Origin of the sequence: Arcicella aquatica, from assembly GCF_034928825.1 — a bacterium.
Taxonomy (GTDB): Bacteria; Bacteroidota; Bacteroidia; order Cytophagales; family Spirosomataceae; genus Arcicella; species Arcicella aquatica.
The window spans coordinates 57,672-112,150 of the sequence record NZ_JAYFUL010000019.1; the positions used below are offsets into that span (position 1 = coordinate 57,672).

The 54,479-nt window shown below is 35.2% G+C and carries 39 protein-coding genes and 2 pseudogenes (1 of these 41 only partly in view); 22 read left to right on the plus strand and 19 right to left on the minus strand.

Annotated elements, in window-relative coordinates; translation table 11 throughout:
• Positions 1-471, plus strand: the end of a protein-coding gene (gene lepB / locus VB264_RS12850; RefSeq protein WP_323249948.1) for a signal peptidase I. 729 nt of this gene lie to the left of the window's left edge; 471 of the gene's 1,200 nt are visible here — the last part of the coding sequence; the start codon falls outside the window, past its left edge; the stop codon is at positions 469-471.
• A 62-nt stretch (positions 472-533) separates the two neighbouring features.
• Here lepB and VB264_RS12855 read toward each other — a convergent pair whose 3' ends face one another.
• The gene (locus tag VB264_RS12855) at positions 534-1,400 is read right to left on the minus strand and encodes a hypothetical protein (protein ID WP_323249950.1); all 867 of its coding nucleotides are present in this window, start codon (positions 1,398-1,400) and stop codon (positions 534-536) included.
• A gap of 208 nt (positions 1,401-1,608) precedes the next feature.
• On the opposite strand from VB264_RS12855, the gene VB264_RS12860 reads away from it, so the two are divergent.
• From VB264_RS12860 to VB264_RS12870, 3 genes and pseudogenes are all read left to right on the plus strand, one after another.
• Positions 1,609-2,949: a TonB-dependent receptor gene (locus VB264_RS12860; protein ID WP_323249952.1), complete on the plus strand. Its 1,341-nt coding sequence runs from the start codon at positions 1,609-1,611 to the stop codon at positions 2,947-2,949.
• 42 nt (positions 2,950-2,991) lie between these two features.
• A pseudogene (locus tag VB264_RS12865) lies at positions 2,992-4,284 on the plus strand (outer membrane beta-barrel protein); the annotation flags it as partial.
• A gap of 161 nt (positions 4,285-4,445) precedes the next feature.
• A complete protein-coding gene (locus tag VB264_RS12870; RefSeq protein ID WP_323249954.1) occupies positions 4,446-5,735 on the plus strand; it encodes a M28 family metallopeptidase in 1,290 nt (429 codons plus the stop codon).
• Between the two features lie 57 nt (positions 5,736-5,792).
• Here the strand turns inward: VB264_RS12870 and VB264_RS12875 are convergent, their stop codons facing one another.
• The 14 genes from VB264_RS12875 to VB264_RS12940 all read right to left on the minus strand — a co-directional run bounded on the left by VB264_RS12875 (position 5,793) and on the right by VB264_RS12940 (position 25,519).
• A complete protein-coding gene (locus VB264_RS12875) occupies positions 5,793-7,265 on the minus strand; it encodes a Gfo/Idh/MocA family protein (RefSeq protein ID WP_323249956.1) in 1,473 nt (490 codons plus the stop codon).
• A 98-nt stretch (positions 7,266-7,363) separates the two neighbouring features.
• The gene (locus VB264_RS12880) at positions 7,364-8,239 is read right to left on the minus strand and encodes a hypothetical protein (protein ID WP_323249957.1); all 876 of its coding nucleotides are present in this window, start codon (positions 8,237-8,239) and stop codon (positions 7,364-7,366) included.
• A gap of 87 nt (positions 8,240-8,326) precedes the next feature.
• Positions 8,327-8,629, minus strand: a complete 303-nt coding sequence (locus VB264_RS12885) for a DUF4286 family protein (protein ID WP_309920008.1) — start codon at positions 8,627-8,629, stop codon at positions 8,327-8,329.
• Between the two features lie 303 nt (positions 8,630-8,932).
• Positions 8,933-9,655: a gliding motility-associated ABC transporter permease subunit GldF gene (gene gldF, locus VB264_RS12890; protein WP_309920007.1), complete on the minus strand. Its 723-nt coding sequence runs from the start codon at positions 9,653-9,655 to the stop codon at positions 8,933-8,935.
• A 148-nt stretch (positions 9,656-9,803) separates the two neighbouring features.
• A complete protein-coding gene (locus tag VB264_RS12895; protein ID WP_309920005.1) occupies positions 9,804-10,337 on the minus strand; it encodes a DUF4199 domain-containing protein in 534 nt (177 codons plus the stop codon).
• Between the two features lie 3 nt (positions 10,338-10,340).
• Positions 10,341-10,892 (minus strand): DUF4199 domain-containing protein, encoded by a 552-nt coding sequence (locus VB264_RS12900; RefSeq protein WP_323249960.1) that lies wholly within the window; start codon positions 10,890-10,892, stop codon positions 10,341-10,343.
• Between the two features lie 147 nt (positions 10,893-11,039).
• Positions 11,040-12,308: a dihydroorotase gene (locus tag VB264_RS12905; RefSeq protein WP_323249961.1), complete on the minus strand. Its 1,269-nt coding sequence runs from the start codon at positions 12,306-12,308 to the stop codon at positions 11,040-11,042.
• Positions 12,309-12,422: 114 nt separating this feature from the next.
• Complete coding sequence (gene gcvH / locus VB264_RS12910; RefSeq protein ID WP_323249962.1) at positions 12,423-12,803, minus strand: glycine cleavage system protein GcvH; 381 nt, start codon at positions 12,801-12,803, stop codon at positions 12,423-12,425.
• Between the two features lie 92 nt (positions 12,804-12,895).
• Positions 12,896-20,158 carry a T9SS outer membrane translocon Sov/SprA gene (gene sov, locus VB264_RS12915; RefSeq protein ID WP_323249963.1) on the minus strand — a complete coding sequence of 2,421 codons (7,263 nt, stop codon included), beginning with the start codon at positions 20,156-20,158 and terminating at the stop codon, positions 12,896-12,898.
• A 431-nt stretch (positions 20,159-20,589) separates the two neighbouring features.
• Complete coding sequence (gene ruvA, locus VB264_RS12920) at positions 20,590-21,183, minus strand: Holliday junction branch migration protein RuvA (RefSeq protein ID WP_323249965.1); 594 nt, start codon at positions 21,181-21,183, stop codon at positions 20,590-20,592.
• Positions 21,184-21,340: 157 nt separating this feature from the next.
• The gene (locus tag VB264_RS12925; RefSeq protein ID WP_323249967.1) at positions 21,341-22,888 is read right to left on the minus strand and encodes a lytic transglycosylase domain-containing protein; all 1,548 of its coding nucleotides are present in this window, start codon (positions 22,886-22,888) and stop codon (positions 21,341-21,343) included.
• 286 nt (positions 22,889-23,174) lie between these two features.
• Positions 23,175-24,593: an Asp-tRNA(Asn)/Glu-tRNA(Gln) amidotransferase subunit GatA gene (gene gatA / locus VB264_RS12930; protein ID WP_323249969.1), complete on the minus strand. Its 1,419-nt coding sequence runs from the start codon at positions 24,591-24,593 to the stop codon at positions 23,175-23,177.
• 169 nt (positions 24,594-24,762) lie between these two features.
• Positions 24,763-24,975 carry a Sec-independent protein translocase subunit TatA/TatB gene (locus VB264_RS12935; protein ID WP_323249971.1) on the minus strand — a complete coding sequence of 71 codons (213 nt, stop codon included), beginning with the start codon at positions 24,973-24,975 and terminating at the stop codon, positions 24,763-24,765.
• A gap of 106 nt (positions 24,976-25,081) precedes the next feature.
• Positions 25,082-25,519, minus strand: coding sequence for a YkvA family protein (locus VB264_RS12940; RefSeq protein ID WP_323249972.1), 438 nt, complete (start codon positions 25,517-25,519; stop codon positions 25,082-25,084).
• A gap of 190 nt (positions 25,520-25,709) precedes the next feature.
• Between VB264_RS12940 and mdh the strand changes: the two genes are divergently transcribed.
• Complete coding sequence (gene mdh / locus VB264_RS12945; protein ID WP_323249973.1) at positions 25,710-26,648, plus strand: malate dehydrogenase; 939 nt, start codon at positions 25,710-25,712, stop codon at positions 26,646-26,648.
• A gap of 40 nt (positions 26,649-26,688) precedes the next feature.
• Here mdh and VB264_RS12950 read toward each other — a convergent pair whose 3' ends face one another.
• Positions 26,689-27,114, minus strand: coding sequence for a hypothetical protein (locus VB264_RS12950; protein WP_309919979.1), 426 nt, complete (start codon positions 27,112-27,114; stop codon positions 26,689-26,691).
• Between the two features lie 83 nt (positions 27,115-27,197).
• Positions 27,198-28,439 (minus strand): ABC transporter permease, encoded by a 1,242-nt coding sequence (locus VB264_RS12955; protein ID WP_323249975.1) that lies wholly within the window; start codon positions 28,437-28,439, stop codon positions 27,198-27,200.
• Between the two features lie 189 nt (positions 28,440-28,628).
• Here VB264_RS12955 and VB264_RS12960 point away from each other — a divergent pair, with 189 nt between their 5' ends.
• Entirely contained in the window at positions 28,629-31,583 is a 2,955-nt protein-coding gene (locus VB264_RS12960) for an FAD-binding and (Fe-S)-binding domain-containing protein (protein WP_323249976.1), read from the plus strand.
• Between the two features lie 46 nt (positions 31,584-31,629).
• Here the strand turns inward: VB264_RS12960 and VB264_RS12965 are convergent, their stop codons facing one another.
• Together VB264_RS12965 and VB264_RS12970 are read right to left on the minus strand one after the other, a co-directional pair.
• Entirely contained in the window at positions 31,630-36,003 is a 4,374-nt protein-coding gene (locus tag VB264_RS12965; RefSeq protein WP_323249979.1) for a T9SS type A sorting domain-containing protein, read from the minus strand.
• 233 nt (positions 36,004-36,236) lie between these two features.
• Complete coding sequence (locus tag VB264_RS12970) at positions 36,237-37,601, minus strand: DUF1593 domain-containing protein (RefSeq protein WP_323249980.1); 1,365 nt, start codon at positions 37,599-37,601, stop codon at positions 36,237-36,239.
• Between the two features lie 160 nt (positions 37,602-37,761).
• On the opposite strand from VB264_RS12970, the gene VB264_RS12975 reads away from it, so the two are divergent.
• The 16 genes and pseudogenes from VB264_RS12975 to VB264_RS13045 all read left to right on the plus strand — a co-directional run bounded on the left by VB264_RS12975 (position 37,762) and on the right by VB264_RS13045 (position 54,359).
• Positions 37,762-38,529, plus strand: a complete 768-nt coding sequence (locus VB264_RS12975; protein ID WP_309919969.1) for a DeoR/GlpR family DNA-binding transcription regulator — start codon at positions 37,762-37,764, stop codon at positions 38,527-38,529.
• A gap of 98 nt (positions 38,530-38,627) precedes the next feature.
• Complete coding sequence (locus tag VB264_RS12980; protein ID WP_323249982.1) at positions 38,628-40,037, plus strand: L-fucose/L-arabinose isomerase family protein; 1,410 nt, start codon at positions 38,628-38,630, stop codon at positions 40,035-40,037.
• A 101-nt stretch (positions 40,038-40,138) separates the two neighbouring features.
• Positions 40,139-40,975: a transketolase gene (locus VB264_RS12985; protein WP_323249984.1), complete on the plus strand. Its 837-nt coding sequence runs from the start codon at positions 40,139-40,141 to the stop codon at positions 40,973-40,975.
• A 21-nt stretch (positions 40,976-40,996) separates the two neighbouring features.
• Positions 40,997-41,962: a transketolase family protein gene (locus tag VB264_RS12990; RefSeq protein ID WP_323249986.1), complete on the plus strand. Its 966-nt coding sequence runs from the start codon at positions 40,997-40,999 to the stop codon at positions 41,960-41,962.
• Between the two features lie 28 nt (positions 41,963-41,990).
• Positions 41,991-43,616 carry a DUF5060 domain-containing protein gene (locus VB264_RS12995; RefSeq protein ID WP_323249988.1) on the plus strand — a complete coding sequence of 542 codons (1,626 nt, stop codon included), beginning with the start codon at positions 41,991-41,993 and terminating at the stop codon, positions 43,614-43,616.
• Positions 43,613-44,542: a D-ribose ABC transporter substrate-binding protein gene (locus tag VB264_RS13000; RefSeq protein WP_323249990.1), complete on the plus strand. Its 930-nt coding sequence runs from the start codon at positions 43,613-43,615 to the stop codon at positions 44,540-44,542. Before VB264_RS12995 ends, VB264_RS13000 begins: the two co-directional genes overlap by 4 nt.
• A gap of 65 nt (positions 44,543-44,607) precedes the next feature.
• Positions 44,608-45,231, plus strand: coding sequence for a DUF2291 domain-containing protein (locus VB264_RS13005; protein WP_323249992.1), 624 nt, complete (start codon positions 44,608-44,610; stop codon positions 45,229-45,231).
• A gap of 6 nt (positions 45,232-45,237) precedes the next feature.
• Positions 45,238-46,737, plus strand: a complete 1,500-nt coding sequence (locus tag VB264_RS13010) for a sugar ABC transporter ATP-binding protein (protein ID WP_323249994.1) — start codon at positions 45,238-45,240, stop codon at positions 46,735-46,737.
• A gap of 107 nt (positions 46,738-46,844) precedes the next feature.
• Positions 46,845-47,819: an ABC transporter permease gene (locus VB264_RS13015; protein WP_323249996.1), complete on the plus strand. Its 975-nt coding sequence runs from the start codon at positions 46,845-46,847 to the stop codon at positions 47,817-47,819.
• A 5-nt stretch (positions 47,820-47,824) separates the two neighbouring features.
• Positions 47,825-49,303, plus strand: a complete 1,479-nt coding sequence (locus VB264_RS13020; protein ID WP_323249997.1) for an FGGY family carbohydrate kinase — start codon at positions 47,825-47,827, stop codon at positions 49,301-49,303.
• Positions 49,304-49,501: 198 nt separating this feature from the next.
• A pseudogene (locus VB264_RS25120) lies at positions 49,502-49,660 on the plus strand (DUF4986 domain-containing protein); the annotation flags it as partial.
• A 295-nt stretch (positions 49,661-49,955) separates the two neighbouring features.
• Positions 49,956-50,186, plus strand: coding sequence for a hypothetical protein (locus tag VB264_RS13025; RefSeq protein ID WP_323249999.1), 231 nt, complete (start codon positions 49,956-49,958; stop codon positions 50,184-50,186).
• 27 nt (positions 50,187-50,213) lie between these two features.
• Positions 50,214-50,423 (plus strand): hypothetical protein, encoded by a 210-nt coding sequence (locus VB264_RS13030; RefSeq protein WP_323250001.1) that lies wholly within the window; start codon positions 50,214-50,216, stop codon positions 50,421-50,423.
• An 87-nt stretch (positions 50,424-50,510) separates the two neighbouring features.
• Entirely contained in the window at positions 50,511-51,038 is a 528-nt protein-coding gene (locus tag VB264_RS13035; RefSeq protein ID WP_323250003.1) for a ferritin-like domain-containing protein, read from the plus strand.
• 133 nt (positions 51,039-51,171) lie between these two features.
• A complete protein-coding gene (locus tag VB264_RS13040) occupies positions 51,172-51,858 on the plus strand; it encodes an OmpA family protein (protein ID WP_323250005.1) in 687 nt (228 codons plus the stop codon).
• A gap of 533 nt (positions 51,859-52,391) precedes the next feature.
• Positions 52,392-54,359 carry a tetratricopeptide repeat-containing sensor histidine kinase gene (locus tag VB264_RS13045; protein ID WP_323250007.1) on the plus strand — a complete coding sequence of 656 codons (1,968 nt, stop codon included), beginning with the start codon at positions 52,392-52,394 and terminating at the stop codon, positions 54,357-54,359.
• Positions 54,360-54,479 lie beyond the last annotated feature (120 nt).

The window sequence follows — 54,479 nt, forward strand, 5'->3', positions numbered from 1 at the left end:
TGGGTACAAGACATAAAAAAAGTGATTATGCCAAAAGGGATGGCTGATTCACAAGATAGTAGAACAAATGATGATGGAGCAACAGCCATGTTTGGTAGTTCTTATGTGTGGAACAGAGATAATTTCGGACCATTGTTGATTCCTAAAGAAGGTTTAACTATTCCTTTAAATGCTGTTAATGTTGATAAATATAAATACGTCATTAAATATTATGAGGGGAATAAAAATGTGGTGATAGACGGACATAAAATCACGATTGATAGCAAGGCAATTACTTCTTATACCTTTAAACAAGATTATTATTTTATGATGGGCGATAACCGTCATCATTCAGCCGATTCACGTTATTGGGGCTTTGTACCTGCTGACCATATTGTTGGGAAAGCTGTATTCACTTGGATGTCTTTAGACCCTAATAAGAGTTTCTTTAGCAAAATTCGTTGGAATAGGGTATTTAGATTGGTGGATTAATAGATATTCAATACCATGGGCTAAGTAAGCATTTTTTACTTAGCCCATGGTAGTAAAGTGCATTATTTGGCATTATCTTTAATTTGATTCTTTATAGAGATTTTACTACTTTTTTCGGATTGCAGGTGCATCTCCATTGTATTGCTTGTTTGTTGGGTTGTATGGGTCAGGTTTATTGTCGAAATTAATTTAGTATTTTTATCTACCAACAATTCCCCTTCATAATAGTTCGAGCTAATACCGCTGGTAATAGCTATATTACTTATTTTTCTAGATTGATATGTACTATTGGAAATAACCTGACTTTTAAGGGTAATTAGAGCTTGATTATTATTAAATTTGAGGCATTGATATGTGTTAATAAAGGTAGCTTTTTTTGTTTTTATAGTATCTGTCCAGATTTCATTTAATGAAAATGTAGGCTTATTAAGAAGAAGATAGTCCCATTCGTCAACTGGATGTAATCTTATAGATTCTTGCCAAACGCTCTGAAACATTTCGTTACGGTAGGTACTTTCAAATGTATTTGTTTTGACATTGAAAATAGACTCTTCGGGGTTATTTATATAGCTATCATATCTTTTTCCTAAAGATTCAGTGGTAAAATCTCGGTCAAAAGTGTTTTCAGAATCGTAAATTTTTTCTTCTGTTTTAATTCTTATCTTAACTTTTATTCGCTTGATAACGCGACTGATTTGTAATAAATCATTTGATTTTAGTTTAATTTTCGTTTCTCTAAGGTAAGTTTTTTCTTGAGTACCAATATTTTGTACAAATGTGACGCCATTTTTGGATGTTGAGTTAGTGGTAGGATCAGATTGTGGAATTATTTCAATTTGGGTAGAGATTGTCTTATTTGCTAATTCACCTTGCGAGAACATCGATGTAGGCAAACTGAAGATGACTAAAATTGTTAAGATGTATTTCATTAAGTATAAATTTAAATGAGTGTTGGTTGCAAAATAATTGATTTAAATTTACTTTTACAAGAGTTATATGTTCAGTATTGTAATATACTATTATATAAAAAATTAAGAAGTTCTATTTCATAATAATCTATTCTTATTGATGTCTAATGCCGTGGGGTTAATTAGCCTATTTAGAAATTATCTTATAAATCTACATGTTTAAAACTTCATGATAAAAGCTAAAACCATTTTAAGTTTATTCCTATTTATAACTTTACATCAACTTGAGGCTCAAAACTTTTCTGTTTGTTTACATTTTTCTCCAAAGCCAACTAGTGCTATTTGTTCCATTTCGCTAAATACTAAAGTTTCTAAGACCTTTCAAGCGAAAGATACCTGTATTAACCTGAATATATCAGGTAGAAGTCAACACTCTCTAGAAGTAAGCGCACTTGGCTATAAAACTGAATCAATAACTTTTAATTTAGATACGCTACGTAAGCCACTTGTTATTACGCTACAAGAGAAAAATATCCTTCTACAAGAAGTAGAGGTAAAGGCTTCTCCTTTAATAACCATGAAAGGAGATACACTTGTAATTAATGCTAAAAATATTTTTACCAAGCCTCAAAGTGATGCTACAGAATTAATCAATAATCTCCCAGGAGGAATGATAACTCCTAATGGGCAAATTTATTTGTTTGGAAAACCAATTAGCAATATTACAATAGAGGGTATGAGCATATTTGGTGGAAACCCTAAAACTATTTTGATGCTTTTAAAAGCAGATATGGTTGCTTCTTTAGAAATTCTACCTAATGGTGATAACCAAAGAAATGAAGTAAATATCAGATTAAAAGAAGGTAGAAAAAAAGGTATTTATGGTGAAGTAGAAGCGCTAGCAGGTTCATTTGATAGAGAAAGCGAAGGAATAAAGATTAATAGAATTTCCCCTAATAAATTTTTAAGTTTTTTTAGTACAGCCAACAATCTAAATCAAAAAAATGCAACGATAGGGAATTCCATTAGTTTAGCCAATAGTTTTTTTAAGAGAATAGACGGAGCATATTCTTTAACGGAGTTTATAGATGGTTATACTACCGAGGCTAGTAAATTCAAATATTTACCTACCTCTATTAATGATGATGGTATTAATACAAATAAGACAACTGGTATAAATTATAGTTTTAAGGTTAAGAACCAAGATTGGATTGCTTTTTCAGTGTTGGATGCAAGTAAAAGGAGCTATCAAGAGTTAAATACAAAGTCACTTTATTTTTCAGATAAGGAATTATTTAAGAATATTTCAGATAATAGAAATTACAAAACTTATGAATGGCTTAATACAGTAGGGTTAAACTGGAAAGTTGATGCTAAGAATACGTTAAAGTGGCTACAAAGTTATCGTTGGACTAATGCTACAATAGATAGTAAATACAATAGCACATCTTCTATAGCATCAATAGATGTAAACGACCTTAATATTTTTGATAATCAATCTTATCGGACTCAACATAATTTTATTGCCAATCAACAATTACAATTGATTCATCGTCATCAGAAGCCCTGAAGAGTATCATCTTTATATTTAGCTGGATATTGGGAGCAAAAGAAAGATGATTTTCAATATGCTAATACCCTCAAACAATCATCATCATTATTAGATTCAAACAATCAGCTTCGTAATCAGCCCTTTAATAATCTCTTTATAGATTTTCAGTTTCAACACAGTTTACCTTTATCAAGAACATGGCTATTAGATACAAAAATATTTAATAAAATTGATCAGAAGTTTTATAAACAATCAGTATATAATTGGAATAGCATTAACAATACCTATGACGATTTTCTTGGTTTTTCAAGTATTCCGACATTTGAAGTGCTCAGTTCAGAATTAGGTGTTCAAGCTGTATTACTTTATAAGAAAAGGCACTGGCAGTTAGCTTCTGGCTTAGGGTTAACATATTTAAGGTTTTCAAAGAAATTTCCAGAAAGTATAATTGAAGATAACCGCATGGTTTTTATTCCTAAAATTTATGCTGAGCATAATTTTTTGCCAAAAGGGAAAGTGTCAGTTTTATATCAAAAAAAATATCAATATCCTGATGCTCAACAATTATTTCCAATACCAGATAGTTCAAATATTACATCCATTCAGTTAGGGAATCCATCTTTATCAATCATGGAAAAACATAGCTTTAAGCTAAATGTAAACTTTCCATCTGCTTCAGGAAAATTATTATCTTTAAACTTGAATTATGAGTTTACTCCAAACAATATTATTGGTGGACAGGCTCTTACAGGTGTAACAACTAACAATTATTATCTCCAGAAGAATTTAGCTTCATCATATTGGCAAGTTATGGCTTCGTATAGTTTGTTTAACCAACGTAATTGGAGTTTATATACTATCAATTCTCTGGCAAATATTAATAACTATACCGTCCTAGATAATAATACCCTCCCCATCAGAATGTACTATTATTATACTAATTTTTCGCTAAAATGGAATCCAATTAGAACTACTTCATTCAAGCTTGATTGGAAGGGTAACCTCTTTGGTAATGATTTAGATAATAAAACGAGATGGAACTTTAGAAATGAATTAGCTATTAGAGCTGAGTCTCAGCTTACTGAAAAACTATTTGTCAATAGTAACTTAATGGTCTTTCAAAACTTTTTTCAACAGAATTCCAGAACTATTCCTGTCTTAGATTTAACAGTCTCGGGCTATTTATGGCATAATAAAGTAAAGTTAAATGGAAGTTTAATGAATGTTTTCAATCAAAACCCTACCTACAGTTATTCTGCTAATGGTAATGAAACTACTGAACAATCTAAAAACTATCTACAAAGATATTTTTCTTTAGGGGCAACATTGTATTTGAGCAAATGGGGAAAATAAATAGTAATGAGTTTAGATATTTTATGGATGATAATAATCTTATTTTCTTATAGCCATTCATTCTTTTATAAAGTCCATTCATCAAAATTACAGGAAATACTAGGTCAATAAATTTATTTAATGGTATAGTAGACTATTTTTGTAATAAAAAATAAGAAAATATGAGAAAAATATTCACAGTAATCTTTACATCATTTATTACTTTTCATGGTTTTTCACAAGCGGGAATAAAAGAGAATGAAGTAGCAAGAATCATCAAAACCCTTAGTGCCGATGATATGATGGGTAGAAGAACTTTTACGCCTGGTATCGAAAAGGCTTCGCTATTCCTACAAAATGAATTTAAGAGAATTGGATTAAAACCTTTGACTGGGCTTACTTCATTTGAGCAGAAGTTCAATATGTATTCACTGAAGCCACAACAAGCTGCTGTTTCTTTGAATAATACAACCATTGAAAATGACAAATACTTTTTTGTGACAGCTAAAGAATCTTTGTCATGGACAGACCCTTCTAAAGTATCCGTTTTCTATGTTAACGAAAATGATAATTTAAGAAAAGCTTATGGCGAAATCAAAAAGAAAAACCTAGATGCTATCGTACTGGTTAATCCTAAACATCAAAAGATGTTTGCTAACTATAAGCGATATTTGGGAAGTGGCTCAATGAGCGAAAGCGTAGGTAAAGGAGAATCACAACTATTCGTTTTAGCAGATTCTAGCCAATTGAGTTCAATAAAAGTAGCATTAAAAAATAGCGTAGAAACACTTCCTCTTGCGAATGTGGCAGGAATGATTCCAGGAAAAAGAACAAATGAGTATTTGGTTTTCTCAGGTCATTACGACCACCTTGGTTATCAAAAAGCTGTTGAAGGAGATTCTATTGCTAACGGAGCAGATGATGATGCCTCTGGTACTACTGCCGTTGTTACTTTGGCTGATTATTATAAAAAACTAGGAAAACCTGAACGTACTCTGATTTTTGTATGCTTCACCGCAGAAGAAATTGGTGGATATGGCTCACAATATTTTTCAAAGCAATTAAATCCTGATGAAATTGTAGCAATGTTTAATATTGAGATGATTGGTAAACCGTCAAAATTTGGCGCTAATTCAGCTTTTATTACTGGATTTGAACGTTCTGACTTTGGAACATTTCTACAAGAGGCTGTAAAAGGTACAAACTACAGTTTTCATCCCGACCCATATACTGAGCAAAACTTATTTTATCGTTCAGATAACGCGACTTTAGCAAGATTGGGTGTACCTGCTCATTCTATTTCATCAGACCAAATTGATATTGATAAATTATATCACTCTGTTAATGATGAGTTTGAAAGTTTAGATATGCCTCATATGACTAATATGATTAAAGCCATCGCAGTAGGTTCTAAGCCAATGGTTGATGGAAAGGTTACTCCAAAAAGAGTCAATAAAGCAGAGGTTGATTAATTTTTGTTAATAAACACGAAAGACAATCTAATCAGATTGTCTTTCGTGTTTTGAATACTATACATCTGCAATTTTCCAGCCTTCACGATACTCGCGACCAACAAATTGGTTGGCATCATCAAAGTTAGTGATTTTCATATCGCCACCATTCCATATCAATTTGTTTCTTCCGTAGAAATCAAAGTTCCCTTTTTCATTTTTCTTACGAAGCATATAACTACGAATAGCTAAATTACCCATTAATACCGTTTCAGTAAGTGGACCAGAATAATCAAATGATGATGTCAAAGCTTTATGTGCCTTACTATCATAGCCTGCTTTACAAGCTTCTGTCCAACTAACCTGATGGCCATATTCAGGTAAAGGTTTTACGTCAGTCGGAGTTACTTTAGGGGCTTCAATTTTCTCTCCTGAATTTAGGTAAATTTTAGGGTCATTTCCATACATACCTATGGTCATTATACCTTTTGTACCCGTTAGAATAATACCATTTGCTCCACCGTCGTTACTAATGGCTTCGTTGGCAGGAATTAAATCTGGGTGCATCGGTCTAATACCACCATCCATCCAAATCATTTTCATTGCTGATTTGTTCTTCTTTGTTGCAGGGAATTTAATTTCAACGTGTGATGAAGGCGGACAACCCTCAGGAATATATTCAGGAGTCCAATCTTTGATAAATACAGCCCCTACGCTACATTCAACCTCAGTTGGGTATCCTAAGCCTAAAATTCTAAAAGCAGAGTCAATCGTATGGCAACCAATATCACCCAATGCCCCTGTACCAAAATTCCACCAACCACGCCATTTGAAAGGATGATAAAGCGGATGGTAGTCTACCCACTGTGCTGGCCCAACCCAAGTATCCCAATCTTTTGGTGACATCGATTCAATCAATGGTGGCTTATCTGTGGGAACAGGAATTCCTTGTGGCCAAACTGGACGGTTTGTCCAAATATTTACCGTATGAACAGCTCCAATTTTACCTTCGTCAAACCATTTAATCGCTGTATTCTGAGCAGGGTTAGACGAACCCTGATTGCCCATTTGGGTTACTACTTTATATTTTCTTGCAGCCTTAGTCAGCATTCTAGCCTCTGCAATATTGTGTGTCAATGGTTTTTGTACATATACGTGTTTTCCCATCTGCATACATTGCATTGCTGCATAAGCATGGAAATGGTCGGGAGTAGAAATAGTTACCGCATCAATGTCTTTAGACATTTCTTGTAGCATCACCCTAAAATCACGGTATTTTTTTGCATTAGGAAATTTCTCAAAGGTTCCTTTGGTTCTGCCCCAATCTACATCACATAATGCTACTATATTTGAAGCCCCATTATTATAAGCATTAATAATATCGGACTGCCCCTTGCCACCTGCACCAATGGCTGCAATATTGAGTTTGTCGCTAGGAGCAATATAGCCTTTGCCTAATACATGACGGGGTACAATGAAAAAACTACCCAACGCCAAAGAACTCGTTTTAAGAAAATCTCTTCTGGAGTTTTGTTGTTTAGAATCTGACATAGTTAAATTGGAATTTGTTTTAGAATAATGCCACAAATTAGGTTTATTATCCCAAATAATTGTCCTGATTTAATAATAAAATAGTCAGTAAAAATATATTATTTACTTAGTTTTAAATGATAGCCCACACTGGGAGTTAAGTAAATTTTATCACTAAACTCAAAAATGCCAATAGGTACAAGCACATTCAAATCAAAAGCATGTCTTAATCTATCAAAACGTAATCCTCCTGAAAGTACAAAGCCGTTTTCAACACTTAATCCGTTGCCAATTGCAAAGAAGTTTTCGGTGAAAAATGTAAGATTGGGAGAAGTTTTTTTCATGTATCCCACTGAAAGTCCGAAACCACCACGGGTATCTTCTGTAAAAAAAATAGGACTGATATTTAAGAAGCTTTCTTTTTTACCAAAACTAAAAGAAGGAATAACAATCGAAGTACTACCAATGCTTCTTCCACCTATATGGTTTCCTGAGACAGAGAAGTTGAATTTTTCTTTGGATATAATATTTAATTTTGCTTTTAAAGAATAGAATTGTGTTGGAACGATAGTCAAAAATCCGAGTCCTATGCTAAATCTATCACCCATAGCAGCAGCGAATTCACTATAATGAAAAAGTGTATTATGATATTCAATAGCATCTTTTTCCATTGCAAAACCAGTAGGAGCAACAAGTAGGCGATTAATAAAACGGTTTGGATAATAAGGTTTATTATTGATAGGATTGTTTTTATCGTACAATTCAATACTTACAATCTGAGCGACATCTACTGTAATTAACCCTAAATTATCGGTTTGAATTTTGCTCTGTACTGCATTCTGTTCAATAACTCTTCCTAATAATTGTGTGCCATCTTTTAGCCGAATAATATATAAATTTGGCTTCGTTTTAGTAGTATCTGTTTTGTAATAATCTTGAGCAGTAATCGTAGAACATACTGTAAGAAGGCAAAGTAAAAGTAATATTTTTTTCATTAGCTGTAGTTAAATGGTAGGTTTATAATGGTAATGTTATTATCAGAGGCTTTTAAAATATGCTTTAAAATAGATGTAGTTCAAACATTAAATTTCTTGCAGAAGGCTAGGAAAGAAAACGTATTTTCCACGATAGCGTTTATCAACAGCATCGTTTAAATCATCTAAATAATCATTTTCAAATACTTCAAACCCTTCTATACTATCAAAAACATATTGGAAAGAATATGTTACACCTCCGTTATCGATTTCAGTCAATAACTTCAAGATTTTGAAGCTTTTTGGGAAACCAGTAAGCATTACTTTCGGAACATGAACTGTTCGCATCCAATCAAGAAAATCTTGTTCCGAGTTGATATCAATATTGTATGTGATATTATGAAAAAGCATAAAAGATAATTGTGAGTTATGGGGTAATTTGTGAATGAGTGAGTTGTGATTTAGTGATTGTTTTTAGTTGTGAATGAGTGATTTGTGGGTTAGTGAATTAGTGATTTATGATTTAACAGCTTTGTGTCTTTGCATTTACAAAGTCTCAAAATCCTAGGGTCCAAGATCTAGTATCTAGCGTCTTTCAATCTTAAAGTCATTCAGTCCTAAAGTCCAAAACCCTAAAGTCCTAAGTCTAATATCTAGCGTCTAATATCTTCCAGTCTTTAATCTTTAAGTCCTAAAGTCTCCAAATCCCAACAATCACCTAATAGTCGATAATTTAATCTTTGTTCCCCAAAGTGCCAAGAAAATGACAGAGACAAAATAGATAACGTTTCTAGAATCTATTAGCCCTCTTCCAAGAGCATCATATTGATAATCGAGTCCTAACTGAGCAAAAATATAGCCAAAATCACCTAAAAATGGCAATTGAGCCAGTTGTCCTATTCCGTAGTAAAGTACTAAACAAATTGTAAAAGCTAAGATAAATGCCGTTACTTGGTTATCTGTTAGAGAAGACGTGAAAATACCAATAGCCGCAAAAACACAAGCCAAAAAGAAAAGCCCCAAGTAAGAACTCAACACAGCAGCCGAATCGACATTGCCTTGTGGATTACCTAGTTGATATACTGAATAATAATATAAAGTTGTGGGTAAAAGTGCTAATAAAACTAAATAACAGCTAGCGAAATATTTACCTAAAATAATTTGCCAAGTAGAAAGCGGCTTAGTAAATAATAATTCTATCGTACCCGTTTTTACTTCTTCGGCAAAAGCCCGCATTGTGGTGGCGGGAATCAAAAATAAAAAGATAAAAGGAGCAATCTGAAAAAATGATGATAAATCTGCAAAGCCAAAATCAAGAATATTATCCTTAAAAAACCACACGAATAAACCAGTTGCTGTGAAAAACACACCAATCACAATATAACCGACGATTGAGCTTAGGAAAGTATTTACTTCTTTTTTGAAGATTTGATACATGGTAAATTAAAAATTTGAAATTGAGTTTGCTAGCTTGATTATGAATGTTAGCTAATGTAAAATAAACGTTGTTATTGTGTGAATTAAAGAGAGAAATATTCGTGTCTTAAAATCACAACTCTTACTTAACTCAATTATTTACAAAACATTATTCAAAAATCGACTTTTCTTTTTTCAGGATAGCAGAGATAATTAAAGCCACAATTAACCCACCAATAAAGCCAGCTATGACAGTGATAATAAATCCAATACTTGGGTCAGTAGCATAACTAATGATTTTTTCATTTACTTCCATCTGCGCATCTGTAGCTCCTTGTTCTTCCATTTTTTGGCGCATCAGATTAGCCTGTTTAATCATTTCAGAGTTATCAATGTACTTTAGATAAAGAATATTAAAGCCACCAGATACAACACCCCAAATAACCCCAGAAAGTAACCCTATACCCAGACCCTCGCCATAGCTCATAAAACCATTATTCTGGCTTTTATAATCATTCATTGCCAATACTTGAATCAAACAAGTAAAAGCCAGTCCTATTAAAAATAAAAAGAAGCCAGTAGAAACATCTTGACTATTTTTTAGTCCTAAAAGTTGAGTTGCTACTGATAGAATAATAGAGATAATCCCTGCGATAATTCCCCATTTTAAAGCAATTCTTGTGGTAGTAGTTTGGCTTTCCATCGATTAAGGTTTTTTTACATATTGATACTGACGTCTGAAAAATAGAGAAATTATGATAGAAACTAATATTCCGAGGGGCACTTTGCCTTTCAATCCAATAATTTCATCAATGGCGATATCTTTAGGCGATAAAATTTTAAAAGCTTCTAAAATACTATTGAAAGATGCTACACCCATTTCTTGGATATATCCATTTCTTACTTTTGGCATTTTAAGCATAGCCGTTGTTTGTTCAATATATTCGGCTAAAATAGTATTACCAGTGGCACTCAACCAAAAATAAAGTCCTAAAGCACTGATGCAGGCTCCAACAATATTAGTAAGATTAGCTACAGCAAAACCCTCCCAGAAGTGTAATGTATTATCTGGATTGTCTTTACGATAGTTTTTTACCGCAAATATCATCACTACAATGCTGAATAATAAAGAAGGTGCTTTTTTCCCATCTAAAGGAATCTGCCCTATACTTTTTATAACAAAACAATAAGCTAAAGTCAGCAATCCAGCAATGATACCGTATATGATGATTGTTTTTGTAAACGATTTATTAAACATTCTTTTATTGGTAAGATGATTTGCTTTTAGGCTTTAAGCGATAGGCTGTAGGCTTTAAATTTTAGTGTATTCTTAAAAAACTCAATCGATGAATAAGCTTATCTATTTAAAAGAGCTTATCGCCTATTGCTTACAGCCTAAAGCTCACTAAACAATTACTTTTATCGCTTTTCCTCTCAATGTTTTTCCAATAAATGGAGAGTTTTTTGAGGCAGAGATGATTTTTTTCTCACGATATACCCATTCTTCATCTTCTGAAAAAACAGTGAGATTAGCTTTTTCACCTACTTCAATTTTCGGTATGCTAAGTTGAAGAATTTGTCGTGGATTTACGGTAATTTTCTCAATTAAATCTTCTAATGAAATTTTTTCATTATACGTATTAACGGCTGCGAAAAGGGTTTCTAAACCAATCACGCCAAATTCTGCCATATCAAACTCTAATTTTTTAGATTCTTCATCTTGTGGATTATGATCTGATACGATAGCATCAATTGTTCCATCTTCTAAACCATCCCACAGAGCATCAACATCTTCTTGTGTGCGGAAAGGAGGGTTTACTTTAAAGTTAGTATTAAATTCTGATAAATCATTTTCAGTAAAACAAAGTTGATGCGCATACACATCACAAGTAATAGGAAGCCCAATATCTTTACCCATTCGGATTAAATTTACTGATTCTGCCGAAGATATACCAGAAAAATGTAACACACTTTTATCAACAGGCAAGTCCGTAAAAGGAGTATTCAATACATATTCCAACAACTTCAAATCACGCATGAGCATAATTTCTTCAGCCATTTGTGGCATTCCTTTCATTCCTAAAAAAGTACTCATCATGCCATCATGCATTTGTCCAAAATGAGTGAGGTTAGTATCTTCTGGACGATTGATTAATACGCCACCAAATTGAGAAAGATATTGTAACGTTTTTAAGAAAATATCTGGATTTTGAATAGGGTTTTCACCATCAGTAAAGGCGATAGCTCCTGCATGATGAAGGTCTATCATTTCAGTAAAATCGTTTCCTTCACATTTTAACGTAACAGCCGCCATCGGATGAAACTTTACTTTTTCTCCTGCTCGTTTTAAATAATTCACACTTTCACGTGTTTGAATTACGGGCTTGGTATTGGGTAATAAAGCAATTTCAGAGAAACCGCCAGCTAGGGCAGCAGCTTCCATCGACTGAAAACTCTCTTTATATTCGTGTCCTGGTTCTTTAGGGTGTACGCGTAAATCGAACCAACCGATTGATACGCAAATATCTTTACCTTCAATAATTTCATCGGCATCCCAATCGATTTCATCTTCAATTTTTTGGATACTGCCATTTTCGACAAAAATATCTTTAACCTGACCATTCAGGTCGTTGTTTTTACAAATTATTTTAGCGGAACGAATAAGAATTTTCATATTTATGTTTTACCACAGGTTGAAAAAAGAGATTGTTAGATATGATTAACACTGGGCTTTGTACATCAAAAAAAAGCCCTGATTGTCAGGGCTTTATAAAGTATTTGTTTTGGATTAATATCCAACGTGTTCTTTGTAAGAATCAGTATCCATCAATGCTTCAACATCAGCAATGTTAGTTACTTTCATTTTAATCATCCAACCTTCACCGTAAGGGTCAGAGTTTACTAATTCAGGAGCATTGACTAATGCTTCATTGACTTCTAAGATTTCACCTGCAATGGGCAAAAATAAATCAGAAACAGTTTTAACAGCTTCTACCGAACCGAAAATTTCGTCTTGTGCTAAGGTTTGTCCTGCTGTTTCAATTTCTACATATACAATATCTCCTAATTCACTTTGTGCAAAATCTGTGATACCTACTATAGCAATATCACCTTCTAATTTCACCCATTCGTGTTCTTTTGTATAACGAAGCTCTGCTGGAAAATTCATCTGTGTTGGTTTTGTTGATTTTTTGAATTGGGTCGCAAGTTAAATTAAAATTAGTAAAGTTCAAAAAGCTTATCAAGCAAACTATTGATGATTTATTCTGATAAACTAAATCTTACTTGGAAACCAGCCGCTATTGTTGAACGATAATATGAATTTGAAACAAAAGGATTATTAAACATTTTATCAAAATAAACATTCACACTAAGCCTTTTATTGACATTATAACTTGCTTGTGGGCGAAATTGAAAATTCATAAATCCTTGAGTTACTACTGTTTCAGCATCCAATTTTCTTTGTATCGTTCTTGTATCACGAATCGTTAAGTTGGCACTAAACTTTAAGTCATTAGGCAAGCGAACTCTTCTGCCCTGCACCCTGAAAGGAATAAGCATATTCGCTTTTGTAAAGCCCATTCCAACCGTTAAATCTTTGTTCGTAAGTTCATTTACTTGTGAATTAGCTAGGTTCAAGCCTACATTTCTATCCTGATTATACTCTATTTTTAAGGAGATTTTGCTTTTCGTAATGGCATTAAAGCCTATAAATGGCGCAAATCTTTCTTCAAATTTTATCGTACTCATCACAAATACAGGAATCAACGTACCATCTTGATTTACTTTTGATGAAAGCGGATACATTAAATTATTCAAGTTCAACTGGAATGGGTCGGTATATTCTAAAGAGGATACAAAATTACCTACGCTATAAGTGGACGTATAGGCATGTGTAATAGAAATATTAGAAAACGTTCTTTTGAACCAACCAATGTTGGCTAAACCATTGTAGTCAACTCGCCAATTGGGAAGGGGCAAATTCACGAAAGGAGAGAAGCTCACCTTGTTGGGTGAAACACCGCTATATGCCGCAAAAAATGCTGGAATCAATACATCTTGCGAATTGATATTATATTCTCCTGTGCCTTGTTTTTGTCCATTCAGGCGGTCTAAAATAGTTTGACGATAACTTCTAAATCGATTAAAAATTACAGAATTATTGTCAGGTGAATTACTATCAAAAGTTGTCAGGAATGATAAAAACGACATGCTATAATTCCCTGAACGCACTGGACTTTGGCTTTGAAATTCTCCACCAGCAGTGGCAGGTCTAAAGAACTCTTGATAATTATCTGACCTACTCCATTTTCCTTCAACCTGTATTTTGAAATCTCTGAAAGGTTCTAGCGCACTTCTGTAAGTGAAATTTTGTGTCCTCGTTTGTAAAAAAGGTACATTCTGGACAGTACTTTTTGTAAGCCAACCATTTTCGGCTGCTCTAAAACGAATATCGCCATCTTGGCTACCTGTAATAAAGCCTATGCCCGGAGCAGAACTCTGATTATTCATTCCTAACAAACCCGGATTTGGCATAAAACCAGCAAGTGTAGTAGATTCATCAATGTTGTAATTGATGTTAATACCACGGATAGTCATCAATAAACGAGTAATGCTTTTCAGAATATTTGCTTGAGGTTTAATGATGTCTTCATCATCACCAGGACTTCGTGCAATATTTTTACGTTCTATCCTTGGTTGATTCGCTATTCTTAATGCCCTAATTCTGTTATATAGCGCTACTAAGTCTATCTTACCAGTAATCCCTCGGTTTCTGGTGTTTTTAATAATATTACCAAAAGGTACATCCAGTGAATCTTTAATGTTATATGAATTGGCTGCATAAGTATAACCAAATCTATGGTTATAGTCGGCCGTCATCCAATCAGTCAATGGCGATTTATTCAAAGGTAATCTCCAAACAGTGTTTAGTTGTTGGTCATAGTTTTTGGTTCTACCAAATCGCCTTAAATTCGCAGCGACTGAATCTCTATCTTTCTGCGTTTCCAAACCACCATACGGCTCATCTATGATCGCGTTAGCCGTAGCATTGTAATTCACCGTAACGTTTTTAGTTAAATTCCAACCCAAGTTATAATAACGGTTGAATAACCAATATTTCTCAAAAAGCGGAGCAACTCCATCAGTTGTGAGTGTCGGTATACCACTACTTCCCGTCTGTGTTATTTCGGCATTCCGTAATTGTGTTTTGATAAAACTTCTATCCATATCTGCTCTGATGGTAACAGAGTTTGGTAAAGGAGAGAGGTTGAAATCTTTTACCCAACGCAATAAAGGATGATTACTTTTCATTCCCTTAAATGGCTCAATTGACTTCGGATTTCCCGTAAAAGAGTACGTAACACCACCGCGGTGTGATGTTTGTCTATATTCATCAATCGTGGTATTACTTCTTTTTAATTCTGCAAAAGCATAGGTAAATGTAAGGTTCTCAACATCCCAAGCATGCGACTTGGCAGTCGGATTCGTTTTTATCTTTCGAACATTGGTAAGGTTCAACCCTTTTCGCTCAGAATTATCCTGTACCATCCTACGGTACCGCTCTCGTTCTACTGGGTCTGAAATACTAGCAAGCGTACTGTCCAGTAAAATATCTGGGTCTAATGGATTAAAGGTGGGGCTGATATTCCTTTTGTCATAACTTACATATAATGGAATTTTTAAACCCCATTTTTCAGGTAAAAGCTTGTCAACATTAATGTTTGCGGCAATACCATATTCAATGGTAGTTTCTCTGGCACGTTCAGAAATTTTAGACTGTACGCCACCAAAGCCGTAATTCTTGAACGAACCGCTCATCGTTACATTGGCAAAATCAGCCAATTTCAACCCTAACTTTCCAATAGCTGCTTGACCTGAGGTTTGGTCAAAACCAGAAGCCCTTAATTCATCCACCCAGATACAAAAAGTTTTAGCCTGTTCATCTGCTGATTTTGGATTTCGAACCCCAATCATCGTAGTCAGTATGGCACTTTGGTCAGGTCTACCCACAACGGTCACAAAATAAGTATGACCATTATTCCCTAGTACTTCTTTGCGGTATGGAGTATTCAAGCTAATACCAAGCCTATCTCTTTCTATTTTTACACTTTTGATAATAGCAAACGGAATATCAATTTCATTTTCTTCTCGCCATACTTCTTCAGAAGTAACCGAAGTAGCATAATGTGTTTGTTTTAATCCTTTTGTTTCAACTTCGTAATAATTGTCTGTCAAGTCTGTACCAATTCTTATGAAAGCAGATACATTATTTTCAACATCATTATTTGGGCTGTCCATGTGGACAAACATCTTTAGGTTTTTGTAATTGATAAAATCAAATAACGTATTTTTAAAACCTGCTCTTGAATCACCGTCTCTCAAGCCATCGACGCACATACTTAATGACTGTTCGTTTAATTGTGCATTGCTAATCGTAGTAATGTCTCTGTCACGAACAAAACCTGGAGGTACTACATAAGGAACTGTATTCGTGCCTTTGTTGGCAGGGCCGTTTTCTTCAATGTTAACAGTCGTAATTCTAAAGTTAGCATCATAAGGTTCTGGAACATCCTGTAAACCTCTAGGAGTAAGCTCTCCTGTATATTTACGGTATTGAAAGCCTGAAAGCTGGAAGGCCGCAAAACGAAAAACCACAGGCTGTTCCCAGCCTGTCAGGAAAGTACGGATAAATCTCATTGATTTAAACCCATTCACATTTCCTACTTTACTCGTATAGTCTTTGATAGGGATTCTGAAAAGAAACCAATCAACGCCATTTTCAGTAATTTTATCAACGATATAATTCTGTCCTACTACCATTTTCTCTTGTTTAATATCAAGTTCGTATTGGTAATAAGCTTGGTTATCGTTTACGGTATTATCATTATTCAAATCCTCACGGTCGGGCTGTTGATTACTTGATTCTGTATAGCCAGAATTTGTATTAGCTGTTGCCGCGGTGGTTGGCGAGTTGTTCTCTAGCCCCATGTAGTTTTTATAACGGACAATTAAGCTTGAGGTGTTATTGTATTTTTCATTTAAGTAATGCACAAAGTCATCACCTGCGGGGTCATTCTCAAATTCTAATAAGGCAGTTTGGTCAGTTACTTTTCCACGAACGTCATTTAAATAAGTACTGAAAAAACGTTGTTCATCAAATTCATCTGTTGAAGCAGAAGCTTTGTTGGGAAGACCGTCTAACCCAATATCTTGTAAACTTCTATCGCTATTATTGGAGAAAGCGTTGGTTACAAACTGTTGTTTAGGTGCTAAACCCCAGATAGTTCTTTCAACGTTTGATGAAGTGCCCGTCACAATTTTTTCACCTGCTGGAATTCCATTTTCAAAATTCGAAAATCCATCTGGAACAAAATCTTCTGAAATATCCCCTAAGTTGAAAATTAATTTTCCTCCTGTTTGATTACGTCTTTGGCTATTTTGACGGTCAACATCTGCATCTCCAGTAGCCCTTACTACGCCCGTTTCGCCTTCTACTAATGGATTCATCATCCAAAATTCAAGGGTTTCAATATTGGCATTATCAAAGTCTGTGTCTGATGTAATCGCACGTGTAATGGCTCCAAAATTTTGTGTTGGATTGTTTAATAAACCTCTGTCGTTTAGATTGGTCGAGAAGTTATAAACCCCTCTTTCAGCAGGGAAATAAGAAACATCCAATACACTTAATGGAATACCTGTGATGTTATTCGCTAACTGACGATTTGGGAATAGACTTGTAATCGATATAGCTCTCTCATAAGCATATTTATTAGATTCCTCTGAGTTTACCCCCGGTACATTGATATTTGAACCATTATTTCCGTATAAACTAAAGTCGGCAATATAGGTTGAAATTTTGGCTCTTCGGAAACCACTCTCTAAGCTATTGGGCGAGCCTTGAGGAAACATCAGAGGGGTAGCACCTGGTTTCCAAGCCGTTGCTTGGTTGCTTAGGCTAAATACATTTCTGGCTACTTCAAAATCATCAATAAAAGCATTGCCTTGAACATCTTTGTTAACTGATGGAATAAGTTGTGCAAACTCACCTTGAAAATCAATGCCAGATGTTTCTTTGGTAGAGATTAAAGGCAAGGCATCAATCAGTTTTGTTAAGAATTTTGAAGGACGTTGGATAGCTGCATCAAAACCAAAAATAGTATTATTAACTGGTTCATTCCCGATTTGTACCCTTGTCAAGAAGTTAGGAGGACTCTCTTTCATGTGCTGAACAGTGGCTCCCAAATGGAAGTTTTGTCCAACTGTATAGTCCAAGTGTGCACCTAGTAATGTTCTGATTTGATTATTAAACAAATCAGGTTTTTCGTAACAGATTTTGATTTCTCGTCCCGAATTTGAAACGCCAACATTTAATATCCTCACTCTACCAGATTGCGGTTCAACAATATAGTCTGTCCCAGCCGCTAGTGGTACGCCACCCGCTGATACTTGTACCGACTTGGCATCTACACCAATGGGTAAAGAGACATCCCCTCCACCAGCAGATTGATAACTTCCTTTCAAGAAAAATTTATCCTTGCTGGTCAACTGTGCGGCATCGGTTTGAGTACTTCTATATAAACGATCAAAAACGTATTTATCGACTAACTGAACCTCATCTACATCAAATTGCTTTTGTAAAGTTGACCCGAAAGGTTCTAGTACTGGGAATATTACTTTTGCATTTTTACTGTCAATGGTTACACCTTCTACAAAGTCAAAATTTCCATCCACTTGGGCATCACCGTTTTGGTTTAGTTTGTCTAGTCCCAAAACCCTGATTAATGGAATATCTTTTAGTTTTCTACCTTCTTGTAAATTCGGATTATCAACGCCTGTTTGGTCATCTTTATAAACTACTCTTAGTTGAAACGCCTGTTTTGCCAATTGCTGAGTATTCAATGAATAAATGTTTTTCATCATCAAATCCCACATCGGATGTTCCAGATTATTACGCACAGTAGATGATTTTAACATTTTTAAAATCAATACTTTATCGTCTGCTTGGTCTTGGTAATCTTCTGTAAGTTCACCAACTTGGTGTCTTTGTCCATTCAACGTATATTCGTATGACACTGCCAACACTTCGTCATTACGAAGAGGTGTAATCAATGAGATATAACCAAGTTCTGGACTGAACTTAAATTCTCTGTCCGATAAGCGTTTCGCTCCACGAAGTAAGTCAAAGTCAGGCCCTTTGGTTAATCCAAATTCGCTTTGTAATCTAAAAGTTGCTTGGTCAGCCTTTCTTACCTCTGCATCTGCTCTGGCTGCTGCATAAAGTCCATTGTTAGCATTATCAACAGGCGTTTGGGTGCTTCCATTAAAAGGCTGAATATGTTTACTTGTTTTGTTATAAGGACTAGCCTCTCCTAAATCCGAAAATGCTACTAGATTTCGGAGTGTTTCAGGGCTTTGAGTTCTGTTGGTTACGTATACTTCTACCCGAGTAATTGTAATCCCCGATGTAATGATTGGGAGGTTTTTAAGCGAGCGTTCATAATTATTTCTAAAGAAAGTAGACAAGAAAAAGTGCCTGTTTTCATCATAAGCACTCGCTTTTATTTCAAAGTTTTTTCCTTGGCTTCCTCCTCTTAAGGTGATACAATCTTGTTTTGAACGTTGTTGGGCCAATACTGTGGTAACATCCAAATTACCAAAACGCATTAACGTTTTTAATCCGAATAGGTTTTGAACCCCCGGAATGAGTTGACTATTTAATTGCCAAGATGTATTACCTACTTCAATGTTTTGTAAAATGTCTTCTTCATTCGTTCGCCAATTTAACTTTAATTGATTTTGAAAATTGAAACTTGCTTTTGTATCAAAATTGGTATTAATATTTAATTTATCACCTATCTTCCCCTGAAAGTTTACTTGCGCTTGTTCTGTGAAATTCAAGTTGCCAATGTATCGTTGCTGGACGGGAATGGCTGGATTATCGATAAATTGACCAATGTAACCTATATCTAATAAAACATTTCCGTTTGGTTTGAAATCCACTTGGGCTCCCCCAAAAATACGGTCGATAGCAGGAGGGAGTTCTATTTTCGGTAATAAGCCTCGGCCTTTGGTATCATCCTTCCCATCTTGCGAAGCCGCATACTTTCGCCAGTAGTCTCGCATAAACCTATCCTCTTGTAATCTAGCATAATCCTTGATACTAATCTGCTCGGCAGGGCGATATTGGGTATTATCAGAAAGACTTTTTAGCTTTTCATAAACAGAAATTTTACCTGATGAATCTAGCCTAAATTCAGTATTTAAATCTTTGGAGTCTTTCGGAATAAAGGGTGAGCTGGCTGTTTTTCCTGTAAAGCGATTTGCGTAACGGTCTTTTAATTTGAAACGAGGGCGCTTCCCAGTTTTTTTTAGGGTATCAGCTAGGTAAGAAGAAAGAATGCCTTTTGGATTTTTTTTGGTCAGATAATAGGCGGTACCATGCATTGGTGAAACCCATGCAAGAGAAGCAAAAACTGACAAAATTAACCCTCCAGAAAGTAAGTAAAACTTTTTTCGTTGCACAGTTAGTAGCTTGATGTTCAAAAAATAAGGTATTTTAATTGATGTGGTATTTTTAAGAACAACTCGTGAAAAACAGGTCAGTAAAGCCAAATTTTCAGGAAATGTGCTCAAAATGGTATTAATTTTTTTAATAGGTAAGTTTAGCAAGTGTTTTTATGGTTAAGCAATAAAAGCATCTTGCTGAACTTCAAACGAGAAATAACCCCTCAATATTTCCTAATATGATTAATTTTTGAAGTATTGAGTGTTTGACGTGAGTCTTCAATGACTATGAATCTGTTTAAACTTTCCGTTTCTGAGGTGAAAGTATTGTATTTTAGAATTGATTTTTTCAAAATTTGGGAAGCATAGCATCGCTACGTTGAGTAAATTTTGGGACAAGCTATTCTAAAAGACTTAGTTTAACCCGAAAGGGAAAGTTTAAACAGCTTCTATCGTAAAGCCATTTTGATTAATTGCTCTACCGTAATATCTGTTCCTTCTTTTTTCAAGATGACATCGATACTCTTTTCAGCAACATTTTTAGGAATCCCTAAGGTAACCAAAGCGGCCAAAGCTTCGTTCCTTACTTTGTTGTTTTGTGTTGGGAAAATCGAAGGCGAAGCAGTTCCTAACATTTGCTCTTTTCTGAGTTTATCTTTCAATTCGATAATGGCTCTTTGAGCTGTTTTTGCACCAATCCCTTTAATACTTTGGATGGTCTTGACATCTTCATTGATTAACGCATGACGAATTTCAGCAGAGGACATCGAAGAAAGCATGACCAACGCAGTGTTTGGACCAATACCTGATACACTTAGTAAATCAAGGAAAAGTATTTTTTCTTCAGGGTCTTTAAAACCATATAGAATGTGGGCATCTTCTCGGATATTTAGATAGGTGAATAGTTTACAACGCTCCGTGCCATCTTGTAAGGCACCGTATGTTTGAAGCGAAATTTTAATTTCATAGCCAACACCGTTTACATCAATTATAACGTAAGCTGGGTCTTTGTATGTTAATTTACCGTCAATGTAGGCGATCATCTAATATATTGAATTATTGTAAAAAGCCAAAGCAAGCAATTTTGCTATACTTCAATCAATTCATAAATGAAAGAATTGATAACTTCAAAAATACGCAAAAGTCCGCATAACTCAAATGTCATGCGGACTTTTATATATCTTGCTATTTTTTAAACTACTACGAAACTCTTAGTTTCATGCCAGCTTTTACAACATTGCTTTTGATTCCATTCAATTTTTTCAATTTATCAATTGAAATTCCTCCGTAGCGTTGTGATATATTCCAAAGGGTGTCGCCGTCTTGCACATTATGAAAACGAACTTTGCCTTTGCTAGCATTTTCTTTCTCTTTTGTATTGGTACGAGCATACTTTACAGTACTCGAAACCGCAGATTCTTTGAAAATAGTCAATTTCTGCCCCGGTTGAATCGTTGAGTTATCAAGATGATTCCAGTGCTTAAGGTCATAGACATCCACATCAAAATGATCAGCTATTTGTGTTAGATTATCCTTTTTCTTAACGACATACGTAACTTTCTTTGGCTTTTTATTAATTACCACATCTTCCATATCATCCTCTACGATTTCCTGTCTGGTAAACACCGTTCTGTTTTCATTAGGAATAGAAGCCAAAGTTTGTTGGAAAGTATTCGTTGTATCTTCGGTTTTAGTGTTGCTAGCCAACACTACCCCAGGAGTTTGCATTGCTTTTTCAATAAGAGATGCAGGCATTTTAGTAGCAGAATCAAGAATTGACTTACGGTTTTCTCTGAAAAATGCCATTTCGTCTTTAGGCAATCTTAGCTGAAAATTACGCGTACGAGCAGGCAAAATATGCGTCAAAATCTGAGGATTCATTTTTTGAATTTGCTCTAGAGAAATGTTACTAAGCGTTGCTAATTTATCTAAATCTATGTACGAATTAACAAGGATAGTATCATGAGGAGTAGCAGTTTCAATATTTTCAGCATAAATATCATGCGAATCTGCATGGTGCATCATATAAAGAATACCGATGTATTGGGGAACATAGGCCCTAGTTTCGCGTGGTAAACAATTGTAGATAGCCCAAAATGTTTGTCCGCCACCACATTTACGAATAGCTCTACGCACATTGCCTGGACCAGTATTGTAGGCAGCTAATACCAAATGCCAATCGCCAAAGATATTATAAAGCTGACGCATATACTTACAAGCAGCTTCAGTAGCTTTTTCTGGATCAAAACGCTCGTCAACATACTCATCCATTTTTAAGCCAAAATCCAAGCGAGCCGTTTTAGGCATAAATTGCCACAGACCTCCAGCACCTGCTCTGGAAATAACCTTAGGGTTCAAACCTGATTCAATCAATGAAAGATATTTTAACTCATCAGGCAGACCATACTTTTTCAAGTATTTCTCATAAAGAGGAAAAAATACCCCATTTCTTTCAAGCATAGTTTTGGTGAATGAAGGTTTGCGATAAGCAAAGTATTCGACAAATTGATGGGTTACAGAATTATATGTGAGAGGAATTTCTTTTTCTAAAGCTTTTAGCCTAGGCTCAACCATTTTAGGGTCGATAAGCCAAGTAGGCTCTGGGGTTGCAATTTGTTGAATCGTTACCTTAGCGGTATCCGCTGTAACAGTTTGCTGGTCTGGACCTGCTGTTATTTGGGCATTTGTAAATGTGCTTACTGAAAGTAAACAACCGATACATAATGTTCTAAAAGTGGCGAGTGTCATACAGTAAGGATTAGTCTATCTTTAATTAAGGGTTAACACAAAAAAATACAATTACAAAGCTAAATGTTTTAAACTAAAAAAACGAATGATTTATTGTGTTTATAAAAGAAGGTGTTGAAATATTATAAGAATTGGGCAATGTTCTTTGTGGTGATAAAAACATTTATACCATTATAAAGCTACTTAGAGAAATCAATTTTAGCAAAAAAAAATGTACCGCCTATCCTTATTTGTAAAGGTTTGTAGGCGATACTTTTTTGTGATAATATTTAATATAATAAATATCTTATGCTATTTCCTTGGCAAAAGCTAATAATTCAGCTTCTTCAAAAGCTCCAGCCATAATCTGAAATCCTATTGGCATTCCCTCGTTATCTACTCCGTTAGGAATAGAAATAGCAGGTAAACCCACCACATTTGCTTGTACGGTAAACAAATCCCCTAAATACATTTGGATAGGGTCGGCAGTTTTTTCTCCTAATTTATAGGCCGTTGTTGGCGTAGTCGGGCAAATTAAAAAGTCATATTCAGTCAATAAATTATCTGTATATTCTTTGATTAATCTTCTTATTTTCTGTGCTTTTGTATAATAGGCATCATAATAACTTGCACTCAATACAAAAGTTCCTAACATTATTCTTTTACGAACTTCTTTACCAAAACCCTCAAAACGTGATTTTTTGTAAAGTGACATTAAATCAACCGCTTCAGCACTTCTATGTCCATAACGAACGCCATCAAATCTTGATAGGTTTGAGCTAGCTTCGGCAGTTGTTAACGTATAATAAGTTGGTAAAAAATATTTAATCAACGGAAATTCTACGGCTTCTACCTGATAACCTTTTGCTTTTAAATAATCTAATTTCGCTAAGGTAGCTGCTTTTACTTCTGGTTGTAAACCTTCACTTTCTACTGCTTCTTTTAAATAACCAACTTTATACGTTTTTTTATCAGTTTGGAAGGTAGAATAAGCAACTACCTCTTCGTTTGAAACAGTACTATCTTGTTCGTCTTTCCCTGCTATTATTTCTAATAAGATAGCAGCATCTTCCACTGATTTGGTAATAGGACCGATACAGTCAAATGAAGAAGCATAGGCAATTAAGCCCCAACGAGAAACCCTTGTATAAGTAGGTTTTAAACCCACTAAACCACAAAAACCTGCTGGCATTCTAACAGAACCACCCGTATCTGTGCCTAATGAAGCAAAACACATATCTGCTTGTACGGCTACTGCCGAGCCTCCTGATGAACCACCCGCTACTCTGTTTTCACCTACTGCGTTTAAACATGGACCAAAGGCAGAGTTTTCGTTGGTTGAACCCATCCCGAACTCATCACAATTCTGTCTTCCTATGATAATAGCATCTTCATCTATCACTCTTTGAACAGCAGTCGCTGTAAACTGAGATTCAAATCCATCTAAAATCTTACTTCCTGCTTGTGAAGTATGATCTTTATAGCAAAGTAAATCTTTGATACCCAAAACCATTCCTGCTAATTTCTTGGCTGTTCCTGCTTTAATTTTGGCATCTATTTGGTCTGCTTTTTCCAAGGCTTCTTGGTCAAAAACAGATAAAAAAGCGTTTAATGTGTTGTTCTTCTCCTCAATATTTTTCAAATAGAACTCTACTAACTGACGACACGTAATATTACCTGCGTAAAGGTCTGCTTGGATATCTTTTAAGGTTGAATATACTTTCATGAATGGTTTAATTTAGTGTAATTACAATAGCTTAAGTAAGCGAATTAAGCTACTTGCTATTGAACTTAATTAGATGGTTTTATGATTGAAACCTATCTATTAACAAAACAAAAGCATAGCTGAGATAATAAAATCACCTCAACTATGCTCTTGCTAAAATACCTTAATACTATTTTTTTGTATTTGTATCGTCTTCTAAGCCTTTTGCAATTTGGTCAGTTACGTCCTTTTGTGCTTCTTTGAATTCTTTGATGCCTTTTCCCAAGCCTTTCATTAATTCTGGTAATTTTTTACCGCCGAAAAATAACAACACAGCTAAACCCACCAAAATTAATTCTGAGCTCCCCATGTTGAAAATTAGATAAATTGAAGTAAGTTCCATGTCCTTAGTTATTAAATATTTGCGTAAAGATAAGCAATGATTTTAGATTTTAGTTTTTACCATTTAGTTTTTCTTTCTCTGCAAAAGCATACAGAGCCTTGCAAACCTATTTTAGTGGCAATAATTCTCCTTTTTCCCATGCAATAAAATTATCTACATCCGTTTTTAAAGAATTAAATAACCACATCACTAAAGCCAAATCATCAGATAAACCTATAAAAGGTAAAAAGTCTGGGATTAAGTCGAATGGAGAGATAAAATAAATTAAGCTAGCAATAATTTTCAGGATACTAGCCCACGGGATGATTCTATATTGACCCGTAGCATAAGCCTTTACCATTCTACTTAACGTTGTGATGCGCTCTGCAAGTACTTGTCCTACGCCTTTATTTTCAGTATTAGCAATATCTCTGGCTTTGAGAAGGGCTTCTCTTAATAATTCAAGGACAGCCAATCCAGTTCCAGCATATTTCCCAGCCTTTTTCGTAGCAGCTTTGAAGAATGTTGATTTCAAAACTTTGCCTACTAAGTCTTCATTAGTCATAATTTATGATATTAATTTAAGGATTCGATGAATGAACATATCTATATAACGTAGCAAATATACAATTTACCAAACTTTTACTAAGAATTCTACAAAAAATACTTAATAAACCGTTAGTGAATAAGCAAATGGGTTACATTTGCGTTAGATTTTAAACGTATTTACTAAAACAATTAATTTACAATCGATTATGTCAAAAATAACTGTCGTAGGTGCAGGAGCGGTGGGAGCAACCACTGCTGATAACATTGCCCGTAAAGAATTAGCATCGGAAGTAGTATTGCTTGACATTAAGGAAGGCTTTGCTGAAGGTAAAGCCCTAGATATGTTTCAAACTGCTGCAATCTTAGGGTGGGATACTAAACTAACGGGTGTTACTAACGATTATTCTAAAACGGCTAATTCTGATGTCGTTGTGATTACTTCGGGACTTCCACGCAAGCCAGGGATGACTCGTGAAGAACTAATAGGAGTAAATGCAGGAATTGTAAAATCAGTCGTTGATAATATCCTTAAGTATTCTCCTGATGCTATTTTTGTGATTGTATCAAATCCAATGGATACGATGACTTACTTAGCATTAAAAGCTTCGGGCTTGCCTAAAAACCGTATTATTGGTATGGGTGGAGCGTTGGATTCTGCACGTTTTAAATGCTATTTATCTTTGGCGATGAATGTATCACCAAATGATTTACATGGTTCTGTAATCGGTGGACATGGTGATACTACGATGATTCCACTTACGCGTCTAGCTACTTGGAACGGAACACCTGTTGCTGATTATTTAGACGAAGCTACGTTGAGTAAAGTGGCTGCTGATACGATGGTTGGTGGTGCTACACTAACAGGCTTATTAGGCACTTCGGCTTGGTATGCACCGGGTGCTGCAAGTTTATCAGTCGTTGAATCAATCATTCGTGATGAAAAACGTGTAATCCCTTGTTCTGTTTTCTTAGAAGGGGAATACGGACAATCAGATATTTGTCTAGGTGTTCCAGTAGTATTAGGAAAAACAGGATGGGAAAAAATCATTGATTATAAATTAAATGATGCAGAACAAGCGTTGTTTGCCAAATCAGCAGATGCAGTTCGTAATATGAATAACGTATTATCTACGTTAGATTTATAGTTTACTAAGAATAGTGAATAGCTTTAAAGCTATTCACTATTTATTTCAAGGGTGCTTCATCTACTTTGTCAACAAAATATTCAGTATCGCCCATCCACGAAAATTTCATATACCGTTGTTCATAATGCACACGGATTCTTCTGCCAGTCAGCATGGCATCTTCTAATTTTTGAATAATTGTTGGGTCGTCAGCATCTACTGTAAATGCCCATAATCTATTGACCATATTGCCCATTTGTCCTTGAGCTCCTTCGTTAAGTTCTCCTTCGTAAGTCTTGAAAACTACTCCCTTTTTAGAGAATTTTGAGATAACTCCCGCTCTTTCTCCTTCCGAATAAGCAACTCTCGTTAATAAAAAGCTGAACATGATTACAAGCACAGCTAGCGTTAATATGCCAATAAACAGTCTTCTAAAAAAGACCATCGTTGCTTGTTTTGCTGAATTCATTCGTTCGTTGAAAGCCATAATAAAATTGTTTAGATGTATAAAAAAAAGAATTGAATATATACAAAGATATTCAATTCTTTCATTTTTAATATATGTTATTATTATTTTGAACGAATAGCAATCACAGGGTCTAGGCGGGCAGCTACCCATGCAGGCACAATACCTGATAATACACCAATAAAAGTAGATACAAACACCCCAATCATGATATTACCAAAAGTAAGCACTAGCTTTAATGAACCCAAACTGACATTAGACAATAGCCAGACAAAGAATATACCCACTGCACCACCAATCAAACTCAAAAATACGGCTTCAAATAGAAACTGAAATAGGATAAAATAATTTTTAGCACCTAATGACTTTTGGATACCAATAATATTAGTTCGTTCTTTTACAGAAACAAACATAATATTGGCTATACCAAAGCCACCTATTAATAATGAGAAAAAAGCAATACAAGCACCACCAACGTTCATACTGGCAAATATAGATTCGAAGAATTTTACAGCTCCATCCAAACGGTTGATAGAAAAATTATTGTCTTGTGTAGGTTTTAGTCCTCTTCTGCTTCGCATAAGGCCTGTCACTTCGCCTTCCAAAGTTTCTTGACCTTTATCCCAGTCATACGCTTTTACTGCAATATCAGGTTCGGGTTGGTCTTGTTGAAAAAGGCTAGCATAGGTAGTATAAGGAATAAAAGCTCGTTCATCTGGTGACCCGCCCAAACTAATTAAATCTTCTCCTTTTTTCTTCATCATGGCGATAACCTTGAATTTAATGCCATTGATTTTAATGGTTTCTCCGATGACATCACCACGATCAGGGAAAAGAGCTTCTTTCACTTTAGCACCTAAAATCACTACAAAGGCAGAATTGTCGGTTTCATTATTTAAGAAATATCTTCCCGTTTCAACAGGAACATCTGTGATTTTATTATAATCCTGACTAACACCTGCTAAATTAGTTTCCATACTATTGTTCCCATTCTTCAACGTAGTTCTTCTACCATCCATAATAGAAACAGCCTCAGAATTTTCGAGGTTATCGGATAGATATTTGAACTCGTTGTACTTCATACTTGGGCGATTGATGTATTTCCACCAAGGATAATTGTTGCTCATTACCCAAGGCCATTTGCCTACATAAACTACACCTTTACCGAATGAATCGATTTGTTCGCGAATACCCATGTTCATAGAATCAACAACGGTAAAAACAGCAACAATCGAAAAAATACCAATCGTTACACCCAAAAGTGATAAAACGGTTCGTAATAAATTAGATCGTAGGGCTTGCCATGCGAAACGTAAGCTTTCAAATAGTTGTCTGAGGAATTTCATACAATGAGATTAATATTTAACAAGATAAATTTAAAACTACAAACTTTGACAAACAACTACGAAATGACAAATGGAGTTTATTGATAGGTTGAATGGTAAAATGTGGGTAAGACTGGAAAAAAGTTTTCATCAATACCTTTAATAGTTTTTGAATGCCTTAATTTTACACTCAAATTACCAATAAAAGATATGTCTTCTAAAATTACCATTTCCGATTTTAAGTATTTTCAAGAAAGCTTTTCTGGCGAACTTTATTTTGATAACTCATCGCTACACAATGCGCAAAAAATGCTATATTCTACAGATGCTTCAGTGTATCAAGAAAAGCCATTAGCAGTGGCTCTTCCTAAAAATATAGCAGACATTAAAGCGTTAATTAAGCTTGCCAACGAGTTCAATGTCACATTGATACCACGGTCGGCGGGTACTTCTTTGGCTGGACAAGTAGTAGGAAAGGGCATTGTTGTGGATATTTCAAAATATTTTACTAATGTGTTGGAAATCAATCAAGAAGAACGTTGGGTGAAGGTCCAGCCTGGGGTAATCAGAGATGACTTAAACGTAATTTTAAAACCTTATGGCTTACTTTTTGGTCCTGAGACATCTACATCTAACAGAGCGATGATTGGAGGAATGATTGGTAACAACTCTTGTGGTTTACACTCAATCGTCTGGGGAACAACTCGCGACCACCTGATTTCAGCCAAAGTATTATTGAGTAATGGTTCAGAAGTAGAATTTGGAGAGTTGACCAAAGCTGAATTTTTTCAGAAAGTACAAACCAATACTTTAGAAGGTAAATTGTATGGAGAAATATTCCGTACATTGAATAACCCATTTAATCAAGAAGCGATAGAGAAAGCATATCCCAAGAAAACATTGAAACGCAGAAATACAGGCTATGCCTTGGATATGCTCATGGAAAGTGAAATGTTTTTGGAGGGTAATAAGGAAGCTTTTAATTTCTGCAAATTATTGGCAGGTTCAGAAGGAACACTTGCTTTTGTAACAGAAGCCAAGCTGAATTTATTGCCGTTGCCTCCGCAAGAAACTTCTTTGGTTTGTATCCATTGTAGTTCTATTCAAGATTCTTTACAGGCAAATTTAGTCGCACTCGAACATCGACCAATGGCTTCTGAATTGGTTGATAAGTATATTTTGGATTTCACCAAAGGGCATCATTTGTATGAAAAGAACCGCTTTTTTATCGAAGGAGACCCTGCGGCTATTTTGATGGTGGAGTTTATGGAAGAAAGTGATGACGCTTTGAACCTGAAAACCTCAGCACTTATTGAAGACTTAATAAAGGCAAACGTTGGCTATGCGTATCCCATTGTAAAAGGAGCAAATACCATTCCTGCTTGGGATGTACGTAAAGCAGGATTGGGATTAATCAGAAATTTGAAGGGAGATATTCAGCCCGTTAATTTAATTGAAGACTGTGCCGTTGCACCAGAAGACTTACCTGCCTACATCGCCGATTTACAAGCCCTTCTGAAGAAACACGGAATCAATGCGTCTTATTATGCTCATGCAGGTGCGGGGGAGTTGCACGTTGAGCCAATGATTAATTTAAAAACGCAGGAAGGTAAATTATTATTCAGAACGGTTTTGAAAGAAACGGCTGAATTGGTGAAAAAATACAATGGCTCATTAAGTGGTGAGCATGGCGATGGACGATTGAGAGGGGAGTTTATTGAAAGTGTGTTGGGCAAAGAAGTATTTACTTTATTGAAAGAAGTAAAAACACTTTTTGACCCTAAAAGTATTTTCAATGCTAACAAAATTGTGAATACCCCTCCGATGAACGAATTCTTGCGGTATGAAGCAGGAAAGGAGAATCCAACGATTGAAACCTATTTTGATTTCTCGAACCAAGAAGGAATCCTTCGTTTAGCAGAAAAATGTTCGGGTTCTGGCGACTGTAGGAAGACTGAAGTAACAGGCGGAACGATGTGCCCTAGTTATATGGCTACCCGCATGGAAAAAGACACTACACGTGCCAGAGCCAATATTTTGCGTCAGTTTTTGACAAATTCAGAAAAAGAAAATCGTTTCGACCACCAAGAGGTGAAAGAAGTAATGGATTTGTGTTTGTCCTGCAAAGGCTGTAAGTCAGAATGTCCTTCCAAAGTAGATGTAGGTAAAATGAAGGCTGAATTTCTACAACATTATTATGATGTACATGGTGTGCCTTTCCGTACAAAAATGATTGGAAATTTCACCAAGTCGCAAGCGATGGCTTCAATGTTTCCATCATTATATAATTTTATTATCCAAACGCCATTTACTGCTAATATTACGAAAAAGGTGTTAGGTTTTGCTCAGGAGAGGTCTATCCCCACCTTAGGAAAAACAACCTTGAGGGCTTGGGATAAAAAAAGACAACCACAGAATATTTCAGACGCTACTAAAAAAGTCTATCTGTTTTGTGACGAATTTACCAATTATAATGATGTAGAAATTGGCAAGAAGGCAGTATCATTACTGACAAAATTGGGGTATGAAGTAATTCTTCCCGAACATTTGGAAAGTGGCAGAACCTATCTCTCAAAAGGATTAGTGAAAGAAGCTAAACAAATTGCTATTCAAAATGTAAAAATGCTTTCAGCCATTATTGATGAAAATACACCCATTTTAGGTATTGAACCTTCGGCAATTCTTACTTTACGAGATGAATACCTTGAATTAGTTCCTGCTGAATTGTTGGCAGATGCTGAAGGAATAGCCAAAAATGCTTTTTTGATTGATGAGTTTTTAGCACACGAAATCGATAAAAAAGTACTGAGTAAATCGCTGTTTACGGATGAAAAAAGACTGATTAAATTACATGGTCATTGTCACCAAAAGGCATTATCATCCTTAGTAGCTACTAAAAAGATGTTATCCCTACCCGAAAACTACGAAGTACAATTAATTCCTTCGGGATGTTGTGGAATGGCAGGTTCTTTTGGGTATGAGGAGGAACACTACGAAGTGTCGATGAAAGTAGGAGAGTTGGTGCTTTTCCCAACCATCAGAAAACAAGCGGATGATGTAATTATTGCCGCACCGGGCACTAGCTGTCGCCATCAAATAAAAGATGGAACAGGGAGGATAGCACAGCATCCAGTTGAGATTTTGTGGGAAGCGTTGGTGAGGTAATCATAGAGCCAACGTTGAAATTTATTCGACGTTGGCTTTATGATTTTTAAAGCTTAATAATTTTAAAAGTTGCCACTTGGGCTTCTTTCAGTACACGCAAGAAGTAAGTTCCTGCTGAAGCTTTTGAAATATCAATTTGTTTTTGTTCTCCTCTTAAAATTTGTTCTTGGATAATCTTCCCAGAAAAATCTATCAATTGAATACTTACCTCTTTATCGTTAGATTCAATATAAATCATGTTCGAGGTAGGATTTGGAAAAACATTTATCCCTAATTTCCCTAATTCTTCTAAGGCTGTCACTAATTCAATTTTTACTGTCGAAGGACTAACCACCGTTCCTGTTCCACAAGTATTTACGTTCCCTACCGAAAACAGACGGAGAGAAGTATTAGCCAATGGATTTAAGGTTATACTATAGTTCGTCTTTTCAGAATAGAATATTTTAGTGTTTAATTCATCACTACCCACTACAAAGGTAAAAGGTGGTGTACCTGTAAAAGTAAGATTGATTATTATAGGTTTATTTTCATTAAAATAATAAGATTCAGTATCAAATCGAGCCGTAATAGCTTCTAAAATTGTGATGGGAACATTAGAACTTGTTGCACTCGCATCACTATCACTAGCAAGTACTCTGATGTAGTATCCGTGCCCTAATGGCAAATCCATTGGAATTTTAGCCCTCAATAGGCTTGTATTCCCTTCGGTAATAAGGTTTTGATAATTTTTACCAGTACTATCAGAGATTTGAACAGTAAATTTATTTTGTGCTGAATAAGCACCAGTGGAAAAAAATGGGATACTTACAATCGCTCCTCGACAATAAGAAGTGGAAGTGGATAAAATATTAGAAAGACTGACCTGTTTATTAGCATAAGGATTGACTGTTACAGTAGCGCTTCCCTTGATTTTTCCAGGACCACAAACATTATTAATTGATTTTAAAGTATAAGTAGTTGTATTGTTTGGAAAAACTAAAATAGAGCTTGGCCAATTGGAATTCAAATAGAAACTTCCTGATGTTCCATCGCTTAATTCAAAACTTACGTCTTCCTTAGACCCGAAATTATTTTTATCTGGAATTGCCGAACCTTTATTATTTTTAAATAAAATATAAGCAGGGTTACCTTGATTGATAATAGGATTTCCCAAGATAGTAACATCAAGTAATTCTCTAAGGTTTATGTAGCTAACATCCTTCAATTGATAAGGATTACTACTTTCTATCTGTATTTTATAACTACCGCTTTTCAGTTGGCTATTTGGCTGTATAACAATTTTTCCTGTTTTAGACGTCGTTAGTAATGTTGTAGTTACTCCATTATCATTAGTTGCGATTATTTTAAAAATATTGTCCGTACCAAATGTTCCTAAAGCCGTGATGTTTGCTTGAATATTTTTATCATTACAGAAAAGATTAGCATTCTCAAAAGTCATAGAAACAACTGGATTTACCGTAATCTTAACACTACCAGAAGCCTTACCTATACCGCATTCGTTAAATACAGATGTCAAAGTGTAAATAGTATTTTCAGTTGGTTTTTTAATTTCTTCTAAGGTCGTGCTACCATAAGAGATTTCTCCGTTAGTTTTATTGTTTTTATCATCAATAATTAAATATCTTGCTACTCCATAATTTTTATATTTCAATTGTGTATAAAGAGTAATACTTTCACCTGCGTTAATTGTTGCTTCAGAATTTCCATTACTCAATTTTAAAGTTAATTCTGGTGAATATTTTAACCTTAAGCCAACAGGTTCAGACTGTACTAAGTTATCACTACTAATAATACGGATATTATAATCCACGTCAGTATAAGATTCTGGAATAGAAATCAATGCAGGACTTTGCTTAACACCAAAAAGAATTGTGGTATAATTGCTGTCTCCAGGTTTTGCAATTTGTACAGAGAATGTTGTTGTACTATCAACTTTTCCAACAATATCAAAAGGAATTGGTATTTTAAAGTTTCTACAATAATACCCTGATATATTATTAGCATAGTTATAATATCTATTTATAATATTGTAGTTTTTTACTTTCACTGTAACAGTATTGTTTTCATCTATTTTCCCAATACCGCAAATATTGCTCAAAGACTGAACAGCAAAAGTTCCTGTTTGGGTAAATTGTCTAATAATAGTTGTAGAATAATCATAAAAACCAAGTCCGTAACTTTCATTTGTACCATCTGAATAAGCTACTTCTACATTTCCACCTCCTGATATTTTAATATCAATGGGAGCTATTTCCCCGAGTAGTATATTCTGTGAAGCACTATTTGATATTGATATGGTCGGAATATTCATAACCGCAATAGTCAGTTCGTTACTATAAAAGAAAGGATTGCTTGAAGATACTCTAAGCGAGTACTTTCCATTTTTTACGTTTGAAGGAATCAATAGTTGAGTTTGATCAGCTTTTATTGTTCCTAAGTTTATTTTTGGTAAACTATTATTGTCTGGAATCAACTCTGCTGAATATTGATTATCCTGTTGGAAATTACCCTTGATAAGTATATTTATATCAATTTTTTTTCCTGCACAAATTTCAATGGGCTGAAATTCATTGGTTGATAATTGTATAGAAAAATTATTATTTTCGACTATTACGGTTTTTTTATCAGGATTGATGCTTGAATTTGTGCCACAAATATTTTTAATGGAAGAAATCCAAATTTCTTCTGACTTAGGGAAGTAAACACGAGTAAAGCCAGTCATACCCCAAGTAACGTAATTGTGTTCAATTTTGTATTTTTGATTATTAGATAACGTTATTTCATAAGTTCCAGCACCGTTCAATAAAAGTTGGATACCTAAAGTTTGTGGAGAGGCTAAAGTTACTCCACTTAGATTGGTAATCAAGGCTGAAGGAAGGGATAAAACATAAATGGAATTTGGGCTGACTGAAACGTTTTTTAATTCATCCGTAGCAACACTAACATAAAAAGTATTATTGCTGAAACTTTCTGGTAGATTCATCGGTAGGATAAAAGAAGCAATATTCTCTCTGATAACCGTTCCAACTACATCTCTGTAAGGGAATCCATATATACTATCTACAATAAAAGGGTCATTTAAAAGTCTTACTTTTATCTTGCTACCAATTTTTATGGCTTTGTTACTAGAAAATTTAACTTCCACACTACTTCCTAAGCAATATTTTCCTGCTTTTAAAGAGTCTGTTTTAATACCATCATTTACAGTAACAAGTATAGATTTACTTCCTTTACCCACTCCGCATGAAGATGAAAATGATTTAATGCTATAGTGTGTTGTACTTTTGGGAGATACGCTTATGTAAGAATTTATAACATCATCAAGAACATCTGTTTTTTTGATGATTTGTCCATTATTCAATTCAATCAAAAAAGAACCATATCCCGAGATTGAATAGTTTAAGTTTTTTGTCTCACCAAAACTAATAGAAGTGCTTTCAGCAGTGAAATCTACTTTCAATGCATTATGGATTGAAATATAACTTTGAAAATAAGGAGATTCGATAGCAGGACCATTTGCTGTTATAATTTGAATATTATAAAACCCTATTGGAATAGCGTCTGAGATTGTAGTTGATAAAACGCCATTTGTTTCACTTGCTTCAAAGTCATAAAATTTTGAACCGTTAAATGACATATCTACCAACCTAATTCGGAATTTATTGTTTGCGTCCCAGTTTCCTGAAGTAGCATAGTAAATGTCTAATTTACCATTTTTGCAAACATGAAGATTTGAAAGTCCGGTTATTTGTAATCGTTTGTCTATAACAGTAATGTTTGTACCACCTTTTACTATTCCTTTTCCACACATATTCGAGGCTTCAATAATACTATATACGCCAGATTTGCTTGGATTTATATTAAATAAATTGTTGTCGGAGTTAGCATTAAAATAAGTTAAAGAGATTTTAGAACTATCACTAGTAAGCAGGTTCATTGGTGTTGAACCTGATAATTTAAGTCCTATTGAAACTGACTCGTAGGGGTAAAGGACTTTCTTTTGAATATTTGTAAATTCAACAACAGGTAAAGAGAATATAGCCTTGTATTGTAAGGTATTGCTGTTAACTTTAGGTGAAGATGTTACAACTCTAAAATCACTATTAAAATATCCGCTGTTGCCATAAGTGTAATTAATAAGGCTTTCTGGCAAAGTAAAAATTAAAGTTCCTGAAGAGTCTATGGTATTTACACTTTTCCATGTGTTTTCACCATCATAGCTTGTCTTTACTTGAACTGTAAGTACATTGTTGCTCGTAAAATTACCTGTTTTTGTGTATTTAATGAATGCTCTTTGTCCTACACATAAGGTATTTGACGATCCATATTCGTTATTAATAGAAGAAATTAAAATTGTTTGTGCTTGTAATTGAAAGGTGAAAAAACTAAGTAGTAGTAAATATTGAAGAGATCTAAACATAGGTAGTTTGTATTAAAGTGTTTAAATTTATATTTGACAAAAATATTTCATTTTAACTAAATATCCCATTTTGTTCTTTCTAGTATTGCACTTTTTTTTAAAAACATTACTTGTATTTTGTGACATATAGTTCTACAGCTTAGTATCATATGCAAATAGATTTGGTTATGGCACTAAGTGAGAGTTGATTCTAGCCTATGCCTTTAATATATTTTTCTTTCGAAATCTTTCTTTTATTCTACAATTAGTATTACTCTTTGATAGCGAATCAATGCTGGTGTGCCTTTATCTTTTCCTTCAACAATAATATGAATGGTATCTCCGCTTTTGGCTGTTGCGGGAATGGTGATACTAGTAGCATTAGGCATCGTTGGTTCTATTTCTACTTTTTCAGGCGATGTTCCTGCTTCTAGATATTGCCAAAATTTAAAATCTACGGCATTGCCATCTGGGTCAATAGCTGATGCTTCTAAGCTGATTTTTGTGCCAGCTTTTACCTTTCGGATATTATTGCCTTTTACGATAATTTTCGGGGCATGGTTAGCTTCCTTAAATGATTTAATACACCAGTCGGCTCTGGCAGCGAAATCTAATTGCAAGGCTTCAATCCAACGTGTTTGTGGAAAATAAGCAGGAGAGTCACCTTCCGAAATAAAATCATATTGAGTCATTTTATATTTCTGGGCATCTGTCATGTTTCCATGTGTATGTTCTTCGTCTCCCGCTTGTTTCTGACCGTCACCCCAAGCGTAATATTTTGCTAATAAAGGGTCGTGATGTTGGATAATATTTTTCCCCATAAATTCACCTCTTAAAAATGGCTGTAATTCATTCGGAACTACTCTTGGCCAAGGATAAGCAAAACACCAAAATTGGTCAGAATTATAAAAAACCTTGATGTTTGGCCAGTTCGGGGCTACATATTTTTGATAAGTAGCGTCTTGGTCTAGCACGGCATAAATAATGGCTTTGTAGGATACTTTTTTATAAATGCTAGCCCACTGACTCGTATTTTTATAAGTATCTTCAATAGATTTTAAGGCACGTGCTACAGTATTATTTCCTCCCCAGATTTGTAAATAAACGGGCTGAGGGTTGTTATCTAGCAATACTTTTTTAATCCATTCCGAACCCTCAGTATCTTTATTCATTTCACCTTCAAAATCAATATTGCCTACCTTTATTAATTTCCTTAAAGTATTGGCACTAGGATAATTCTTATCATGTTTTAATAAATTTGGCTGAACTTTTTCATACTCGTCTAGTAATTCTTGTATCCAAGTAGTGCCTGCCCATCGTAAGTCAGTACGTTTGCCATATCTTTTTGCGGTATTTTCCATCACAGATGTAAACGTTGTGCCTTTACCATCGCCTTTATAATGCCATTGCGAGCTACTATAAACGAGTCCTTCGATGTTGAATTCATTCGCATATAACAACATTCTGATGAAGGAATCAACATCTTCTATTTCTCCGTCAGTTGTAATGATGGTACGACTTTTTGTGTTTATATTGCTTTTTTGTGACCAAGCGTCTGAGGAAGTCTTTAAAGTAAAAGCGAGACTCATTAAAAAGAAAAGAATTATTTTTGTTTTCATTTATTTTATGATTTTCTTGTAATTGTATGAATAATAGAAGATTTTATTGTCATTAATTTATTGTATGAAGATAAATGTAAAATAAATGTTTACGAATATTTTTTATATTTTTCTTTTATTTTTGTTTTATTTCATTTAGTTTTGTTTCAATATCAAGGATATGTTGCCAAATCAGCGTAGAGAAAAGATTTTAGACCTCTTGAAAGAAGATGGTTTAGCCAAAGTAACCGATCTTGCCAGACTGTTTAAAGTCACAGAAGTGACCATTCGTCAGGATTTAGAAAAATTAGAAAAAGATGATTTAGTCATCAGAGAGCACGGTGGAGCTTATTTGAAAAATATTGAAGACCATGTTCGTGAATTTACTGTTGCACATAATGACCTAAATGTTCATCAGAAAGAAAAAATAGCCTTGAAATGCCTAGAGTTTATTTCAAGCGGTGATACCATAATTTTAGATTCAGGTTCTACAGTAACCGAAATAGCAAAAAAACTAAAAGGCTTTCGAAACCTTACGGTAATAACGAATGCCCTGAACATTGCGATGATGCTAGGTACTGAGCCAGGAATAGAAGTAATTATGACTGGCGGAGAGTTTAAGCCACCTACTTTGTCGTTAACAGGACAAAAAGCTGCCGACTTTTTTAAAGGTATCAATGTGCAAAAATTGTTTTTAGCCACAGCTGGAATATCCCTAAAAGCAGGTTTGACTTACCCAAGTATTAGTGATATTGTGGTCAAAAAAGCGATGATAGATGCAGCAGAGACTACCTACTTAGTGGCAGATTCTACCAAATTTGGAAAAAGTGCTTTTGCCAGTTTAGGAGCGTTATCATTGATTGATTATATCATTACAGATAATGAGATTAATCAAGAAGATAAATCACATTTTGAAAAGAACGAAATAGAAATAATAATTGCCGATTAGTTGAAAGATGTAATATGATGCCTTGAATTCTCGTGAATTCTTGATGGATGACGTATGACTTATCGAGTAGGCTAGTTGCATAACTGTAAGTCATCGCTATGGAAAAAAAAATCACATTGGGAATTATCATCGGAAACAGAGACTTCTTTCCTGATAGTTTAGTGGAAAAAGCTAGGGTAGAGGTAATAGAACTTTGTAACACACTCGGGATAAATCCTATTGTTTTAGACAGCAACACGACGAAATTAGGAGGAGTAGAAACCTTTCAGGAAGCTCAAAAATGTGCTAACCTTTTTAAACAACACGCCGAAGACATTATCGGCGTCTGGGTAGTACTACCAAACTTTGGTGATGAAAAAGGAGTAGCAGACAGTTTGAAATTGGCAAATCTTAATGTACCTGTTTTAATACAGGCCTATCCAGACGATTTAGATAAGCTGGATGTCGCTCGTAGAAGAGATGCTTGGTGTGGTAAGATTTCGGTATGTAATAACTTGTATCAATACGGCATTAAATATACCCTGACCACTAAACACGTAGTTCGCCCTAATGATGAAGGATTTATAACAGACCTCAAAGCTTTTTTATCAGTATGTAAAGTAGTGAGAGGTTTAAAGAATGTACGTATAGGGGCTATCGGTGCCAGACCCGGAGCCTTCAATACGGTAAGATATAGTGAGAAAATTTTACAAAGAAATGGTATTTCAGTCGTTACTTGCGACCTCTCAGAAATACTTGGTAATGCTAATAAGCTAACCAAAGATGACGCTATCGTCAAAGACCGTCTGGATAAAATATTAGCTTATACGCCTATCGGCAAAACTCCTAATGAAGCCATGATTCAGATTGCAAAATTGGATGCAGTCTTGAATAATTTCATGTTAGAACATTCATTAGATGCCACTGCTATTCAATGTTGGACGTCCCTACAGAAAAATTATGGCTGTAACGTATGTACCAGTATGAGTATCATGAGCGAAAATATGTTGCCAAGTGCTTGTGAAGTAGATGTAACAGGCACGTTAAGTATGTATGCTATGCAATTGGCCTCAGGCTCACCAAGTGCTTTGGTAGACTGGAATAATAACTATGCCGACGATGATGAAAAGTGCGTTTTATTCCACTGCGGCAACTGGGCAAAGTCTTTCTTGCCTGATATTCAGATTAGTAATGCACCGATTTTGGGTACGTCGGTAGGAGTAGAAAATACTTATGGAGCATTGGACGGACGTACACCAGCTATGCCGTTGACCTACGGAAGAATCAGCACGGATGACCCTAAAGGCATCATCAAAGCATATATTGGCGAAGGGGAATTAACAGATGATGCGCTAAAAACATTTGGTAATAGAGCAGTCGCACAAATCAAGGATTTACAAGGGTTGATGCAATATGTTTGCAGAAATGGATTTGAACATCACGTAGTAATGAATGCCTCAAAAACTGCTGGAATTTTAAAAGAATCTCTCAGTAATTATATGGGCTGGGAAGTTTACGAACACCGTTGAGGAGGGAAATAATTGTGATTGAGTGAGTTGTGATTGAGTGATTAATTATTTCTAATTCACTCAATCACAATTCACTCAATCACTCAATCACACTATATCTTATGACAACCAAGGAATTAAAACTAAAATCGGTTGAATATCGTAAAAAAATTCTTCAATACATTTATCAAGCCAAGGCAGGTCATACTGGGGGTTCGCTTTCTTGTATAGATATTCTGAATGTATTATATAATGATGTACTAAACGTAAATCCCGAAAATTTTAAGTCAGCCCTTCGCGATAGGTATATTCAAAGTAAAGGGCATTGTGTGGAGGCATTATACGTAGTGTTAGCGGATAAAGGTTTTTTTCCAGAATCAGCGCTTGAAACACTTTGTCAATACAAGTCATATTACATTGGTCACCCTACTAAAAAAGTAAATGGTGTTGAGCAAAATACTGGTGCATTGGGTCATGGACTTTCGATGAGTTGCGGAAATGCCTTAGCTGCCAAATTAGATAGTGTTGATTATAAGGTGTTTACATTGTTAGGAGACGGCGAATTGCCAGAAGGAAGTAATTGGGAGGCTGCTTTATCAGCAGCACACTATAAGCTTGATAATTTATGTGCTATTGTTGATTTAAATGGTTTACAGATTACAGCACCAACCAAAGAAGTGTGTAATACTGAACCGTTGGATAAAAAATTTGAAAGTTTCGGTTGGGCGGTACGCATTATCGACGGAAACGATATAGAAGCCTTGCAAGAAGCCTTTAATACCTTGCCTTTTGAAATAGGAAAACCAAGTGTAATTATCGCTCAGACGGTGAAAGGCAAAGGAGTAAGTTTCATGGAGAATAATTTGAAATGGCATCATGGCGTACCATCACCAGAACAATATCAGCAAGCTATGGAAGAATTGACGACTGTTCAAGAAAGTCTTTTAGAAGTAGCTTAAAACCTTAAATCGCTTAAGAACTTGGGAGCAACGATTGATAACATCGCCACGACAGATAAAGCCAACTTGGATATTTTTTCAGAAGTACTCCAGACTTTGGCTGAAACCGACAAGAATTTATTGGTAGTAACCAGTGACTCAAGAGGTTCGGGAAAGTTAGTCCCTTTCGGACAAAAATATCCTCAGCAAATAGTAGAAGTAGGTATTGCCGAACAACATTTGGTAGGAATGGCAGCAGGGTTGGCGTCGTCGGGCAAAAAAGTTTTTGCCGTTTCACCAGCTTGTTTCCTCACAGCCAGAGCTTTAGAACAAATCAAAAATGATGTTGCTTATTCTGACAATCCAGTCAAGCTCATCGGAATCAGTGCAGGCGTAAGTTATGGAGCTTTGGGAAGTACACACCATAGTTTACACGATTACGCTGTGATGCGTGCCATCAATAACCTTACGATTGTAGCACCTGCCGATAATTTTGAAACAGCCGAAGCTATCAGACAAGCTGCCTCTATAGATACGCCTTTTTATATTCGTTTTGGGAAGAAAGTAATGCCTCTTTTAAGTGAAACAAATACTGAATTTGAGTTTGGTAAAGGAAGAGTTATCAAAGAAGGAAAGGACGTCGTATTGATTGCCACAGGTGAGACTGTACACCCAGCCTTGCAAGCGGCACAAGCATTGGCTAAAGATAATATAGATGTTGCCGTAATCAGTATGCACACAATTAAACCACTTGATACAGCACTCATAGCCAAATACGCAACGCAATGTAAGGCAATAGTGACAGTGGAGGAACACAGCATTTATGGTGGTTTGGGTGAAGCGTGTGCTTCATTTCTACTCCAAAATCAATTTAATAAGCCTTTTAAAATCATTGGCTTACCAGATGAATACACGGTAAGTGGTTCACAGAATGAGATTTTTAAACACTATGGCATTTCGGAAGCTGGAATTATAAATGAGGCTTTGAAATTGTTAGCAAGTAAGTAAAAATATACCCTCTTATACTATTCAAACAATGAAAATACTTATTAAACATCTTTTTGTTTACGGTTTATTGTTCATTATTCATCATACAGTTAATGCTCAATCAACGGTTGAACAATGGGGAAGATTTGAATTGACCTTAAAGCATAAGCCGAACGGAAATGCCTTCACAGATGTAAACCTCAAAGCAACATTTACTTCTAAAGATACTGCATATACAGTTGCCGGTTTTTATGATGGGAATGATACTTTTATTGTTCGTTTTATGCCATCTAAAACTGGAGTTTGGAAGTATGTTACCCAAAGTAATATTGCGGCACTAAATAATAAAAAAGGACAGTTAGAATGTATCAAGGCAACGGGCAATAATCATGGAATAGTACAAGTGAGTGATGTTTATCATTTTAAATATGCCGATGGCAAAAGATATTATCCATTAGGAACGACTTCTTATGCTTGGACGCACATGCCGAATGAAGTGCAAGAAATGACACTTAGAACCTTGAAAAATACAGGGTTTAATAAAATTAGAATGGGCGTTTTTCCTAAAAACTATGATTTAGTCAAAGAAGAACCAACGCTTTATCCTTATGTAATTAAAGAAATAAAAAAGGATTCTACGGGCAAGGAAATAAAGGTGTGGGATTATTCAACCTTTAATCCATCATTTTTCCAGCACCTCGAAAAAAGGATTGATAATCTACATGACTTAGGCATACAGGCTGATTTAATTATTTTTCACCCATATGATAAAGGTCGGTGGGGGTTTGATGAAATGCCTATGGAGGCGAATCTACATTATATTCAATATTTAACTGCCCGCTTGTCATCTTTTCAGAATATATGGTGGTCGTTAGCGAATGAGTATGACTATGTAAAAAGTAAAACAGATGCAGATTGGCTTACGCTTACTAAAGCCGTTATAAAAAATGACCCGTATCGACATTTATGTTCTATTCATGGCAGCACAGCCAAATACTTTGATTATTGGCGACCAGAATTTACCCATGTGTCAGTACAAGACGAAGCCCCTGTGATGAACTGGGGAGCGGCATCTATTGCTAGAAATATATATAACAAGCCCGTTATTTATGATGAGGTGGGCTACGAGGGAAATCTGAAACACCGTTGGGGGCGTTATAGCGGAGAAGAAATGAGCCACCTGATTTGGATGGGAATTATTGGAGGAACCTATGTTACGCATGGCGAATCATATATGTTTAAAGATTTGAGAGATACTATTTTTTGGGCAAAAGGAGGTGAGTTGAAAGGTACAAGCTGGAAAAGAGTAGGTTTTCTGAGAAAGATTTTAGAAGAAACAGACGGAGGATTGGAGCCAGCAGATATGAGCAGAGATGCCAAAACCACTACTACTGGAAAAGGTGTTTATATCGTTTATCTAGGTAATGAAATAAATAATAAATGGTTGTTTAATCTGCCACACAAGAATGCCAATTTTGAAAAGCGTCCTGTAAAGGGGAATCGTTATAAAGTAGAAATTATTGATACTTGGGACATGACCATCAAAGTAGTTCCAACAACTTTTGAGCTTTCAGAGGTGAATGATTACCGTTTCTATGACAAAGACATGAAACAAGTAAGAATTCCCTTAAAGCCATATTTAGCCTTACGGATTACAGAAATTCCTAAACTATGAAAAATTATATCTTCTTATTATTGTTGTTTCTACTGGGTTGTCAGGAAAAGAATCCCTCACAAGGACCTAAGAAAATGGCGATTGTAGTTTCAACGCTTAATAATCCTTGGTTTGTGTTTCTAGCTGAAAATGCCGCTGCAAAAGCCAAAGAATTGGGTTATGAAACAAAAATATTTGATTCTCAGAACAATACTGCCCTAGAATCAGACCACTTTGAAAATGCCATTGTATCGGGTTATCAAGCGATTTTGTTTAATCCTACTGATGCCGATGGAAGTGTAGTGAATGTTCAAAAAGCCAAAGATGCTGGTATTCCTGTATTTTGTATGGACAGAGAAGTGAATTCTCCAGATGCGGCTACTTCACAAATTTTATCAGATAGTTTTTCTGGAAGTGTAGCCATTGCTAAATTTTTCGTTCAACAATTGCATAAAAAAGGCAATTATGTAGAACTCCTTGGTTTGGTAGGCGATAACAATACGTGGGCTCGTTCAAAGGGCTTTCATAGCTTAGTTGATAATTACCCCGACCTTAAAATGGTCGCTCAGCAAAGTGCCGATTTCGACCGTAACAAAGCGATGGAAGTGATGGAGTCTATCTTGCAAGCACAACCAAATATTGATGCGGTGTTTTGTGGAAACGATGCGATGGCTATGGGAGCATATCAGGCATTAGCAGGTGCAGGTAAGGCCAATAAAGTGAAAGTGTTTGGTTTTGATGGGGCTGACGATGTCGTTGCGGCGATTAAAGATGGAAAAGTGGCTGCCACCGGCATGCAATTTCCGAAAGTGATGGCACAAATGGCGGCCGTTTACGCAGATGAATATTTAAAGGGGAAAAGAGATTTTCCAGCTAAAATTCCAGTGGCAGTAGAATTAGTGACCAAAGATAATATCAGTCATTATACTGCTTTTGGTAAAAAGTAATTGAATTTTCAGAATAGTGAATATTATCAGCTATTCAGCCTCAGTAATCATTTAACCTTATCACTATGCGAATCGTCAAAATTGTTGTCGCTATCATTGCATTACTTTTTATTGGTTACCATTCTATCGAAATCAAAAAACTAGATGAGGTAAAAAGAGCCTCCGCTGAAAAATTTGATGCCTCAAGTTTTGCCCGTAATTTTTTACAAAAAACGCTTCCTCCAAGTTTTATTAAAGCACCTGATGTTGGTACGTTGTTAGAAGCACTAAAAACAGCGCCTAAAGAAGCATTTCAAAAGATGTCTAATGCGGTAGCCATCGGAAATATCAGGTATTTTTTAGTGAAAGGACAAGGGCAAATTACAAAGATTCAGGATGATGAAGTACAGGTATTATTAACCAACAATAATGAACCTGTCAGCATAACACTTGCTACTGAATTTATTTATGGAAATGCCATTCGTGATGCAGCGGGCGTATTTGATATTAAGCCTTTTACTAATACTACAGACATTAATAATATTTCATCTGAGATTAATAAAATCATTAGAACCGAGCGAGTACCTGCTTTTAGAAAGCAAATCAAGGTAGGAGACGCTATTCAGTTTATAGGAGCTTTAGAAATGAATCAAGAATATATTAATCTTCAGCATCTTGAGATTTTGCCAATAGAATTTAACAAAATATAGAGTTCAATGACATTATCGGCCAAAAATATCACAAAAAGGTTCTCGGGTGTTACTGCACTTGATGCTGTTTGTATTGATTTGCAAGCAGGGAAAGTAAATGCCATCATCGGTGAAAACGGAGCGGGAAAGTCAACATTAATGAAAATTTTGAGCGGTGTTTATACCGATTATGAAGGGACAATTTACCTACACGATAAACCTGTAAAGTTTACCAATACCAAAGAAGCCGAAAATGCAGGCATTGCTATCATTCATCAGGAATTAAATATGATTCCTTACCTGAGTGTGGTAGAGAATATCTTTTTGGGCAGAGAAGTAATCAATGCTTTCGGACTGTTGGACAAAGCTTTTATGCTTAAAAAGGCACAAACCTTATTGCAAAAACTTTGCCTGAATATCGACCCAAATACGCCTGTAAGGAACCTTAAAGTTGGGCAACAACAGCTTATTGAAATTGCTAAAGCATTGCTGGTAGATGCCAAAGTAATTATCATGGACGAGCCCACGTCGGCTATTACTGGGGCAGAAGTAGATGTTTTGTTTAAAATAATTGATTCTTTAAAAGCAGAAGGTAAAGCCATTGCTTATATCTCACACAAACTGGACGAACTCTTTAAAATAGCCGATACCTACACCGTTTTGCGGGATGGGAAAAGTATTGAATCAGGCGAGATGAGTGCCGTAACTCGTGACAACATTGTATCAAAAATGGTAGGACGCGAATTGGTAATCATTCCTAAGAAAAAGCAAGATAACAATAGAACAGAATTATTAAGGGTAAATCATCTAGGAATAAAACATGAGTCGTTTAAGAAAAATGATTTATTGAATGATATTTCCTTTGTATTGCATAAAGGTGAAATATTGGGCATTTTCGGGTTAATGGGAGCAGGAAGAACAGAATTGTTCGAAGCCATTTTTGGCTTAGCCCCTCGCAAAGTATCTGGCGAAGTATTGATGGAAGGTCAGCGACTCCATATTCACTCACCATCCGATGCCGTAAAAGCAGGTCTGGCATTAGTAAGTGAAGACCGTAAGAAAGATGGTATCGTGCCAGAGTTGAGCGTTAAACAAAATATTTGTATTACCACGTTGCCTGATTTACTCAGCAACGGAGTATTGGATAATAAAAAAGAGAATAATCTGGCAGATAAATATATCCAAGAATTAAGGATAAAAACCTCCTCTTCTGATCAACTTATTAAAAACCTAAGCGGAGGTAATCAGCAAAAGGCTATTCTTGCTAAATGGTTAGCTACCAAACCGAAAGTATTGTTGCTAGATGAGCCAACACGTGGTATAGACGTAAATGCCAAAGCAGAAATTTATAAGCTTATCAATCAACTAGCAGAATCGGGTTTGGGCATTATCATGATTTCATCTGAATTACCAGAAATTTTTGCGGTAAGCGACCGAGTGATTGTGCTAAGTGATGGTAAAGTAACGGGTGACTATGCCATCAATGATGCATCAGAAGAGATTTTATTAAAAGCAGCCATTGCCTGAGTAATAGTTGTGAATTGTGAGTGATGAATTGTGAACTGTCATTGCCAAATATCCTCAAAGCTTTTATTTAATATCGACTCTTTAGCTTGATATAAAAATCCATAAACATGAATTTGATTATACAAAAAGAAAAATTGTACAAATTGCAATCGCTCATTGCCCTATTTGTGCTATGCATCATTATCAGTATCTTATCGGATAAATTCCTGACCGTTGCTAATGGATGGAATGTATTAAGACAAATTTCTGTAAATATCTGTATTTCTGTCGGTATGACTTTGGTAGTACTTACGGCAGGGATAGACTTATCGGTTGGGTCTATTTTAGCATTATGCGGTGCTATTACAGCAGGTTTATTGAAAAATGGGATAGAGATTCCTTCTCAGAATATATTGATAAGTTTTACCTTATTAGGGGCTATCATTGTAGGCTTGTTTTTTGGGGGAATCTTAGGCTTTTTTAATGGCTGGGTAATTACTAAATTCAAAGTTCCTCCATTCGTGGCTACCTTAGCCATGCTTACAATGGCTCGTGGACTTACCATGCTGTGGACGAAAGGTTTTCCTATCAGTAATTTAGGAGCAAAGTTCGATTATATTGGTACAGGGTGGTTTTTAGGCGTACCCGTGCCTGTTTGGTTAAGTATTTTTGTGATTATCATAGCGTTGATTCTCACGACAAAAACACCCCTCGGACGATATATTTACGCCATTGGAGGAAACGAAAATGCAGCTAGATTATCAGGTATTAAAATTTATAAAATCAAATTGATTGTTTATACCCTTGCAGGAGGCTTGGCGGCTTTGGGAGGATTGATGGTAACAGCCCGACTAGATTCTGCCCAACCCAATGCAGGAACAGGATATGAATTGGATGCCATTGCCGCAGTAGTAATCGGAGGCACTTCTTTATCAGGAGGACGTGGTTCTATTTTAGGAACAGTCCTTGGGGCAATCATCATTGGAGTGCTTAATAACGGATTAGTACTACTCAATGTATCGCCTTTCTGGCAACAAGTGGTAAAAGGAATGGTGATATTGTTAGCAGTAATCATCGACCGTGCAAATGCTAAAAATGACTAACCGCTATGCAATATATACTCGCTATCGACCAAGGTACTAGTAGTACCAAAGCATTGATTTTTGATGAAAAGGCTAAAGTAGTAGCTAGGGCTTCTGAAGTGCTACAAACCCAATATTTAGCAGATGGTTTTGTAGAGCAAGACCCTGAAGGAATTTTTGAGAATGCCATGACTGCGGTAAAAAACTGCATAGCTCAGTTTGTCACTAATGGCGGAGATTTGAAAGACATCAAAACTTGTGGCATTAGTAATCAAAGAGAAACCTTTGTGTTGTGGGATGAAAATGGTAAACCATTGCATAATGCAGTAGTTTGGCAATGTAAACGTTCTGTACAAGTATGTGATAACTTGAATCAAGCAGGTTTAGCTAATACCATTAAAGAAAAAACAGGCTTATTAATCGATCCTTATTTTTCTGGAACTAAGTTGATTTGGTTGTATGAAAACAATGTAGCAATAAAGCAAGCGATAGACGAAGGCAAAGCCTTTTTTGGAACGATAGATACGTGGCTCTTATACAAACTTACTGATGGGAAAGTTTTTGCCACAGACTATACAAATGCTTCTAGAACATTATTTTTTAATCTTCATACCCTCGAATGGGATACGGAGTTATTGTCAATTTTCAACCTTTCGACAATCACTTTGCCAGTAGTTAAAGCATCGTCTTCAAATTTCGGTACAAGCACTTTTGACGGAATTTTTGAGGAAGCCATCAACATTTCTGGGATGATTGGTGATAGTCATGCAGCCGCTTTTGGAGAAGGGTGTTTTGAAGCAGGAACTGCTAAAGCTACTTTAGGGACTGGCTGTTCTATCTTGATGAACATCGGAGATAAACCACAGCCTTCGCAACATGGCATGATTACGACTATTTGCTGGAGTACCGAAGGAAGAATAGACTATGCTCTTGAAGGAGCCATTGTGAGTTGCGGTGCAACCGTAGAATGGGTTAAAAATGAGTTAGGATTGTTTTCTGAAAGTAAACAATCCCAAGCAATGGCTACGGCTGTTGAGGATAATGGAGGTGTTTATATCATCCCTGCCTTTAGTGGTTTAGGAGCACCCTATTGGGACATGAAACGTAAGGCATCTATACATGGATTGACATTTGGTACTAACAAGAATCATATTGTTCGGGCGACGTTGGAATCTATTCCTTTTCAGATAAAAGATGTGATATTAGCCATGGAGGAGGATTCTCACATACATTTACAAGAATTGATGGTAAATGGTGGAATGACTTCTAATAGTTTTGTATTAAGTACAATAGCTGATTTACTTGGTATTCCCGTAGTCAACAAAGGAATGCCCGATGTATCTGCTTTAGGAGCAGCTTTAATGGCTGGCTTAGGGGTACAAATTTTCGAATCAGTAGCATCTTTAAAAGCATTATTTCAAGAGCCACAGTCTGTCCTGCCTCAGGAACAAAATCAAATTAAAATACATAAAGCCTTTAAGGCTTGGAAAGATATTATTGAGTAAAATTCCTAATTCCTTCACTCCCTCTTTATACATACCTTGATTTTCTTAAATAAAAATAAGAAAATAGGGTATGTATTTTATTTTTCCTCTCTTTCTTCAAAATGATACGGCAGAAATGGAATCACCTGCTCCTTATTCTAATCCTTCACTTTATAACGATTATTACACACATTCAACTACAAATTACCTGTTGGCTTATTACAAATATTGAGTTTAGATAAAAGTAATGTGAACAATACTATTAAACCTCTCATAGGGAAACCCTTGACCTTCAAAACATTAAATGAATGCATTACACTTCGCCCTTTGTACGATATTCACCGAGAACGATATTTCGTTTATTGGGATGTGAAGTAGAAAGTACCATTTCACTAGCTACAACATAATATTAAAACAATTATGAAACCTGTGGAAGAAATATAAACATATTAGAATAAGTATAGTTGACTAATGCTAAAGCACTAAAAGTAAGTACTGTTTTGTACTTGTTTTTAATGTTTTAGCATTTTTTTGTGATGCTTGCTCCCTCTTTTACTATTTTTTACCCACATTTTGTAGAGTTATTTACTCAAATGTCCTCCTGAATGTTAGTTTTCGGCTACTGGTACAAATGTTTTAACCTCTTTAATGTAACCTATAAAACAAAAAGAACATGGAAAAAGCTGATAGAGTAGATAAGGAAATGCGTTCTGAGATTAAATCGCAGAAAAAAACGAAAGCAGGAAATATGTTTATCTATACTGTTTTAATTGGGATTGTTTTAATCTTAATTTCTATAGCAGGGGGGTATTGGTCTACTTCCGATAATAATGGCCAGCACAATATGGGTAAAATGACCTCTAAAGACACATTGATATTAAATAAATCAGACACTGTTAAATAAATAATAATCTATAAATAAAATAAAGCCATGGGAACTACAAAAATCGAAACTACAAAAGAAAAAGTTAAAAAAGAGGCTGCTGAACACAAAGCTGAAACCTTGGAAAAAAAAGGAGCTGTAGCAAAAGCAGAAGCTAAAGAAACTATTGATGATATTAAACTAGGCGCTTTGAATTTAGCTGAAAAAGCTGCTGATAAGTTTGAAGAAGTGAAGGCTAAAGTGAAAAAAGCAATTTAGTGACACGAGATTTTTCAAACTTAAAATTCATAAACCTTCTAAAAAAGAATCAGGAACTTTAATGATAACTGATTCTTGCCTTTAATGATGCAAAATCAATATGACATTCTCTTGAAAGGTTTGAATGAACTAATAGAGATTAACTATAATCGTATCGAAAATTATAGGAAAGCAGAACAAAACATGGATGGAGGGGACTTGAAAAATCTTTTTCACGGAATGTTGAATGAAAGTGAACACTTTGCGGAAGCATTGGCTGAACATGTGGTGAAATTTGGTGGAGAACCTGCTACGTCAAGTACACTGATAGGGAAAGCTCATCAAATTTGGGTAGATTTTAAAGCTTCAATTGTATCTAATAATCGAGAAACTATTTTGACTTCTTGTGAATCTGGCGATAAAGCTACACTCGAGGCCTATGAAACTGTGCTAGCTTCAGATAAAGTACAAGCATCGCCTGATTTGTCACAATTATTGAAATCACAAATTTCTTCAATCACAGAATCATTAAAAATTATTCAGTCATTGAAAAAATCACAACATCATGCAAAAGCAGAACAGGAGGTATTAGATAACCAACAAGAAGTATTAGATAAACCAATGCCAGTATCATAATTGTTGATTTGTTGACGGAAAATGCCATGACACTGTTATGGCATTTTTGTTAAAAAGCTAAACAAAAATATTGTACTGTTCATTATACCGAAACAATTAAATTATGAAAATGATAAATATGTACACACGGAGTATGAGCAAAATAGTTTTGTTATTACTTGTTTTAGCGCCAAGCTTTTATTCATGTAATTCATTCAAAAAGCTTAATAATACTCAGCGAGGAGCCATCATTGGTGCTGGTACTGGTGCAGCCATGGGTGCTGCTATCGGACGGAAATCAAACCCTGCTATTTATGCCATTGTAGGTTCAGCCGTCGGTGGCATTGCGGGTACGTTTGTAGGAAAGTACATGGATAAGCAAGCTGAAAAGTTAAAGAAAGATTTAGATGTAGTAGCTGATGTAGAAAGAGTGGGAGAGGGCATCAAAATTACGATGAAATCAGGAGTATTGTTCGATTTCAACTCATCCAAAATTAATCCTACTGTAAATGATAATTTAATGAAGTTTGCCGAAACCTTAAAACAGTATCCTGACACAGAAATTTTAGTCGCTGGTCATACTGATAATGTAGGAACAGAGGCTTATAACATGAAATTGTCTCAGCAAAGAGCAGATGCCGTAGCGGCTGTTCTGAAAGCTAATAACGTATCAAGAAGCCGTTTGACGGTGTTAGGTTATGGCGAGAAAGACCCTGTGGCAGATAATACATTGGAGTCGGGCAGAGAGCAAAATAGAAGAGTTGAATTTGCTATTGTAGCTGACGATAAGTTGAAAAAAGATGCGGTTAAGGCTAGTGGTAATGAAGTAAGTAAAAAATAAAAGGTTTAAGCCCTAATCAAGGTATCCTAGGTTCAAGGTAGAATTGCCCGTTAGTCTCATTTCATAGATTAATGGGCAATTCTATTTTTTTACTTGTTAAAGTAGCAGGAGAAGTTTTGTTTTTAGTGTGACTATCAACTCTGTTGTCTAAAAATTATCTTCAATAAAAAAGTTGATTAAATAGGCTGAATTATGAAATATCGCATTGAAAACTTCATGATAAAGTCTTGCGTATTTAAAAAAACGTTATGCTTAATTTTTAATAAACTAGGTATTTAAAAAAATAAATTTGCCCTTCAACCTGACTTTTCTGGATTGATGGGCAAATTTCTTTTTTTCGCCTTTATTTTCGTTTTTGGCTCATATTTTGTTTAAATAAAATAGCTTAATTTGGTAAGAAAACAAGCTAAGCATTGAAGAAAAGCTCTAAGAGTTTTAAGCAACAATATACTTGATTTATGAAACCACTATTAACGACCAAATATCATTTTAAGTTATCAATAACTTAAAATGATATTTGGATTATAATAAATATGAAGAAAAGGGCTTTTTGTGCGCTAGAGATTTACAGCAAATACACAGGTATAAAAACAATAGTTGCTATTATTGGATTAATAATTTATGCATCTTCACTTTCACTAGCTCAATCAAATCGGCTGCAACTTTTGAATGATAAACTTAGCACTGCGAAACATGATACAGATAGAGTAAATACTTATTATGCCCTTTCAAGATATTATTGGAATAAAAATTCAGATAGTTCACTTTTTATGGCACAGAAGTCTTTGGATTTAGCCAAGAAAATCCATTTTGAGAAAGGTATTGCTTTAGCGTATCTTACAAAGGGGGTATCATTGGTTTCAAAGGGAAGATTGCCCGAGGCACTAGAATGCCATTTTGGATGTCTACGCATTAGTGAAAAGTTAGGATTGACGGGGCTTTCAGGAAATGAATATAATAATATCGGTATTGTTTACGCAGATATGGAAGAGTATGACAATGCCTTGTTTTATTATAAAAAAGCATACGATATAGCCCTTAAACAAAATGACCCAACAAAATACGCTACATTTAGCCTGTTAGTAAATATGGGCGAAATCTTTAAATTTAAAGGAAAGCCTGATTCAACCATAGCCTATAACAAAAAAGCTTTGTCCATTGCTCAAGGAGTAAAAGACACCCTTGGAACTACTATTACGCTCTATAATATAGGTGAGAATTATATTGCCCTCAAAAACTACGAGTTAGCTCAAGAATATCTCAATAAAGCGTTAGAATTAGCAATAAAAATTAAGGATGATGAAGATATTGCCTATTGTCATAATGCATTTGCTCTTATTTATTATTACACTTGTAATTATAAATTAAGTTTACATTTTGCCAATATGGCTTTAAAAGAGAATAAGAAACTTGGTATTGATGAAATATCGACTCAGATATATAATACATTGTATCTGAATCATCAAAAACTAGGAAATTATAAAGAAGCACTAGTTTTTAGAAATTTAGGAATAGCGTTAAAAGATAGTCTAAGTGGTATCGAAAAAACAAGAGCCATCACCAGAGTGCAGTCAAGCTATGAGCTTGAAAAAAAACAACAGCAAATAGATTTACTGAATAAAACTGCTCGTATCAAACAAGGAGAATTAAAAAACCTTGAGTTAAAGCGAAATCTGATAGCTGGAGGAGCCTTGCTTTTATTAATGATAGCGATCCTTTTATTTAAAAATCATCATGAAAAGAAGAAATTTATCAAACAGTTGGAGGAACAAAACAAAGATATTATAGATAAAAATGAACATTTAGAAGAATTGATATTGGTAAGGAATCGATTTTTTTCAATTATCAGTCATGATCTCCGTGGGCCTGTTAACTCAGTTAAAGGAATGATAGACTATATGATTGATGAGAAAATGGTTGAAGAAGAAGTAGGGTTTTATGTTGGACAAATCTCTCAAAGTCTTGATGCTACATCCAAGCTATTAGATAATCTTTTATATTGGGCTAAAAGCCAAATGGACGGTATGCAAGTAAATCCGCTATTGTTTGACATACAGGAAATAATCCAGCAGAATGTTTTATTAATAGAAACAAGAGCTACAGAAAAGAAAATAAAAATAGTTGCCGAAAGGCGACAAGCGCCTCAATTGGTTTTTGCAGATTCAATCATGATAGATATTGTTATTAGGAATATTGTCGAGAATGCAGTAAAATTTTTAAAAGCATCCAATAGCGTTATTATTGATACTGTAGAAAAAGAACAGGTAATTATTGTATCTATTAAAGATGATGGACAAGGGGTTCCATTGGAGGCTCAATCAAAAATATTCAATAAATATACTTCATATTCAAGTTTTGGTACAGCCAAAGAGAAAGGTAGTGGGCTGGGGCTGTTGTTATGCAAAGAACTGATAGAAAAAAATAACGGCACAATATGGTTTGAAAGTGTGCCCGACCAAGGTACTACTTTCTACTTTACACTACCATTAAGTAAAAAGTAAAATTAGGCTTTCCTTTATGGTTTTAATTATCTAACAATCAACACGTTATAAATAAAACAACCCCGAAAAAGTGTCAATACTGGCAATTTTCGGGGTTTTTATGTATTTTGTTTCTGCTAG

Coding starts and splice junctions, on each gene's coding strand:
- VB264_RS12985 (WP_323249984.1), top strand. CDS start 40,139: ATGACAACCAAGGAATTAAAACTAAAATCGGTTGAATATCGTAAAAAA.
- VB264_RS12955 (WP_323249975.1), bottom strand. CDS start 28,439: ATGAAATTCCTCAGACAACTATTTGAAAGCTTACGTTTCGCATGGCAA.
- VB264_RS12925 (WP_323249967.1), bottom strand. CDS start 22,888: ATGACACTCGCCACTTTTAGAACATTATGTATCGGTTGTTTACTTTCA.
- VB264_RS13025 (WP_323249999.1), top strand. CDS start 49,956: ATGGAAAAAGCTGATAGAGTAGATAAGGAAATGCGTTCTGAGATTAAA.
- VB264_RS12995 (WP_323249988.1), top strand. CDS start 41,991: ATGAAAATACTTATTAAACATCTTTTTGTTTACGGTTTATTGTTCATT.
- VB264_RS12935 (WP_323249971.1), bottom strand. CDS start 24,975: ATGGAACTTACTTCAATTTATCTAATTTTCAACATGGGGAGCTCAGAA.
- mdh (WP_323249973.1), top strand. CDS start 25,710: ATGTCAAAAATAACTGTCGTAGGTGCAGGAGCGGTGGGAGCAACCACT.
- VB264_RS12870 (WP_323249954.1), top strand. CDS start 4,446: ATGAGAAAAATATTCACAGTAATCTTTACATCATTTATTACTTTTCAT.
- VB264_RS12895 (WP_309920005.1), bottom strand. CDS start 10,337: ATGGAAAGCCAAACTACTACCACAAGAATTGCTTTAAAATGGGGAATT.
- VB264_RS12965 (WP_323249979.1), bottom strand. CDS start 36,003: ATGTTTAGATCTCTTCAATATTTACTACTACTTAGTTTTTTCACCTTT.
- VB264_RS12980 (WP_323249982.1), top strand. CDS start 38,628: ATGGAAAAAAAAATCACATTGGGAATTATCATCGGAAACAGAGACTTC.
- VB264_RS12960 (WP_323249976.1), top strand. CDS start 28,629: ATGTCTTCTAAAATTACCATTTCCGATTTTAAGTATTTTCAAGAAAGC.
- VB264_RS13005 (WP_323249992.1), top strand. CDS start 44,608: ATGCGAATCGTCAAAATTGTTGTCGCTATCATTGCATTACTTTTTATT.
- VB264_RS13015 (WP_323249996.1), top strand. CDS start 46,845: ATGAATTTGATTATACAAAAAGAAAAATTGTACAAATTGCAATCGCTC.
- gatA (WP_323249969.1), bottom strand. CDS start 24,593: ATGAAAGTATATTCAACCTTAAAAGATATCCAAGCAGACCTTTACGCA.
- VB264_RS12860 (WP_323249952.1), top strand. CDS start 1,609: ATGATAAAAGCTAAAACCATTTTAAGTTTATTCCTATTTATAACTTTA.
- VB264_RS12940 (WP_323249972.1), bottom strand. CDS start 25,519: ATGACTAATGAAGACTTAGTAGGCAAAGTTTTGAAATCAACATTCTTC.
- VB264_RS13010 (WP_323249994.1), top strand. CDS start 45,238: ATGACATTATCGGCCAAAAATATCACAAAAAGGTTCTCGGGTGTTACT.
- VB264_RS12875 (WP_323249956.1), bottom strand. CDS start 7,265: ATGTCAGATTCTAAACAACAAAACTCCAGAAGAGATTTTCTTAAAACG.
- VB264_RS12975 (WP_309919969.1), top strand. CDS start 37,762: ATGTTGCCAAATCAGCGTAGAGAAAAGATTTTAGACCTCTTGAAAGAA.
- VB264_RS13020 (WP_323249997.1), top strand. CDS start 47,825: ATGCAATATATACTCGCTATCGACCAAGGTACTAGTAGTACCAAAGCA.
- VB264_RS12855 (WP_323249950.1), bottom strand. CDS start 1,400: ATGAAATACATCTTAACAATTTTAGTCATCTTCAGTTTGCCTACATCG.
- VB264_RS12900 (WP_323249960.1), bottom strand. CDS start 10,892: ATGTTTAATAAATCGTTTACAAAAACAATCATCATATACGGTATCATT.
- VB264_RS13040 (WP_323250005.1), top strand. CDS start 51,172: ATGAGCAAAATAGTTTTGTTATTACTTGTTTTAGCGCCAAGCTTTTAT.
- VB264_RS13000 (WP_323249990.1), top strand. CDS start 43,613: ATGAAAAATTATATCTTCTTATTATTGTTGTTTCTACTGGGTTGTCAG.
- VB264_RS13035 (WP_323250003.1), top strand. CDS start 50,511: ATGCAAAATCAATATGACATTCTCTTGAAAGGTTTGAATGAACTAATA.
- VB264_RS13030 (WP_323250001.1), top strand. CDS start 50,214: ATGGGAACTACAAAAATCGAAACTACAAAAGAAAAAGTTAAAAAAGAG.
- gldF (WP_309920007.1), bottom strand. CDS start 9,655: ATGTATCAAATCTTCAAAAAAGAAGTAAATACTTTCCTAAGCTCAATC.
- VB264_RS12885 (WP_309920008.1), bottom strand. CDS start 8,629: ATGCTTTTTCATAATATCACATACAATATTGATATCAACTCGGAACAA.
- VB264_RS13045 (WP_323250007.1), top strand. CDS start 52,392: ATGAAGAAAAGGGCTTTTTGTGCGCTAGAGATTTACAGCAAATACACA.
- ruvA (WP_323249965.1), bottom strand. CDS start 21,183: ATGATCGCCTACATTGACGGTAAATTAACATACAAAGACCCAGCTTAC.
- VB264_RS12905 (WP_323249961.1), bottom strand. CDS start 12,308: ATGAAAATTCTTATTCGTTCCGCTAAAATAATTTGTAAAAACAACGAC.
- VB264_RS12970 (WP_323249980.1), bottom strand. CDS start 37,601: ATGAAAACAAAAATAATTCTTTTCTTTTTAATGAGTCTCGCTTTTACT.
- VB264_RS12880 (WP_323249957.1), bottom strand. CDS start 8,239: ATGAAAAAAATATTACTTTTACTTTGCCTTCTTACAGTATGTTCTACG.
- VB264_RS12950 (WP_309919979.1), bottom strand. CDS start 27,114: ATGGCTTTCAACGAACGAATGAATTCAGCAAAACAAGCAACGATGGTC.
- gcvH (WP_323249962.1), bottom strand. CDS start 12,803: ATGAATTTTCCAGCAGAGCTTCGTTATACAAAAGAACACGAATGGGTG.